Origin of the sequence: Rubrivivax benzoatilyticus JA2 = ATCC BAA-35 (assembly GCF_000190375.1) — a bacterium.
Taxonomy (GTDB): Bacteria; Pseudomonadota; Gammaproteobacteria; order Burkholderiales; family Burkholderiaceae_C; genus Rubrivivax; species Rubrivivax benzoatilyticus.
In genome coordinates this window covers 1-48,189 of record NZ_AEWG01000038.1, presented here as the reverse complement: position 1 = coordinate 48,189, position 48,189 = coordinate 1, and the positions used below count along the sequence as shown (strand labels likewise).

Annotated in this window: 47 protein-coding genes and 1 pseudogene; 16 read left to right on the top strand and 32 right to left on the bottom strand. The window is 70.9% G+C overall.

Translation table 11 applies throughout. The features are described 5' to 3' along the window. Positions 1-86: 86 nt before the first annotated feature. From RBXJA2T_RS03985 to RBXJA2T_RS03975, 3 genes are all read right to left on the bottom strand, one after another. The gene (locus RBXJA2T_RS03985) at positions 87-2,009 is read right to left on the bottom strand and encodes a PrkA family serine protein kinase (RefSeq protein ID WP_009856033.1); all 1,923 of its coding nucleotides are present in this window, start codon (positions 2,007-2,009) and stop codon (positions 87-89) included. 448 nt (positions 2,010-2,457) lie between these two features. After that, positions 2,458-3,342, bottom strand: a complete 885-nt coding sequence (locus RBXJA2T_RS03980; protein ID WP_009856032.1) for a ParB/RepB/Spo0J family partition protein — start codon at positions 3,340-3,342, stop codon at positions 2,458-2,460. 11 nt (positions 3,343-3,353) lie between these two features. Continuing rightward, on the bottom strand, positions 3,354-3,905 hold the full coding sequence (locus RBXJA2T_RS03975) for an RBBP9/YdeN family alpha/beta hydrolase (protein ID WP_009856031.1): 552 nt from the start codon (positions 3,903-3,905) through the stop codon (positions 3,354-3,356). Between the two features lie 54 nt (positions 3,906-3,959). On the opposite strand from RBXJA2T_RS03975, the gene argC reads away from it, so the two are divergent. Further along, positions 3,960-4,898 (top strand): N-acetyl-gamma-glutamyl-phosphate reductase, encoded by a 939-nt coding sequence (gene argC, locus RBXJA2T_RS03970; protein ID WP_009856030.1) that lies wholly within the window; start codon positions 3,960-3,962, stop codon positions 4,896-4,898. 120 nt (positions 4,899-5,018) lie between these two features. On the opposite strand, the gene RBXJA2T_RS03965 is transcribed toward argC, so the two are convergent. The 5 genes from RBXJA2T_RS03965 to RBXJA2T_RS03945 form a co-directional block, all read right to left on the bottom strand. After that, entirely contained in the window at positions 5,019-5,780 is a 762-nt protein-coding gene (locus RBXJA2T_RS03965) for a ParA family protein (RefSeq protein WP_029718411.1), read from the bottom strand. Next, entirely contained in the window at positions 5,774-6,385 is a 612-nt protein-coding gene (locus tag RBXJA2T_RS03960; RefSeq protein ID WP_009856028.1) for a LysE family transporter, read from the bottom strand. Before RBXJA2T_RS03960 ends, RBXJA2T_RS03965 begins: the two co-directional genes overlap by 7 nt. A gap of 62 nt (positions 6,386-6,447) precedes the next feature. Continuing rightward, a complete protein-coding gene (gene rsmG / locus RBXJA2T_RS03955) occupies positions 6,448-7,071 on the bottom strand; it encodes a 16S rRNA (guanine(527)-N(7))-methyltransferase RsmG (protein ID WP_009856027.1) in 624 nt (207 codons plus the stop codon). Continuing rightward, positions 7,068-9,020 carry a tRNA uridine-5-carboxymethylaminomethyl(34) synthesis enzyme MnmG gene (mnmG, locus tag RBXJA2T_RS03950; RefSeq protein ID WP_009856026.1) on the bottom strand — a complete coding sequence of 651 codons (1,953 nt, stop codon included), beginning with the start codon at positions 9,018-9,020 and terminating at the stop codon, positions 7,068-7,070. Before mnmG ends, rsmG begins: the two co-directional genes overlap by 4 nt. Positions 9,021-9,033: 13 nt before the next feature. Then, positions 9,034-9,228 carry a DUF2061 domain-containing protein gene (locus tag RBXJA2T_RS03945; RefSeq protein WP_037289928.1) on the bottom strand — a complete coding sequence of 65 codons (195 nt, stop codon included), beginning with the start codon at positions 9,226-9,228 and terminating at the stop codon, positions 9,034-9,036. Between the two features lie 91 nt (positions 9,229-9,319). Here RBXJA2T_RS03945 and RBXJA2T_RS03940 point away from each other — a divergent pair, with 91 nt between their 5' ends. The 3 genes from RBXJA2T_RS03940 (at position 9,320) to RBXJA2T_RS03930 (ending at position 10,552) form a co-directional block, all read left to right on the top strand. Then, positions 9,320-9,589: a YkgJ family cysteine cluster protein gene (locus RBXJA2T_RS03940; RefSeq protein WP_009856024.1), complete on the top strand. Its 270-nt coding sequence runs from the start codon at positions 9,320-9,322 to the stop codon at positions 9,587-9,589. Further along, positions 9,586-10,278 (top strand): Crp/Fnr family transcriptional regulator, encoded by a 693-nt coding sequence (locus tag RBXJA2T_RS03935; protein ID WP_009856023.1) that lies wholly within the window; start codon positions 9,586-9,588, stop codon positions 10,276-10,278. Before RBXJA2T_RS03940 ends, RBXJA2T_RS03935 begins: the two co-directional genes overlap by 4 nt. 82 nt (positions 10,279-10,360) lie before the next feature. Continuing rightward, complete coding sequence (locus tag RBXJA2T_RS03930; protein ID WP_009856022.1) at positions 10,361-10,552, top strand: YgaP family membrane protein; 192 nt, start codon at positions 10,361-10,363, stop codon at positions 10,550-10,552. Here the strand turns inward: RBXJA2T_RS03930 and RBXJA2T_RS03925 are convergent, their stop codons facing one another. From RBXJA2T_RS03925 to RBXJA2T_RS03905, 5 genes are read right to left on the bottom strand one after another with little or no spacing between them, the layout of a single operon-like run. Continuing rightward, the gene (locus RBXJA2T_RS03925; protein WP_029718409.1) at positions 10,553-11,728 is read right to left on the bottom strand and encodes an ABC transporter permease; all 1,176 of its coding nucleotides are present in this window, start codon (positions 11,726-11,728) and stop codon (positions 10,553-10,555) included. Further along, positions 11,725-12,489: an ABC transporter ATP-binding protein gene (locus RBXJA2T_RS03920; RefSeq protein WP_009856020.1), complete on the bottom strand. Its 765-nt coding sequence runs from the start codon at positions 12,487-12,489 to the stop codon at positions 11,725-11,727. Before RBXJA2T_RS03920 ends, RBXJA2T_RS03925 begins: the two co-directional genes overlap by 4 nt. Next, positions 12,486-13,931: an alpha/beta hydrolase gene (locus tag RBXJA2T_RS03915; RefSeq protein ID WP_009856019.1), complete on the bottom strand. Its 1,446-nt coding sequence runs from the start codon at positions 13,929-13,931 to the stop codon at positions 12,486-12,488. The genes RBXJA2T_RS03920 and RBXJA2T_RS03915 overlap by 4 nt, the downstream gene beginning before the upstream one ends. Continuing rightward, on the bottom strand, positions 13,928-14,293 hold the full coding sequence (locus RBXJA2T_RS03910) for a glutaredoxin domain-containing protein (RefSeq protein WP_009856018.1): 366 nt from the start codon (positions 14,291-14,293) through the stop codon (positions 13,928-13,930). Before RBXJA2T_RS03910 ends, RBXJA2T_RS03915 begins: the two co-directional genes overlap by 4 nt. A gap of 27 nt (positions 14,294-14,320) precedes the next feature. Continuing rightward, positions 14,321-15,874, bottom strand: coding sequence for a thioredoxin family protein (locus RBXJA2T_RS03905; protein WP_009856017.1), 1,554 nt, complete (start codon positions 15,872-15,874; stop codon positions 14,321-14,323). Between the two features lie 162 nt (positions 15,875-16,036). Between RBXJA2T_RS03905 and prsT the strand changes: the two genes are divergently transcribed. Then, entirely contained in the window at positions 16,037-18,841 is a 2,805-nt protein-coding gene (prsT, locus tag RBXJA2T_RS03900) for an XrtA/PEP-CTERM system TPR-repeat protein PrsT (protein WP_237704852.1), read from the top strand. 173 nt (positions 18,842-19,014) lie between these two features. Next, a complete protein-coding gene (gene xdp1 / locus RBXJA2T_RS03895; protein ID WP_009856015.1) occupies positions 19,015-19,764 on the top strand; it encodes an exosortase-dependent surface protein XDP1 in 750 nt (249 codons plus the stop codon). A 55-nt stretch (positions 19,765-19,819) separates the two neighbouring features. On the opposite strand, the gene RBXJA2T_RS03890 is transcribed toward xdp1, so the two are convergent. Genes RBXJA2T_RS03890 through egtB form a run of 4 tightly spaced genes read right to left on the bottom strand, consistent with a single transcriptional unit; the run spans position 19,820 to position 22,929 of the window. Continuing rightward, positions 19,820-20,536 (bottom strand): hypothetical protein, encoded by a 717-nt coding sequence (locus RBXJA2T_RS03890; RefSeq protein WP_009856014.1) that lies wholly within the window; start codon positions 20,534-20,536, stop codon positions 19,820-19,822. A gap of 7 nt (positions 20,537-20,543) precedes the next feature. Continuing rightward, the gene (locus RBXJA2T_RS03885) at positions 20,544-20,825 is read right to left on the bottom strand and encodes a DUF427 domain-containing protein (protein WP_009856013.1); all 282 of its coding nucleotides are present in this window, start codon (positions 20,823-20,825) and stop codon (positions 20,544-20,546) included. Beyond that, positions 20,822-21,751, bottom strand: coding sequence for an L-histidine N(alpha)-methyltransferase (gene egtD / locus RBXJA2T_RS03880; protein WP_009856012.1), 930 nt, complete (start codon positions 21,749-21,751; stop codon positions 20,822-20,824). Before egtD ends, RBXJA2T_RS03885 begins: the two co-directional genes overlap by 4 nt. Further along, the gene (egtB, locus tag RBXJA2T_RS03875; RefSeq protein ID WP_009856011.1) at positions 21,748-22,929 is read right to left on the bottom strand and encodes an ergothioneine biosynthesis protein EgtB; all 1,182 of its coding nucleotides are present in this window, start codon (positions 22,927-22,929) and stop codon (positions 21,748-21,750) included. Before egtB ends, egtD begins: the two co-directional genes overlap by 4 nt. A gap of 166 nt (positions 22,930-23,095) precedes the next feature. Here egtB and RBXJA2T_RS03870 point away from each other — a divergent pair, with 166 nt between their 5' ends. Beyond that, positions 23,096-23,956 (top strand): pirin family protein, encoded by an 861-nt coding sequence (locus tag RBXJA2T_RS03870; protein ID WP_009856010.1) that lies wholly within the window; start codon positions 23,096-23,098, stop codon positions 23,954-23,956. Positions 23,957-23,983: 27 nt separating this feature from the next. Here RBXJA2T_RS03870 and RBXJA2T_RS03865 read toward each other — a convergent pair whose 3' ends face one another. From RBXJA2T_RS03865 to RBXJA2T_RS03845, 6 genes are all read right to left on the bottom strand, one after another. Continuing rightward, entirely contained in the window at positions 23,984-24,454 is a 471-nt protein-coding gene (locus tag RBXJA2T_RS03865; protein ID WP_009856009.1) for a CreA family protein, read from the bottom strand. Position 24,455: 1 nt separating this feature from the next. Continuing rightward, positions 24,456-25,745: a DUF4397 domain-containing protein gene (locus tag RBXJA2T_RS03860; RefSeq protein WP_009856008.1), complete on the bottom strand. Its 1,290-nt coding sequence runs from the start codon at positions 25,743-25,745 to the stop codon at positions 24,456-24,458. Between the two features lie 108 nt (positions 25,746-25,853). Continuing rightward, positions 25,854-26,741 (bottom strand): amino acid ABC transporter substrate-binding protein, encoded by an 888-nt coding sequence (locus tag RBXJA2T_RS03855; RefSeq protein ID WP_009856007.1) that lies wholly within the window; start codon positions 26,739-26,741, stop codon positions 25,854-25,856. A 133-nt stretch (positions 26,742-26,874) separates the two neighbouring features. Beyond that, a complete protein-coding gene (locus RBXJA2T_RS20505) occupies positions 26,875-27,024 on the bottom strand; it encodes a hypothetical protein (protein WP_009856006.1) in 150 nt (49 codons plus the stop codon). 124 nt (positions 27,025-27,148) lie between these two features. Beyond that, positions 27,149-27,382 carry a hypothetical protein gene (locus tag RBXJA2T_RS03850; RefSeq protein ID WP_009856005.1) on the bottom strand — a complete coding sequence of 78 codons (234 nt, stop codon included), beginning with the start codon at positions 27,380-27,382 and terminating at the stop codon, positions 27,149-27,151. 154 nt (positions 27,383-27,536) lie between these two features. After that, positions 27,537-28,115, bottom strand: coding sequence for an NnrU family protein (locus tag RBXJA2T_RS03845; protein WP_009856004.1), 579 nt, complete (start codon positions 28,113-28,115; stop codon positions 27,537-27,539). A gap of 62 nt (positions 28,116-28,177) precedes the next feature. On the opposite strand from RBXJA2T_RS03845, the gene RBXJA2T_RS03840 reads away from it, so the two are divergent. The 3 genes and pseudogenes from RBXJA2T_RS03840 to RBXJA2T_RS03830 form a co-directional block, all read left to right on the top strand. Continuing rightward, on the top strand, positions 28,178-28,651 hold the full coding sequence (locus RBXJA2T_RS03840; RefSeq protein ID WP_009856003.1) for a MaoC family dehydratase: 474 nt from the start codon (positions 28,178-28,180) through the stop codon (positions 28,649-28,651). A 43-nt stretch (positions 28,652-28,694) separates the two neighbouring features. Continuing rightward, positions 28,695-29,813 carry a polyamine ABC transporter substrate-binding protein gene (locus RBXJA2T_RS03835; RefSeq protein ID WP_009856002.1) on the top strand — a complete coding sequence of 373 codons (1,119 nt, stop codon included), beginning with the start codon at positions 28,695-28,697 and terminating at the stop codon, positions 29,811-29,813. 8 nt (positions 29,814-29,821) lie between these two features. Beyond that, positions 29,822-30,370 (top strand): annotated as a pseudogene (locus RBXJA2T_RS03830) (DUF924 family protein); the annotation flags it as partial. Positions 30,371-30,427: 57 nt separating this feature from the next. On the opposite strand, the gene RBXJA2T_RS03825 reads toward RBXJA2T_RS03830, so the two are convergent. Together RBXJA2T_RS03825 and RBXJA2T_RS03820 are read right to left on the bottom strand one after the other, a co-directional pair. Next, complete coding sequence (locus RBXJA2T_RS03825; protein ID WP_009856000.1) at positions 30,428-30,754, bottom strand: hypothetical protein; 327 nt, start codon at positions 30,752-30,754, stop codon at positions 30,428-30,430. 564 nt (positions 30,755-31,318) lie between these two features. After that, entirely contained in the window at positions 31,319-32,164 is an 846-nt protein-coding gene (locus RBXJA2T_RS03820) for an alpha/beta hydrolase family protein (protein ID WP_029718405.1), read from the bottom strand. 364 nt (positions 32,165-32,528) lie between these two features. Here RBXJA2T_RS03820 and RBXJA2T_RS03815 point away from each other — a divergent pair, with 364 nt between their 5' ends. Both RBXJA2T_RS03815 and RBXJA2T_RS03810 read left to right on the top strand, forming a co-directional pair. Further along, a complete protein-coding gene (locus RBXJA2T_RS03815) occupies positions 32,529-34,019 on the top strand; it encodes a diguanylate cyclase (RefSeq protein WP_138938776.1) in 1,491 nt (496 codons plus the stop codon). 161 nt (positions 34,020-34,180) lie between these two features. Next, positions 34,181-34,966, top strand: coding sequence for a ProQ/FinO family protein (locus tag RBXJA2T_RS03810; RefSeq protein ID WP_009855997.1), 786 nt, complete (start codon positions 34,181-34,183; stop codon positions 34,964-34,966). Between the two features lie 7 nt (positions 34,967-34,973). Here the strand turns inward: RBXJA2T_RS03810 and RBXJA2T_RS03805 are convergent, their stop codons facing one another. Continuing rightward, complete coding sequence (locus RBXJA2T_RS03805; protein ID WP_375136160.1) at positions 34,974-36,191, bottom strand: M16 family metallopeptidase; 1,218 nt, start codon at positions 36,189-36,191, stop codon at positions 34,974-34,976. 146 nt (positions 36,192-36,337) lie between these two features. Between RBXJA2T_RS03805 and RBXJA2T_RS03800 the strand changes: the two genes are divergently transcribed. Both RBXJA2T_RS03800 and RBXJA2T_RS03795 read left to right on the top strand, forming a co-directional pair. After that, the gene (locus RBXJA2T_RS03800; protein ID WP_009855995.1) at positions 36,338-37,642 is read left to right on the top strand and encodes a glycerate kinase type-2 family protein; all 1,305 of its coding nucleotides are present in this window, start codon (positions 36,338-36,340) and stop codon (positions 37,640-37,642) included. A 104-nt stretch (positions 37,643-37,746) separates the two neighbouring features. Continuing rightward, positions 37,747-38,538: an NYN domain-containing protein gene (locus RBXJA2T_RS03795; protein ID WP_009855994.1), complete on the top strand. Its 792-nt coding sequence runs from the start codon at positions 37,747-37,749 to the stop codon at positions 38,536-38,538. Between the two features lie 9 nt (positions 38,539-38,547). Here the strand turns inward: RBXJA2T_RS03795 and RBXJA2T_RS03790 are convergent, their stop codons facing one another. Then, positions 38,548-40,083: a cryptochrome/photolyase family protein gene (locus tag RBXJA2T_RS03790; RefSeq protein WP_009855993.1), complete on the bottom strand. Its 1,536-nt coding sequence runs from the start codon at positions 40,081-40,083 to the stop codon at positions 38,548-38,550. Beyond that, a complete protein-coding gene (locus tag RBXJA2T_RS19705; RefSeq protein ID WP_009855992.1) occupies positions 40,080-40,250 on the bottom strand; it encodes a DUF2256 domain-containing protein in 171 nt (56 codons plus the stop codon). Before RBXJA2T_RS19705 ends, RBXJA2T_RS03790 begins: the two co-directional genes overlap by 4 nt. Positions 40,251-40,425: 175 nt before the next feature. Here RBXJA2T_RS19705 and RBXJA2T_RS03785 point away from each other — a divergent pair, with 175 nt between their 5' ends. Both RBXJA2T_RS03785 and RBXJA2T_RS03780 read left to right on the top strand, forming a co-directional pair. Then, positions 40,426-41,361: an esterase/lipase family protein gene (locus RBXJA2T_RS03785; RefSeq protein WP_009855991.1), complete on the top strand. Its 936-nt coding sequence runs from the start codon at positions 40,426-40,428 to the stop codon at positions 41,359-41,361. Then, positions 41,358-42,221, top strand: a complete 864-nt coding sequence (locus RBXJA2T_RS03780; RefSeq protein ID WP_009855990.1) for a lipase secretion chaperone — start codon at positions 41,358-41,360, stop codon at positions 42,219-42,221. Before RBXJA2T_RS03785 ends, RBXJA2T_RS03780 begins: the two co-directional genes overlap by 4 nt. Before the next feature lie 77 nt (positions 42,222-42,298). Here RBXJA2T_RS03780 and RBXJA2T_RS03775 read toward each other — a convergent pair whose 3' ends face one another. The 4 genes from RBXJA2T_RS03775 to dnaA form a co-directional block, all read right to left on the bottom strand. Then, entirely contained in the window at positions 42,299-42,931 is a 633-nt protein-coding gene (locus RBXJA2T_RS03775) for a hypothetical protein (protein ID WP_138938775.1), read from the bottom strand. 248 nt (positions 42,932-43,179) lie between these two features. Next, positions 43,180-45,669, bottom strand: a complete 2,490-nt coding sequence (gene gyrB / locus RBXJA2T_RS03770; protein ID WP_009855988.1) for a DNA topoisomerase (ATP-hydrolyzing) subunit B — start codon at positions 45,667-45,669, stop codon at positions 43,180-43,182. Positions 45,670-45,800: 131 nt separating this feature from the next. Continuing rightward, complete coding sequence (gene dnaN, locus RBXJA2T_RS03765; protein ID WP_009855987.1) at positions 45,801-46,910, bottom strand: DNA polymerase III subunit beta; 1,110 nt, start codon at positions 46,908-46,910, stop codon at positions 45,801-45,803. Positions 46,911-47,137: 227 nt separating this feature from the next. Next, a partial coding sequence (gene dnaA, locus RBXJA2T_RS03760; RefSeq protein WP_009855986.1) for a chromosomal replication initiator protein DnaA occupies positions 47,138-48,189 on the bottom strand: 1,052 nt, incomplete at its 5' end.

The window sequence follows — 48,189 nt, the reverse complement described above, 5'->3', positions numbered from 1 at the left end:
GNGGCTGGTGATGCGCCTGCACCCTCACCCCTGCCCTCTCCCGCAAACGGGAGAGGGGGAAGCTGCGTGCGGCGCTCGACGTCATCTCAGGAACTCTTGCGAACGCGCAGGTACCACTCGCACAGCAGGCGCACCTGCTTGGGCGTGTAGCCCTTGTCGACCATGCGGGTGACGAAGTCCTCGTGCTTCTTGGCCTCGTCGGCGCTGGCCTTGGCGTTGAAGCTGATGACCGGCAGCAGCTCCTCGGTGTTGGAGAACATCTTCTTCTCGATCACCGTGCGCAGCTTCTCGTAGCTGGTCCAGACCGGGTTCTTGCCCTGGTTGTTGGCGCGCGCGCGCAGCACGAAGTTGACGATCTCGTTGCGGAAGTCCTTCGGGTTGGCGATGCCCGCCGGCTTCTCGATCTTCTCCAGCTCGGCGTTGAGCGCCGCGCGGTCGAAGACCTCGCCGGTGTCGGTGTCGCGGTACTCGTGGTCCTGGATCCAGTAGTCGGCGTAGGTGACGTAACGGTCGAAGATGTTCTGGCCGTACTCGGAATAACTCTCCAGGTACGCGGTCTGGATCTCCTTGCCGATGAACTCGGCGTAACGCGGCGCCAGCAGCTCCTTGATGAAGCCGACGTACTTCTGCTCCAGCTCGGCCGGGAACTGCTCGCGCTCGATCTGCTGCTCCAGCACGTACATCAGGTGCACCGGGTTGGCGGCGACCTCGGTGCTGTCGAAGTTGAAGACCTTGGACAGGATCTTGTAGGCGAAGCGCGTCGAGATGCCGTTCATGCCTTCGTCGACCCCGGCGTAGTCACGGTACTCCTGGTAGCTCTTGGCGCGCGGATCGGTGTCCTTCAGGTTCTCGCCGTCGTAGACCAGCATCTTGCTGAACAGCGAGCTGTTCTCCGGCTCCTTCAGGCGCGTCAGCACGGCGAACTGGCTCATCATCTTCAGCGTGCCTGGTGCACAGGTGGCCTGGGCCAGCGACGAGTTGCGCAGCAGCTTCTCGTAGATCTTCACCTCCTCGCTGACGCGCAGGCAGTACGGCACCTTGACGATGTAGATGCGGTCGAGGAAGGCCTCGTTGTTCTTGTTGTTGCGGAAGGCCTTCCACTCGCTCTCGTTGCTGTGCGCGAGCACGACGCCGTCGAAGGGGATCGCACCGAAGCCCTCGGTGCCCTTGAAGTTGCCTTCCTGGGTGGCCGTCAGCAGCGGGTGCAGCACCTTGATCGGCGCCTTGAACATCTCGACGAACTCGAGCAGGCCCTGGTTGGCCAGGCACAGGCCGCCGGAGTAGCTGTAGGCGTCGGGGTCGTCCTGGGCGTAGCTCTCCAGGCGGCGGATGTCGACCTTGCCGACCAGCGAGCTGATGTCCTGGTTGTTCTCGTCACCCGGCTCGGTCTTGCTGATGCCGACCTGGCGCAGGATCGACGGATAGCGCTTGACGACCTTGAAGCGGCGGATGTCGCCGCCGTACTCCTCCAGCCGCTTCACCGCCCAGGGGCTCATGATGCGGTTGAGGTAGCGCCGCGGGATGCCGTACTCGCTCTCCAGGATCGGGCCGTCCTCGTCGGGGTCGAACAGGCCCAGCGGCGACTCGTTCACCGGCGAGCCCTTGATCGCGTAGAACGGCACCTCCTGCATCAGCTGCTTCAGGCGCTCGGCGATCGAGCTCTTGCCGCCGCCCACCGGGCCGAGCAGATACAGGATCTGCTTCTTCTCCTCCAGCCCCTGCGCTGCGTGCCGGAAGTAGGACACGACCTGCTCGATCGCGTCCTCCATGCCGTAGAACTCGGCGAAGGCCGGGTAGACCTTGATGATCTTGTTGGCGAAGATCCGCGACAGCCGCGGGTCGTTGCGCGTGTCGATGCTCTTCGGCTCACCGATGGCCTTGAGCATGCGCTCGGCCGCGGTGGCGTAGGCCAGCGGGTTGCGCTTGCATTCCGCGAGGTAGTCCTCGAGCGAGATCTCCTCCGCACTGAGGCGTTCGTAGCGCGCCTTCAGGTTGCCGATCACGTCCATGCGAGCTCCTGGTCGATGACGGCGAGGGCTGTCGGAGCCGCAGCGGCCCCAACTTCCTCGCCTGGGGAAGTTCTGATGAAGTCCCGGCTGTACGGGCCCAGGCTCCATCAGAGCTTTCCGTCACGCCAGCGGCATGGCCGCTTGCCTCGGCAGGCAGATCAATCCTGCCCTGCGCGGGCTGCGATTTCCACCGGGTTTGGCCTGTCATCGACCGCCTGTTCCGAGGAATCCGCCGCACCCGCCTCTCGCAAGAGCCGTGCCCCACCAGTGGCGCTGACGACTCCTTCCGTCCCCGCGGCGCCCTGCCGTGGTGGAAGGCACGCCGGGACACGTCGCGCGCCCATCATGCGACGGCGGCGAAAAGCCTGCAGGCGGTTTGGCCTTGCGGGGTCAGGCGGCGGCGGTGCTCGCGCACCGCGCGGGTGCGGCCCGGGGCGGGCCAGCGGCGTCAGTCCTCGGCCGCGCCCAGACGTTCCAGCAGGCCGTTCAACTCGTCGAGCGAGCCGAAGGCGATCGTGATCTCGCCCGACTGCTTCCGGCCGCGGCTGCGCACGCGGATCTCGACGGCAGCGCCCAGCGTGTCGGCCAGGCGCTCCTCGAGCCGCAACACGTCGCGCGACTTGCCGGCGGCGGCCTTCTCGCGCGGCGTGGGCTCGGGCCGCGACTGGCGCTGCACCAGCTTCTCGGCGTCGCGCACGCTGAGCTTGCGCGAGGCGATCTCGTGCGCCGCCATGATCTGCGGCGCGGCCTCCAGCGCCAGCAGCGCACGGGCGTGGCCCATGTCCAGGTCGCCGGCGAGCAGCATCTGCTGCACCGGGTCGGCCAGGTTCAGCAGGCGCAGCAGGTTCGTCGCGGCGCTGCGCGAACGGCCGACGGCCTGCGCCGCCTGTTCGTGAGTGAGTCCAAACTCTTGCACCAAGCGGCGCAGGCCCTGGGCTTCTTCCAGCGGGTTCAGGTCTTCGCGCTGAATGTTCTCGATCAGCGCCATCACCGCCGCGGCCTCGTCGGGCACCGGCTTGACGAGCACCGGCACGCGGTCGAGGCCGGCGATCTTCGCGGCGCGGAAGCGGCGCTCGCCGGCGATGATCTCCCAGCGGCCCTCGGCCACGGGGCGCACGAGGATGGGCTGCATCACGCCCTGGCCCTTGATGCTCTCGGCCAGTTCGTACAGCGAGCCCTCGTCCATTCGCGTGCGCGGCTGGTAGCGGCCGGGCTCGAGCTGCTCCAGGCGCAGCGTCGTCGGCTGGCCGTCGCCGGCCGGCGTTTCGGAGACTTTGGGGCCCAGCAGCGCTTCGAGGCCCAGGCCCAGCCCCTTCGGTTTTTTGGTCGCCATGGTCGTGATTGTCACCGAGCGGCGACGGGGCCCAGCGCCGCGAGCTTCGCGACGCCTTCGGGCCAGTCGCCAAGGCCCGATTCGGCATTCAGATGGCCGCGTGCACCCAGGCTCTCGGCCGGCACGCGCCAGTCGGCGGCCAGCGCACGCGACGCGGCGGCCGAGGCGAAGGGGTCGTCCTCGCTGTAGAGCACGAGCGCGGGAAACGGCAGCGGCCGGCGCACGACGGGGCGCCAGCGGGCGACCGGCGGCGGCGTGTCGGGTTGCTCCAGATCCGGCGGCGCGACCAGCAGCGCGCCGGCGACGCGCTCGGTGTGCGAGGAGTGTGCCGCCCAGGCGGCGACGAGGTGGCAGCCCAGGCTGTGCGCGGCCAGCCGCACACGGCCCGGCGCGGCCAGCACGGCCTCTTCCAGCTGTGCCATCCAGTCGCCACGCAACGGCCACTGCCACTCCGACTGCTGCACACGCTGAAAACCGTGCAGCGCCTCCCAGCGGCTTTGCCAGTGCTCCGGGCCGGAGCCCAGCCATCCGGGCAGCACCAGCACACGTTCGTCCAAGGTCATCACCTTGCCTTATCCTCGACTGTTCACCCCACGAATTGTGCGCGAGAGGCAGCGATGAACTACACGGTCTACGTCGACGGACAGGAAGGCACGACGGGCCTGCGGATCCACGAGTACCTGGCCGGCCGCTCGGACATCGAGCTGCTGAAGATCGCGCCCGACCTGCGCAAGGACGCCAGCGAACGTGCGCGCCTGCTCAACGCTGCGGACGTCGCCTTCCTCTGCCTGCCCGACGCCGCAGCGCGCGAGGCCGCGGCGCTGGTGACGAACCCGAAGACCTGCCTGATCGACGCCAGCACCGCGCACCGCACGGCGCCGGGCTGGGCCTACGGCTTCCCCGAACTGGCGCCGGGCCAGCGCGACGCGCTGCGCGCCGCCAAGCGCATCAGCAACCCGGGCTGCCACGCGACGGCTTTCGTCGCGCTGCTGCGCCCGCTGGTCGACGCCGGGCTGGTGCCGGCCACGCTGCCGGTCAGCGCCACGTCGATCACCGGCTACTCGGGTGGCGGCAAGAAGATGATCGAGCAGTACCAGGCCGGCGGCAATCCGGAACTGGACGCGCCGCGGCCCTACGCGCTGGGCCTGGCGCACAAGCACCTGCCCGAGATGGCGGCGCACACCGGGCTGGCCGCGGCGCCGCTGTTCGTGCCGGTGGTCGGGCCGTTCTACAAGGGCCTGGCGGTGTCGGTGCCGCTGCACCTGGCACAGCTGCCCGGCGTGACGCCCGAGGCGATCCACGCCGCCTACACGGCGCACTACGCCGGCGAACGTTTCATCCGCGTGATGCCGCTGCGCGACGCGGCGACGCTGGAACACGGGTTCCTCGACGTGCAGGCAGCCAACGACACGAACCGCATCGACGTCTTCGTCTTCGCCAGCGACACGCAGGTGCTGCTCGTCGCACGCCTGGACAACCTCGGCAAGGGCGCCAGCGGCGCCGCGGTGCAGACGATGAACCTGCACCTCGGGCTGGACGAAGGCCTGGGGCTCTGAGGCGATCGCCACGGCAGCAAAACGGCGCCCCGCGGGGCGCCGTTTTCGTTTGTTGCCGCAGGCCGCCGGGCGGCCCGTGTTCCACGTGGAACATGAAGCTCCGGCGCGCGCCGGGGCCGCTCAGCCCAGCCGCGCCACCATCTCGCGTGCGAACTCGACGAAGGCCATCGCGCCCTTGCTCGACGGGTCGAAGGTGACGCCCGGCTGGCCATAGCTCGGTGCCTCGGCCAGGCGCACGTTGCGCGGGATCACCGTGTTGAACACCTTGTCGCCGAAGTGCGCCTTCAGCTGCTCGGCCACTTGCTGCTGCAGCGTGATGCGCGGGTCGTACATCACCCGCAGCAGGCCGATCAGCTTCAACTCGGGGTTCAGGTTGGCGTGCACCTGCTTGATCGTGTTGACCAGGTCCGACAGTCCTTCGAGCGCGAAGTACTCGCACTGCATCGGCACGACGACGCCGTGCGCGGCGCACAAGCCGTTCAGCGTCAGCAGGCTCAGCGACGGCGGGCAGTCCATCAACACGAAGTCGTAGTCGGCTTCGGCCGCGGCCAGCGCCTGCTTCAGGCGGCGCTCGCGGCGTTCGAGCTCGACGAGTTCGACCTCGGCGCCGGCCAGTTCACGATTCGCGCCGAGCACGTCGTAGCCGGCACTGCTGCGCTGGCGCGCCTCGGCCACCGTCGCGCTCTCCAGCAGCACGTCGTAGACCGACAGCGGCAGGGCGCGCTTGTCGACGCCCGAGCCCATCGTCGCGTTGCCCTGAGGGTCGAGATCGACGACGAGCACACGTTGGCCGACCAGGGCCAGGCCGGCGGCAAGGTTCACGGTGGTCGTCGTCTTGCCGACCCCACCCTTCTGATTGGCGATGCAGAAGATCTTCACGATGCCACCAGCTTCAGGCCGAAGCCGATCAGGAACACACCGGCCAGGCGCTCCAGCGCCTTCGCCACGCGGCGGCGACGCCCGATCTCGTCGCCCATGGCGCGCGCCAGCAGGCAGACGATCAGGCCGTAGGCGAAGGTCAGCGCCGCGATCGTCACCGCCATCGCCGCGAAGGTGATGGCACCGCGGTGGGCGGCCGGATCGATGAACAGCGGGAAGAAGGCCATGTAGAAGACGATGGCCTTCGGGTTGAGCAGGGTGATGAAGAAGGCCTGGCGGGCGTAGCGCCCCGGGGTGATCGGCACCGCCGCCGCCACGCCGCCGCGCGACACCAGCAGCTTCAGGCCCAGCCAGCCGAGGTAGGCAGCGCCCGCGTACTGCACCGCGGCGAACACCGTCGGATAGGCGGCCAGCAGCGCCGCGACACCAGCCACGGCCAGCCAGAGCAGCACCTGATCACCGACGATGACACCCAAGGTCGCCGCCAGCCCGGCACGCAGCCCGCCCTTGGCGGTCGAGGTCAGCAAAGCCAGGTTGCCCGGCCCGGGCAACGCGAGAAACAGCAGAACGGCCGCGCAGAACGCGCCGTAGTCGGCGATGCCGAGCATCGTGAACCCTCCAGGAAGCCGGGGAGCGTACCCCAGTTTGTGCAGCCCGCCCTGGCGTGGCCTCAGGTTTTGCGCATCCAGACCAGGCAGCGCTGCGCGTCCAGGCCCGGCACCGACAGGTGTTCCACGTGGAACACCTCGACGCCGGTCGGCAGCGCGGCGATCTCGTCGTCGGGCACCCTGCCCTTCATCGCCATCCAGCACGCGTCGGGCTTCAGCAGCGCCGAGGTCAGCGTGACAAAGTCGGCCAGCGACGAGAAAGCGCGTGACGTGACAACGTCGAACGGTGCGGCCTTCAGCTGCTCGACGCGCGCGTGCTGCGCCTGCAGCCGCGGCAGCCGCAGCTCGGCCGCCGCCTGGCGGATGAACGCCGCCTTCTTGCCGACCGTGTCGACGCAGGTCACGTCCCAGCCCATGATCGCCAGCACGACACCCGGCAGGCCGCCGCCGCTGCCGACGTCGAGCACGCGCCCGGCCGGCAGGCGCGCGGCCAGCGGCTTCACGACGGCCAGGCAGTCGGCCAGATGCTGGGTCAGCATCTGCGCCGGGTCACGCACCGCCGTCAGGTTGTAGGTGGCGTTCCAGCGCTGCAGCAGCGCCAGGTAACGCTCCAGGGCCTCGACCTGGCCCGGCGTGACCTCCAGCCCCAGCGCCGCACAGACCGCGGCCGGCGTCGTGGCGGTCATGCCGAGGCCTCGTCGGCGGTGAAGCCCTTGAAGCGGCCTTTCTTCAGGTGCACCAGCAGCAGCGAGATCGCCGCCGGCGTCACGCCGGAGATGCGCGAGGCCTGGCCCAGCGTCTCGGGCCGATGCCGCGTCAGCTTCTGCCGCACCTCGAAGGACAGCGCGGTGACCTGGGCGTAGTCCAGCTCCTCGGGCAGCTTCATCTGCTCGTAGTGCGCGGCGCGCTGCACCTCGTCGACCTGCTTGTCGATGTAGCCGGCGTACTTGATCGCGATCTCGGCCTGCTCGATCACCGCGTCGGCTTCGCGTGCGCCGTATTCGGCCTGCAATGTTCCACGTGAAACAACGTCGGGGACGCCGGCCGCGGCGGCCGCCGCCCACACCGCGTCGAAGTCGACGCCGGGCCGGCGCAGCAGGTCGGCGAGGTTGTACTCGTGCTCCAGCGCCTTGCCGATGAAACGTTCGGCGTCGGCGGCGGCCAGCGTCGCCGGCCGCACCCAGGTGCTCTTCAGGCGCTGCTGCTCACGCTCGAGGCGCTCACGCTTGCGGCAGAAGGCGTCCCAGCGCGCGTCGCCGACGAGGCCCAGCTCGCGGCCGATCGCCGTCAGCCGCAGGTCGGCGTTGTCTTCGCGCAGCTGCAGCCGGTACTCGGCGCGGCTGGTGAACATGCGGTAGGGCTCGGTGATGCCCTTGGTGACGAGGTCGTCGACGAGCACGCCGAGGTAGGCCTGGTCCCGCCGCGGCGTCCAGGGCTCGCGGCCCTGCGCCTGCAGCGCGGCGTTGGCGCCGGCGAACAGGCCTTGCGCCGCCGCCTCCTCGTAGCCGGTCGTGCCGTTGATCTGGCCAGCGAAGAACAGGCCGCCGATCGCCTGGGTCTCGAAGCTGGGCTTGAGCTCGCGCGGGTCGAAGTAGTCGTATTCGATCGCGTAGCCCGGGCGCAGGATGTGCGCGTTCTCCAGCCCGGGCATCGTGCGGATCGCGCCGAGCTGGACGTCGAACGGCAGCGAGGTCGAGACGCCGTTCGGATAGAACTCGTGCGTCGTCAGCCCCTCGGGCTCGAGGAAGATCTGGTGCGAGCTCTTGTCGGCGAAGCGGTTGATCTTGTCTTCGATGCTCGGGCAGTAACGCGGGCCGACGCCTTCGATGATGCCGGTGAACATCGGGCTGCGGTCAAAGCCGCTGCGGATGATCTCGTGGGTGCGCTCGTTGGTGTGCGTGATCCAGCACGGCAGCTGGCGCGGGTGCATCTCGGGCGTGCCGAGGAAACCGAACACCGGCACCGGGTCCAGGTCGCCGGGCTGCTCTTCGAGGCGCGAGAAGTCGATCGAGCGGCCGTCGATGCGCGGCGGCGTGCCGGTCTTCAGCCGGCCCTGCGGCAGCTTCAGCTCCTTCAGCCGGGCCGACAGCGTCGTCGCCGCCGGGTCGCCGGCGCGGCCGGCGCGGTAGTTCTCCAGCCCGACGTGCACCCGCCCGTCGAGGAAGGTGCCGGCGGTCAGCACGACGGCACGCGCGTTGAAGCGCAGGCCGATCTGGGTGATGACGCCGGTGACGCGGTCGCCTTCGACGATCAGGTCGTCGCAGGCCTGCTGGAACAGCCACAGGTTGGGCTGGTTCTCCAGCCGGCGGCGGATCGCGGCCTTGTAGAGCACGCGGTCGGCCTGGGCGCGCGTAGCGCGCACCGCCGGGCCCTTGCTGCCGTTGAGGATGCGGAACTGGATGCCCGACTCGTCGGTGGCTTCGGCCATCGCGCCGCCGAGCGCGTCGACCTCCTTGACGAGATGGCCTTTGCCGATGCCACCGATCGACGGGTTGCAGCTCATCTGCCCCAGCGTCTCGATGTTGTGGGTCAGCAGCAGCGTCGTGCAGCCCATGCGGGCGGCGGCGAGCGCGGCTTCCGTTCCGGCGTGACCGCCGCCGACGACGATGACGTCGAACGCTTGGGGATGCAGCATGAGGCCGCGGATTTTACGAGGGCACGCTCACCCGGGCGGCTTCGTGTCGACGATCCCACCAGCGATCGAAGAAGTAGTGCGCGATCGTGTTGGCCACCGGCTCGATCAGGGTGATCGCCCCGGCGATCGCGATGCTGCCGGTGAGCAGGTAGCCGATGGTGAACGAGATGCCCACGTGCAGGACACCGAAAGCGGCGGACTTGGCCATGTCGGACTCCATTTGAGAATGGCTCTCATTCTGAAGACGAGGCGCCCGGCCGGGGATCGATTGTCGGCATCACCGCGATAGCATGCGGACCATGCCCGAGCCCCTGCCCTGCCGCGAACGCTGCGCCGCCTGCTGCATCGCGCCGTCGATCAGCAGCGCGATCCCCGGCATGCCCGAAGGCAAACCCGCCGGCGTGCGCTGCATCCAGCTCGACGAGGCCGATCACTGCCGTCTCTTCGGCCGCCCCGAACGCCCGGCCGTCTGCGGCGGGCTCGAACCCTCGGCCGAGATGTGCGGCGCTTCGCGCGAGCACGCGCTGGCCTGGCTCAACCGCCTCGAAACCGCGACCTCCCCGACGTGACCCCTGCCGCCGATCCCTCGCTGCACGAGCGCCTGCTGGCGCAGTACCCGATGCTCGCCGCGCTGCCGGCCGGCGAAGCGCAGGCCGTGCTCGCACGCGATGCGATGCATCTGACAGCGCCGGCGGGCATGCTGCTGTTCGACGAAGGCGCACCCTGCGGCGGCTTCCCGATGGTGCTCGGCGGCGCGGTGCGTGTCGCCCGCGGCTCGCCGGGCGGGCGTTCGCTGGAGCTGTACCGGGTGACGCCGGGCGAACTCTGCGTCGTCTCGGCGTCCTGCCTGTTCGGCCACGCGGCGATGAGCGCGCACGGCATCGCCGCCGAAGACACCGAACTCGTGCTGCTGAACCCGGCCGGCTTCGAACGCTGGTGCACGCACGCGCCGTTCCGCCAGTACGTCTTCGGCATCTTCGCCGACCGCCTGGCCGATCTGATGGCCTTGGCCGAGGCGGTGGCCTTCCAGCGCCTGGACCAGCGCCTGGCCGCCGCGCTGCTGGGCCGCGGCACGGTGCTGCGCGCCACGCACCAGAGCCTGGCCGACGAGCTGGGCACGGTGCGCGAGATCGTCAGCCGGCTGCTCAAACGTTTCGAGCGCCAGGGCTGGATCGCCGTCGGCCGCGAGCGCATCGACCTGCTCGACAGCGCCGCGCTGCGTGCGCTGGCCGCCGGCGAAGCGCCCCGCCCCGTGTGACCGCAGTCACCGACGCGCCACCCCCTCACTGCGCACACTTCGACGCACGGCATTCCCGCCGTTCAACCGTCAGGAGTGAGCCATGAAATCCAATGTCGGCGGCATCGACCGCATTCTCCGCATCGTGCTCGGCCTCGCGCTGATCGGCATGACGCTCGCCGGTGTCATCGGCGTCTGGGGCTGGGTCGGCGTCGTGCCGCTGCTTACCGGCGCCGTCGGCTTCTGCCCGCTGTACCCGCTGTTCGGCTTCAGCACCTGCCCGGTCAAGCGCTGATCATTTCAGCGCCGCGCTGCGCAGCGTGCGTGCCACGTAGGCCAGCGCCACCACGCTGAGCGCAGCGCAGACCAGCACCGGCGGCAGCAGGGCCGCCGCGTCCAGCGTCTCGCCGCGCAGCACGCGGTTCATCAGCGTCACCTGGCCCAGCGCCGGCACCCAGGTGAACCAGGCCGCGTCGCCTTCCTGGTTGAACACCGAGACCAGCGGCGCCAGCGACACGGCGAGCACGACGACCGTCGCGCTCGCCTGCGCCTCCTTGAAGCTGCGGCAGCGGATGGCCACCGCCATCAGCACCGCCGCCACCGCCGCCGCCAGCGGCAGCAGCAGCGCGACGAAGGCGCCGGCCTCGTAGGCGCCGTAGCGGAACAGCGCCGCCAGCGCGTCGTTGCGCAGCAGCCATTGGCCGGGCAGGAAACTCGCCGCGCTGAGCACCGCGATCGCGACGCCCACCGCGGCCACCGCGCCCCATTTGCCCAGCACCAGCGCCCAGCGCGACGCCGGATTGCACAGCAGCGGCTCGAGCGAACCGCGCTCGCGTTCGCCGGCCGTCGTGTCCAGCGCCGCGTTCAGCGCGCCGTAGACCACGGCCATCAGCACGAAGAACGGCAGCATCGCCAGCAGCTGCGCGGCGCGCGAGGCCGGGTCGGCGAGGTCGCGGTTCTCGACCCGTGCCACCTGCACGAGTTGCGGCGCGACACCACGCAGCGCCAGCCGCAACGACGCCTGCTCCTGCACGAAACCTTCGATCAGGCGCTCGACACGCCGGCCGCCGACGGCCGAACGGGTGTTCGCGCTGTCGGCCACCAGTTCCAGCTCGACCGGCTCGCCGCGCGCCAGGCGCGCTTCGAAGTCCTTCGGCACGACGAGCACCGGATCGCCCAGCGTGCGCGCCCGCAGCTGCGCCTCGTAGTCGGGGGGCGCCTCCTTCAGCGTCCAGGTCTGGCGCTCGACGTAGTTGCGCAGCGTCGGCGCTGCGGCGATGTCGTGCACCAGCAGCTCGCGCGCCTCGGCTCGCTCCTCCATCGACGACACCAGCGCCGACAGCAGCACCAGCACCAGCGGCCCCATCGCCACCGAGCTCAGCAGCACGGTGAGCAGCGTGCGCCGGTCACGCAGCGCGTCGACCAGCTCCTTGCGGAACACGGTCCAGGCGGACTTCAGCAAGCCGCTCATCGTGCCGCCTGCGCCTCGGCGCCGAAGGCCAGGCGCACGAAGGCTTCCTCGAAATCGGGCGTGCCGGCGCGCTCGCGCAGCTCGGCGACGCTGCCGTCGGCGACGACGCGGCCGTGCGCGACGACGACGACGCGGTCGCACAGGCGCTCGACCTCCTGCATCACGTGCGTCGAGAAGACGATGCACTTGCCGGTCTCGTCGCGCAGCCGGCGCAGCGTGTCGCGCAGCGCGCGCGTGGCCAGCACGTCCAGGCCGTTGGTCGGTTCGTCGAGCACGATGTTCGCCGGGTCGTGCACCAGCGCACGCGCCAGCGCGGTCTTCATGCGTTCGCCCTGGCTGAAGCCGTCGGTGCGGCGCTCCAGCAGCGGCGTCATCTCCAGCAATGCGGCCAGCGTCTCGGCACGCGCGTCGGCCGCCGCCGCGTCCAGGCCGTGCAGCCGGCCGTAGTACGTGATGTTCTCGCGCGCCGTCAGCCGCGGGTACAGGCCGCGCGAGTCGCCGAGCACACCCAGCCGCGACTGGGCCTCGCGCGTGCGCGTCGCGACGTCGAGGCCGTCGACCTCGGCCACGCCGTCGTCGGCCGGGATCAGCCCGGACAGGATGCGCAACGTCGTCGTCTTGCCGGCGCCGTTGGGGCCCAGCAGGCCGGTGATGCGGCCGTCGTCGGCGCGGAACTCGACGCCGTCGACGGCCAGCACGCTGCGCGCGGCCTTGCCGCGGCCCTGCACGAAACGTTTGCGCAGCCCGCGCACCTCGATCATCGCGGCCCTCCCGGCGGCACGAAGACGGCCGGCCGCGGCAGCGTCGCGGCACAGCCGAAGTCGACCGCCAGCGCATCGGCCTCGGTCTCGGCATCGATGAAACGGAACACCGCGTCGCGGATGCAGCCGACGGCCAGCACGCCATGGCCAGCCCCGGGCGCGACGACGTGACGCGCCTTCGGCCCCAGCGCCGCAGCCGTGCGGGCGCCGTGGCGCGGCGGCGTCACCGGGTCGGCACCACCGGACAGCAGCAGCGCCGGAACCGGGCTGGGCACGACGCGGTAGAAGGCCGGCGGCACCTCGCCACGCGGCCAGTCGCGGCAGGCCGCGGCGTACTCGTCGGCGAAGGTGCTGCCGAAGTCGCGCCCCGGCGCTTCGCCCGAGGCCGCACGCGGCGCGTCCTCGGCGCAGATCACCGAGAAATGCAGCGCCTGCGCGATGCCGCGCCCGCGCATGTCCAGGCCGCTGAAGGCCAGCGCGAACAGGCCGTCGAAACGTCCGGCCGCCGCCTCGGCGATCGCCGCCGGCAGCGCCGAAGTCCAGGCCGGCACGTACAGCGCCTGGCGCACCAGGCTGGCGACGAGATCACGCGACACGGCCAGCGTCTCGCGCCGGCCGGTGAACGGATGCGTGAGCTCCACCTCGCGCGGCAGCGACGCGAGCAGCGTGCTCCAGGTGGCGCGCAGCGCCGGGAAACGTGCGCGGCAGGCGGTGTCGAGCTCGCAGGCGTCGAGCAGGCCGTCCAGCGCGGCCTGGGCGTCGACCGACACCGCCGCCGGCAGCACCATGTCCGGTGGCGCGACACCGTCGAGCACCAGCCGGCGCACCGCCTGCGGGAACTGGCGCTGGTACTCCAGCGCCGCGCGTGTGCCGTAGGACACGCCGACGAGGTCGATGCGTTCGGCGCCGACGGCGCGCCGAACCGCGTCGACGTCCTGCACCGCCAGCGTCGTCGTGAAGAAACGCAGGTCGCCGTAGGGCAGCTTCTGCAGCCGTTCGCGGCAGCTCTTCAGCGCCGCGAGGCGGCGCGCCGGGTCGGCACCGGCGGCCAGCGGCCCCAGCGGGTCGCTGTCGGCGCAGTCCAGCGGCGCGCTGCGGCCGGTACCGCGCAGGTCGACGAGCACGATGTCGCGCCGGCTGCCCAGGCGCCCCATCAGGCGCTGCACCGTGCCGGCGATGTCGATCGCGCCCTGCCCCGGGCCGCCGGCGAGGAACAGCACCGGGTCAGGCTTGGGCCGGCGCGCCACCGCGGGCAGCACGGCGTAGTGGATGTCGACGGTCGGGCCGTCCGGTCGGGCCGGGTCCAGAGCGCGTTTGACGATGCCGCAGCGCGCCTCGTGTTCGACGCCGGGCAGGCGGCAGGCCTGCGTCGCGGCCACGGCGGGGCCGGCCAGCACGAGCGCGGCCAGGGCCGCCAGCAGGCGCAGCGGACGGCCGCTCACGCGAGCATGCGGCGCAGTTCGCCGCTGTCGTGCAGGCGCTTCAGGTCGTCGTAACCGCCGACGAGCACGCCGCGCACGAAGACCATCGGGAAGGTCGGCCAGCCGCTCCACATCTTCAGCGCATTGCGCCGCCGCCACTGGCCGAGGTAGTGGCCGTAGTCCAGGTCGTGGTGGGCGATGCCGGCAGCGTCCAGCAGGCGCCGCGCCTTGCGCGGGAACGGGTTCCAGCCCATGCCGACGACGACGACAGCGTGGGCGGCGACCGCCCGCCGCACCTCGTCGACGAGGTCGGCGTGGTGGGCCGCGACACGGTCGCGGATCGCGGGGTGCAGATGCTCGTCGTCGAGGATGGCGCGCGGCATGGAGCGCGAGGGTAACAAAGCCCCGCGTCAGCCGGTGGTGCGCGGCTTCAGCAGCGTGCGGCAGGTGTCGCGCGCGCCGTCGGCCGCGGGCGCCTTGCGGCAGACGCCGTCCAGCCGCGCCTGCAGCCGCTTCATCACCGCGGCGTGGCGGCCGCCTTCGTTCCAGGCCACGAGCTTCGTGCCCATGCGCTGAAGCGAGCGCACGCTGCGGCCCTGGAAGGCACCGGCGTCGCGGCCGGCCTCGTCGATCAGCGTCGCGGCGGTGCTCTCGATGCGCGCACCGTCGTTCGGCGCCAGATCGACCAGCGCGGCGAGGTAGCCGCCGCCCCACTGCAGCCGCGTCGCCGGGCCTTCGCTCTTCTCGAAGGCCTGGCGGTACCAGCCCAGCGCCTCGTCGTTGCGGCCGAGCTTGCGCGCGTTGCCGCCGAGCTGGCTCATCAGGTAGTACGGCGAATGGCTCTTGGCGAGGTTGGCCTTCAGCAGCGCGTCGCTCTCGTCCCAGAGCCCGGCCCGCGCCAGCACGTAGGCGCCGCCGGTGATCACCGCCTGGCGCTCGTAGCCGTCGCTGATCTCGCGGTCGTCGCGGGCGATGTGCTCGCGCACCGCCTGGCGCAGCGCGGCGGGCAGCTCGGCCTTGACGGCGTCCTCGGGCGCACCCAGACGGGCGAGCTCGACGCGCGAGCCCAACGCCCCCAGCCGGTCGGCACGCGACAGCGTGGTGTCGGCGGCTAGGCGCTGCAGCGCGCTGTCGAACAGCGGCACCAGCGGCGACTTCTCCGGCGCACCGTCGGCCAGCGCCCGCACCAGGTCGGCAGCGCTGCCGGCGAAGACGTCGGCATGGCGGCGTGCCAGCGCCGGCTCGGCGGCGACGCGGCGCACGCGCTCACGCAGCGCGGCATCGGCCTTCACGCCGCCCTTGCCTTCGTCGGCGACCAGCGCCTTCAGCCACAGCCGGGTGGCGGTCTCGTCGTCGGCAGCCGGCGCCGCGGCGGCCAGCTTCGCCAGCAGCGCGGCACGTTCGGCCGGTGCGACGACCCGGCCATCGTCGACGTCCCAGGCGTAGAAGGCCAGCGCGCGCCACTCGTGCGCCGACAGCGGGCGGCCGGCGGAGGCGTCGGCGACCAGCGCCTTCACCGGCCGGCCGGCGGCCAGCGCCTGCTGCAGCAGCGCCAGCACCTGCTCGGGCTCGGCTTCGCCGGGCAGGCGCGTGATCTCCTGGCCGTCGGGTGCGAACAGCACCATCGTCGGGTAGGCGCTGACGCCGAAACGTTTGCCCAGCTTCTGCGCGCCGGGGCGGTCACCGTCGACGTGCACGGCGACGAAGTCGCGCGCCTGCAGCGCGAAGTCCTGGCGGTTGAACAGCGTCGCCTTCAGCTGGTTGCACGGCGGGCACCAGGTCGCGCCCCAGTACAGCAGCACCGGCTTGTTCTCGGCACGGGCGCGCACGAAGGCGCGGTCGACATCGGCGTCGGCGGCGGCCGCCACCCAGGCGACGTTTTTCGACGGCAGGCCGGGCGCCGCGGCGGCGGTTCCCCAGGCGAGGCAGACGGCGAGACAGCAGGCGGCGAGGCGGAGCTTCATGGCGGCGACGGCAGCGGACGAAAAAGGCCGATTGTGGGCCGGCCGCGCGCCCTCCCCGGAACGCGGGGGAAAACCTCGCCCGACGCCTCCCGCCGATGACCGAAATCACGCTGCCCCACGCGCGGGGTGCCGGTGCCGGCCGGGGTCTTCTACGATCGGCTGGTGAACATTCGTAACGCCTCCCTCCCGATGCGCCAGCTGGCGATCGCCGCCGCGCTGGCGGGCACGCTGGCCGCCCAGGCCGCCGACATGAAGTCGGCCCGCTTCTACGAGGACGCGCTGTCGCGCTACGAGAAGCAGGACTACCCGGGCGCCGTCGTGCAGCTCAAGAACGCGCTCAAGCTCGACAAGACGCAGCTGTCGGTGCACGTGCTGCTGGGCAAGGCGCTGCTGGCCAGCGGCGACTCGGTCGGCGCGCAGGTCGCGTTCGAGGAGGCGCTGCGGCTCGGCGTCAACCGCGCCGAGGTCGTGCTGCCGCTGTCGACGGCCCTGGTCAACCAGGGCAAGCCGCAGGTGGTGCTGACCGACACGCGCTTCGCGCCGGCCGGCCTGCCGACCGAGCTGCGCGCGGCGATGAGCGTCGTGCGCGCCAACGCCGCGGCCGACACCGGCGACCCGCGCGCAGCGCTGCAGATGCTCGACGAGGCACGGGCGCTGGCCCCGCGCGACGCCGCGCCCTGGCTGGCCGAAGTGACGGTGCGGCTGCGCATGGGCCAGCCGGCCGAGGCCCAGGCCGCGGCCGACAAGGCGCTGGCGCTGGCCCCCGGCCTGGCCCAGGTGCACTACCTGCGCGGCACCATCGCGCACGCCCGGGGCCAGGGCCAGGCAGCGCTGGACGCCTACGGCCGCGCGCTGGCGATCCAGCCCGCCCACCTCGAGACGCTGGTCTCGCGCGCCGGCCTGCTGCTGGACCTCAAGCGCGACGCCGAGGCGCAGCGCGACATCGCCCAGCTGCGCCAGGTGGCGCCGCTGGACCCGCGCGGCGGCTACCTGCAGGCCCTGCTGGCCGAAAAAGCCGGGCGCGGCGCCGAGGTGCGGGCCGCGCTGCGCGACGTCACCGGCCTGCTCGACCCGGTGCCGATGGAGTACCTGCGCTACCGCCCGCAGCTGCTGATGCTGGGCGGCCTCGCGCACTACGGCCTCAACGAACGCGAGAAGGCCCTGCCCTATCTCGAGGCGGTGCAGCGCTCGCAGCCCGGCAGCGGCGCGGCCAAGCTCGTGGCGCAGATCCAGATCTCGCAGAACAACCTGGACAAGGCCATCGAGTCGCTCGAGGGCTATCTGCGCCGCAACCCGGCAGACACGCAGGCGACGCTGCTGCTGGCGTCGGCCCAGATCGCCCAGGGCCGGCACACCCGCGCCGCGGCCACCGCCGAACAGGCGCTGCGCACCCAGGACTCGGCGCCGATGCGCGGCCTGCTCGGCCTGAGCCTGGCCGTCGGCGGCCGCGTGCCCGACGCCCTGGACGCGCTGGAGGCCTCGTTCAAGGCCGATCCCAAGCAGCTCGCGACCGGCACCGCGCTGGCGCAGATCCGGCTGCAGGCCGGCGACACCCGGCGGGCGACCCAGGTGCTGCAGACGCTGTTGCAGCACCACCCGAAGCAGGCCGGGCTGCTGAACCTGCTCGGCAGCGCCAAGGCTCGCGGCGGCGACGCCGCCGGCGCCCGCCAGGCCTTCGAACAGGCGCTGGTCGTCGACCCGGCCTTCGTGTCGCCGCAGGTGCAGCTCGCGCGCCTGGACGCCGACGCCGGCAAGTTCGACGCCGCGCAGCAGCGCCTGCAGCAGGCGCTGGCCAAGGACGACAAGGCGCTGGAGCCGACGCTGGCGATGGCCCAGCTGGCCGAGCGCCGCGGCCGCCTCGACGACGCGCGCCGCTGGTACGAGAAGGCCGACGACATCGCCGGACCCAACGTCATCGACCCGGCGCTGGAGCTCGTCGAGTTCCTGCTGCGCCAGGGTCAGCCCGAGGCCGCCCGCGAGGCCGGCAAGCGGCTGTCCAACCGCGCCCCCGAGGCGGTGCCGGTGCTGATCGCGCTGGCCCGCATCTCGCTGGCCAACGACGACGAAGCCGGCGCGCGCACCGGGTTGAACCGCGCCTCGACGCTGGCCGACCACGACGTCGGCGCGCTCGCCCGCATCGCGGTGCTGCAGCTGCAGGCCAACCATCCGCAGGGTGCGCAGCACACGCTGACCAAGGCGCTGACCGAGCGGCCGAACTCGCTGCCGCTGCAGGCGCTGATGGTCGACGCCGAGATCCGCCTCGGCGAGCTGGCCGCCGCCGAGAAGCGCGCCCGCACGATCGCCACGCAGAACCCGAAGCTGGCCGTCGGCCCGTCGCTGCTGGGCGACGTGGCGACCGCCCGCGGCCAGCGCGCCGCCGCGATCGACGCCTATCGCACGGCCCACCGCCTGCAGCCCGGCACCGACACGCTGCTGCGGCTGCTGCGCGCGACGGCGCCGCAGGACCCGCAGGGAGCGCAGAAGCTCGCCGAGCAGTGGCTCGCGTCACACCCGCGCGACGCCGTCGTGCGCCGCGTGCTGGCCGACGGCTACGCCCGGCTGGGCCAGTGGCCCGCCGCGCGCGACGCCTACCAGGCGCTGCTGAAGCTGACGCCCGAGGACGCCGAGGCCTGGAACAACCTCGCCCATGTGCAGCTGCGCCAGAAGGACGGCGCCGCGCTGGCGTCGGCCGAGCGGGCGCTGGCCCTGAAGCCCGGCGTGCCGCACATCGTCGGCACGGCCGGCTGGGCGGCGTTCCATGCCGGCCAGACCGACAAGGCGCTGCAGCGCCTGCGCGAAGCGCGGCTGCGCGACCCGGGCAACCCGACGACACGCTTCTACCTCGCCACGGTGCTCGCCCGCTCGGGGCGCAGCGCGGAGGCCCGCGAGGAGCTCCAGGCCGCGCTGCGCAGCCAGAACTTCGCCGAGGCGCAGGACGCCCAGGCGCTGCTGCAGACCCTCAAGTGAGGGGCGCACGGGGTGTCGCAAGTTCTTACATTCCCCCGGCGATTCTGCGAGGATCGCACGCAAGTTCTTGATGTGCCGGGAAATTCCGGCCTGGCGCGGGCCTTGCATGTCCTGCCTGGCGCGGCACGGGGAGCGCTGCGGCTGAACTCGAGAGGCATTCGATGAAAACGAACATGAAGCACGTGACGGCGTCGGCCCTGATGGTGATGGGCCTCGGTTTCGCCGGTGCCGCCTCGGCGCAGAACACCTGGAGCCTGCTCGACTCCTGCACGCCGAACAGCGGCACCACGCAGCTGGCCACCTGCACCTCGGGTGGCAAGTCGGTGGCCGTCACCGCCTACGCGGCCGGCAGCGGCGCCAACTTCGCCAAGGCCTCGATGACCGAGTGGTACACCAACGGCATCGGCGTCTCCTACAGCGGCGAACCGACCGGCAGCCCGCAGCACGCCATCGACAACAACGGCAAGACCGAGCTGGTCATGCTGAACTTCACGACGGCGACGATGCTCAGCGCGCTGTCGATCGGCTGGTTCGAGAACGATGCCGACATCTCGGTGCTGCGCTGGACCGGCCAGGGTGCGCCCGACCTGACCACGAACTCGACCGGCAACCTGACCAGCAGCGGCTGGACCCTGGTGGCCAGCCGCGACGTCGACCCGAGCTATTCGTGGAACTTCAGCGGCGGCGGCTACTCGAGCTGGTGGCTGATCAGCAGCTACTTCGGCGCCAGCGGCTACGCCGCCGACGGCTCCGGCTACCTGGACAAGGGCAACGACTACTTCAAGCTGCTGTCCTTCACCGGCACCACGCAATCCGGCGGCGGCAGCGGTGGCAGCGTCCCCGAGCCCGGCACGCTGGCGCTGGCGGGCCTGGCGCTGGCCGGCATCGTCGGCGCCAAGCGCCGCCGCGCCCGCACCGTCTGACACACAGAAGCTTCGGCAGCTTCGTCCGTCGGGCCGGCCTCTGCCGGCCCTTTTTTCATGCTCCGGGATCGGCGGCGGCCAGCCCGGGCTGACCCTCGTCCTCATCGGCCGGTTCGGCATTGGCCCGCGCCAGCGCCATCCAGACCGAAAACGGCACGCGCGCCGCACGGCGCGGTGCGGCGCGTGCCACCTCCAGCCGGCCGTCGGCGCAGGCCAGCATCACGCCATACGGTTCGGGCACCTCGTCGGGCGTGGCGATGCCTTCGTTGAAGACGTACCAGCATTGGCTGGCCAGCGCGCGGTAGGCCGCGCCCTTGTCGGGCCGGCGCAGGTCGGCCAGCAGGTCGGCGCGGCGCACCTTGATCTCATGCACCACCGGCTCGGCGTAGTCCTCGACCGTCGTGTGGCGGATCGAGAAGACGTCGGGCATCGCGGTCGCCCAGCGTGTGCTGCCGTCGTCGCCGGCCAGCGGCGCGCGCAGCGCCAAGCCGCGCCAGACGATGCGCCCGGCACGCTGCATCTCGCGGGCGACCCGCGCGACCAGCGCCTCGTGGGCGTCGAAGGCGGCGCGGTTGCGTGTCAGCGTCGCCGCCAGCAGCGTGATGCCGGCGTCGGTGACGACGAGCGTCTCGCGCCCGGCCTCGTCCCAGCGGCGCTGCAGCAGCCCGGCGGCCAGCAGGTCGATCTCGACCGCGTCGCGGCAGGGCCAGCCGGCCGAGCGCCAGATCTCGCGCAGACGGCGCCGGTGCACGGCGCCGAGCGCCGGGCTCACTCGGCGCTCACTCGACGACCTGAACGCCCTTCCAGAACGCGATGCGGCCCTGGATGTTGGCCGCGGCTTCCTTCGGCGCCGGGTAGTACCAGGCCGCGTCGGGGTTGGCGTCGCCGTCGACGAACAGCGTGTGATAACGCGCCTCGCCCTTCCACGAGCACATCGTGCGCGTGTTGCTCGGCAGCAGGTACTGCGGCTTCACCGCCTCGGCGGGGAAGTAGTGGTTGCCTTCGACGATGACCGTGTCGTCGCTCTCGGCGACGACGGTGCCCTTCCAGATCGCTTTCATCCCGATGTCCTCTCGCTGACGCCGCCGGCCGGCTCCAGCCAGTGCAGCGAGAAACGCCTCGCCGCGTCGGTCCAGACCGGGCCCGGCTCGAAGCCGGCGCGCCGCGCGAGGGCCCGGAAGCCGTCGACGCTGTACTTGTACGAGTTCTCGGTGTGCAGGCTGTCGCCCTCGTCGAACTCGAAGACCTCGCCGGCGACGCACACCGCCTGGCGGCGGCGGCTGACCAGATGCATCTCGATGCGGCGCAAAGGCGGATGGTAGAACGCCGCGTGCGCCCAGGCCGAAAGATCGAAGTCCGCACCCAGTTCACGGTTGGCACGCGCCAGCAGGTTGAGGTTGAAGGCCGCCGTCACGCCCTGGGCGTCGTTGTAGGCCGCGTGCAGCAGCGCCGGCTCCTTGATCAGGTCGACGCCGATCAGCAGCGCGCCGCCGTCCAGCCAGTGGCGGAAACGCGCCAGCAGCGCGCAGGCCTCGGCGGGTTCGAAGTTGCCGATCGAACTGCCGGGAAAGAAGCCGATGCGCCGCCCGGCCGGCGGCGGCAGCTCCAGCGCGGCGGTGAAGTCGGCCGCCAGCGGCTCGACGGCCAGGCCGGGGAAGTCGGCGCGTAGCGCCGCCGCCGCGTCGGCCAGGTGCTCGCCCGAAATGTCGACCGGCACGAAGCGCCGCGGCGCCGCGAGCGCCTGCAACAGCAGCCGCACCTTGACGCTGGCGCCGGCACCGAACTCGACGATCTCGGCACCCGGGCCGATGCGCGCCGCGAACTCGTCGGCGTGGCGGTCCAGCAGCGCCAGCTCGGTGCGTGTCGGGTAGTACTCGGGCAGTTCGCAGATGCGCTCGAACAGGCGCGAACCCTCGGCGTCGTAGAACCACTTGGGCGCGATACGCCGCGCGCGCAGCCCAGCGACGAAGTCGTCGGCAAAGCTCATGCGTCGCGCGCCAGCCTGAGGCCGCTGAACTGCCAACGTGCCCCGGGCGGAAAGAAGTTGCGATAACTGGCGCGTGCGTGGCCGGGCGGCGTCGCGAACGAGCTGCCGCGCAGCACGATCTGGCCGACCATGAACTTGCCGTTGTACTCGCCGACCGCACCGGCCCAGGGCCGGTAGCGCGGGTAGGGCTCGTAGGACGAACGGGTCCACTGCCACAGCGCGCCGAAACACTGCGACGGCGGCGCGGCCGAGTTCGCCGCGTGCTCCCACTCGGCTTCGGTGGGCAGGCGCGCACCGGCCCATTCGGCGTAGGCCGCAGCCTCGTAGAACGACAGATGGCGCACCGGCGCCTGCGGTGCACGCGGTTGCGGGCCGTGCGGCGTGAACTCGCTGCCGTCGTCGCGCCAGTACAGCGGGCCGGTCCAGCCCTGGGCCTGAACCGCGGCCCAGCCGTCGGACAGCCACAGCGCCGCACGGCGGTAACCGCCGTCGTCGACGAAGGCCTGGTACTCGGCGTTCGTCACCAGCTGGCGCGCGATCTCGTAGGGCTGCAGCCGCACGGCGTGGCGCGGCGTCTCGTTGTCGAAGGCGAAGCCAGCGCCGACGTGGCCGATCTCGACCTCGCCGCCGTCGAAACCCAGCCAGCCCGCGACACCCGCCGGCCACGGTGGCGGCTCGCCGGGGAAAGCCGCCGGCGCCAGCGGGTTCAGCGCCAAGGCGGCGAGGATGTCGGTCTGCATCAGCTCCTGGTGCTGCTGCTCGTGCTGCAGGCCCAGTTCAACCAGCGGGAAGGCCGCGGCACGCGTGTCGGCGTCGGCCTCGGCGATGAAGGTGATCACGCCGGCGTCGACGACCCGGCGCCAGGCCAGCACCTCGTCCAGCGACGGCCGCGACAGCAGCCCACGCTGCGGCCGCGGATGGCGCGGCCCCAGGCTCTCGTAATAGGAGTTGAACAGCCGCGCCCAGCGTTCGTCGTAGGGCCTGAAACCCGGTGCGTGCGGCGCCAGCACCACGGCTTCGAAGAACCAGCTGGTGTGCGCCAGGTGCCATTTCGTCGGGCTGGCGTCGGGCATCGCCTGCAGCTGCTGGTCTTCGGCGGACAGAGGCGCCGCCAGGGCTTCGCTGTGGGCGCGCACCGCGCGGAAACGGGCGGCAAGCTCGGAAACGGCGTCGGGCATTCGGCGCTCTCCTGCGACCGGTGGGGTCCGGCGCATTCTGGTCGTGGGGGGCTCGGGTGCTCACCCGGGCAAGCCCCGTTCCGTGTGAGGGCCGGTAACCCCGGCCGAACGCTGCATACAGAGCGACTGAACCCCGGAAGGCCGCCGCCTTCCTACAGTGCAGACCATGGACAGCACCCTCACCCCCACCCTGCTCGACCCGCGCCCGATCGAACGCCTGGTCGCCGGCCAGCCGACGCAGGACGGCGCCGGCGTGAAGCTCGTGCGCCTGCTGACGCACGACCTGCAGCGCCGGCTCGACCCCTTTCTGATGCTCGACCGCTTCGCGACCGACCGCGCCGAGGACTACATCGCCGGTTTTCCCGACCACCCGCACCGCGGTTTCGAGACCGTCACGGTGATGGTCGAAGGCCGCATGCGCCACCGCGACAGCGCCGGCCACGAAGGCCGTGTCGGCCCCGGCGGCGTGCAGTGGATGACCGCCGGCCGCGGCCTGGTGCACAGCGAGATGCCCGAACAGGAAGACGGCCGCATGGACGGCTTCCAGCTGTGGCTGAACCTGCCGGCGCGCGAGAAGATGCGCGAGCCCTGGTACCGCGACATCGAGGCCGATCAGGTGCCCGAGTGGCGAGCGACAGGCGTGCGCGCGCGTGTCGTCGCCGGCCGCACGCACGGCGTCGCCGGCGCCGTCGAACGCGAGACGACCGAGCCGCTGATCGTCGACCTCGAACTCGCGCCCGGTGCCCGTTTCGAGCAGGCGCTGCCGGCCGCGCACAACGCCTTCGTCGTCGTCGTGCATGGCGCCGTCGAGCTCGGCGGCCGGTCGCTGGAGCCCGGGCCGATGGCGATCATGGCCAACCGCGGCGACGGTGTCGCCGTCACCGGCGGCACCGCCGGCGCACGCCTGCTGCTCGTCGCCGGCCGGCCGCTGGGCGAGCCGATCGCGCAGTACGGGCCGTTCGTGATGAACAGCAACCGCGAGATCTTCGAAGCCGTCGAAGACTTCCGCGCCGGCCGCCTGGCCTGACCGGCCGGGGCGCGGCGCCGCGAACGCTCAGCGCTTGAGCGGGATCGGCGTCGCGCGGTCGACCGGCACGGCGGTCACCGCGTTCTGCGGCGAGCCTTCGATGACACGGTCGGAATAGGTCAGGTAGACCAGCGTGTTGCGCCCGGCGTCGACCATGCGCACGACGTGCAGCCGCTTGAAGACCAGCGAGATGCGTTCGCTGAACATGTCTTCCTGCTGCGGCAGCGGCTTGGGGAACGAGATCGGCCCGGTCTGGCGGCAGGCGATCGAGGCGTCCGACTTGTCCTCGGCCAGCCCGAGGCCGCCCTTGATGCCGCCGGTCTTGGCGCGCGAGACGTAGCAGGTCACGCCTTTGACGCCCGGGTCGTCGTAGGCGTCGACGACGATCTTGTGATCCGGCCCGATCAGCTTGAAGACCGTGTCGACCTCGCCGATCGGCTCGGCCGACGCGGCGGCCGACAGCACGCCCAAACAGGCGGCAAACAGTGCAGTCTTCATCTCAGTGGTCCTCGACCAGATCGCCGATCGGCGCCGCCGGCGTGCCGCCGACGAGCACGGTGTACACCTTGCCGCCCTCGAGGATCAGGTCCGTGAGCGCCAGCACCGGCCCGTCGACGACTGGCGAGGTGACGGTCAGCGAGCCGCTGGCCGTGGCCGACACCTCGGCATAGGCCGAGCCGGCGCCGACCTCGACGCCGGAGGCCAGTTGCGACGAGCCTGACTTCAGCGACAGCGTCGACCCCAGCCCGGCCACCGCGTTGACGAGGCGGATGCGCGCCTTGCTGCTGCCGGTGGACAGCGTGTTGTCGTCGACGAGCCAGGCCGAGGCCGGCGAGGCGGCGCTGCCGTAGATCAGCAGCGTGTAGTCCCGGCCGGCGGCCAGCGTCGCCGTGGGGACCGCGGCGCTGACGTCGGTGCTGCCGATGCGCGCCGTGACCGCCGGCACGCCGGCCGCGACCAGCGCGTAGCCGCTGACCACCGGCGAGCCGGCGGACACCAGCTCGCGGCCCTCGACGGTCGCGGTCACGGTGGCGCTGCCGGCGGCGGCACCGGCGACACGCACACGCGCCTGGGTGGCATCGATGCGTGTCAGCGTCGTCTTGTGCTCGCGCAGCAGCACGCCGTTGACCAGCGCACCACCGGCCGCGGCCGCGAGCGCCAGCGTGAACACCTTGCCGCCCGGGAACACGACGCCGGAGACGTCGAGCCGCACGTCGGTCTTGCTGCCGGCGGCCGTGACACGCACACGCCAGGTTCCGGCGTCGATCGTCACGAACTCCGCCAGCGTGCCAACCGCAGCCGAAGACTGCATCGCCACCGAGTCGGCCAGTTCGTCGTCCTCGGCGGTGACGTAGACGTCCAGCACGCCGGCATCGGTCGCGCCGTTGAAGACCCGAACCTTGGTCTTGTCGCTCTTGGGCTCGGACGTGTTCTCGTGCAGCAGTTGCCAGCCGAGCGCACCGACCGGGCCCCAGGCAAGCAGCGTGTAGTCGTCGTCCTCGGACAGCGACGGCGTGAAGCTGGAGACCAGCGCCGTCGCCGAGCCGGTGCGCGAGATCGTCGAGCGGCAGTCGTCCGGGTCGACGTCGCGGTAGCTCGTCTCGTCGCCCCAGGCGATGCCGGAAAACAGCCGCTCGTCGTCGACGGTCAGCGTCAGCGCGTCGTACGAGCTGGCGTTGATGAAGCGCACATGGGCCTTGCTCGTGTCGGTACCACCACCGCAGCCGGCGAACGCCACCGGCGAGGACAGCGCCAGCGTCAGCCAGCGCCGGCGGTTGATCTGCTGCATCGGGTTCTCCTGGGCGCCGGCGCCACGGCCGGCCAGGGCGACATCATCGCCCAGCCACGTTGCCGGCATGCGAAGGCCGGTGACGGCGTGGTGCCGGCGCCGCGGAGCTCAGGTGGCCGGCTTGTCCGACAGCGCCTTCAGGTTGTCCTGCAACTCCTTGCCCATCGGCGCGTTCAGCACGATGCCCTTGGGCGGGATCGGCGACAGGAACCACTTGCGGTAGAGCTTCTCGAACTCGCCGCTCTTCATCAGCCCGGCCAGCACGCCGTCGACCAGTTGCTTGAACGCCGGGTCGTCCTTGCGGACCATGATCGCGTAGGGCTCGACCTGGATCGACTCGCCGACGACCGCCAGCTCGGCCGGGTTCGCCGAGCTCGCGCGCAGGCCGTAGAGCAGGATGTCGTCCATGCCGAAGGCCGCGGCGCGGCCGCTTTGCACCAGCAGCGCGGCCTCGGCGTGGTCCTTGGCGCCGATCAGCTCGATCGGCAGCTTGTTCTCGCTGATCAGGTTGCGCAGGATGCGGAAGTTGGTCGTGCCGGTGGTCGACACCAGCACCTTGCCGTTCAGGTCGGCCAGCGACTTGATGCCCGAGTCGCTGCGCACCAGGAAACGCGTGCCGGTGTAGAAGTAGTTGATCGCGAACGCGACCTGCTTGGCACGGTCGCTGTTGTTGGTCGTCGAGCCGCACTCGATGTCGATCGTGCCGTTGACCAGCAGCGGGATGCGGTTGGCGCTGGTCACCGACTGCAGGTTGACCTTCAGGTCGGGCCGGCCGGTGACCTTCTTCACCTCGTCGACGATGCGGCCGCAGATCTCGAAGCCGAAACCGACCGGCTGCGCCTTGTCGTCGAGGTAGGAGAACGGGATCGACGACTCGCGGTAGGCGACGCCGATGGCACCGCTGGCCTTGACCTTGTCCAGCGTGGACTGGGCGGAAGCGGCCGACGCGGCGAAGGCCAGGGCGAGAACGGCGAGCGGGCGCACGATCTGGGGCATGGACGAGGCTCCTTGACGATGTGGAGCCCAGGCTAAGCAAAGTGCCGGCCACTGTCGCTCCGCACGAACGCGGAGATCGCCGTCCACAAAGACGAACGCCCGGCCGGGGCCGGGCGTCGCCGAGGAAGCAGGCTCAGGCGCGGGGCGCGGCGGCACCGCTCTGCGCGATGTAGGCCGAGGCGCCGTCGGCGGCGGCCAGCGAGTCGATGCCCGAGAGCATCACGACGGTGAAGAAGGCCGCGCTGGCCAGCGCGAACAGGCGGGGGGCAAGGCGGTTGTTCATCGTGGACTCCTTGGGGTGACGTGCTGCGATGGAGTCCACTGTAGGCAGCGGGGAGGCCGGTCGCGAGCGGCTTGCGACGACCGGTGGCGCAGGCCGACGAACTGCCGGCGGCGCCGACGAAGCGTCAGCCGCCGACGCCGCGCGGGTGCGCCGCGGCGGCCGACGGCTCGGCCAGATCGGCGTGGAAGAACTCGTCGAGGCCGGGATGCTCGGTGACGGCCAGGCCCTGCATCAGTTCGAGGCTGGACTCGTACCAGCCGCAGGCCGGGGCCGCGACACCGCGCGCGGCCGCCTCGGCGGCCGAGACGGACAGATCGGCCGACCGGCCGCGGCGGCGGGAAATGAAGACCGTGGACATCGTCGCCCCCTCAAGCGATTCGCAGGGCTTCATCCTGACGCGCACACGCGCCGCCCGCCATCACCCGGAAGTCCGGTTTCAGCGCTTTCGGCCGTTTCGCCCCCCGAACGGGTGGTGCATTGTTCACACGCCGGTCACCCCGGCCCGCCGGGGCTCAGGCCAGCGGCCGCACCCCGAACAGCCAGGCGTGCGCCCAGAAGGCGAACACCGCCCAGCCGGCGACACCGACGGCCACCGTCACCAGCGTCATCGACAGCCGGCCCGGCGCGTAGACCGTGCCGGCACGGCTGTCGCGCTGGCGCGCGGCGCGGTAGTCCAGCACCGCCCAGACCAGGAAGCTGCCGAACAGCACGAGGTCGGCCAGCGTGTGGTTGGCGATCAGGTGGGCGAAGGCCCAGACCTTCACGCCCAGGACCATCGGGTGGTGCAGCTTCGCCTTGATCTGGTTGCCCGGCACGTAGGCGGCGAAGTTCAGGATGAAGGCGACGAGCACCAGCAGCGAGGCCAGGTGGCGGGTCCAGAGCATCGGCGTCCACAGCGCGACCGGGTCCAGCCGGGCCTCGCCGTAGCCGCGCACGATCAGCACCAGGCCGACCAGCGACAGCACCGAGTACAGGCCCTTGAAGCCGTTCTCGCCGAGCCGCGCACGCAAACGCGTGCGCCAGTCTTCGCCGTAGATGCGCACCGAGTGCGCGGCCAGAAACAGCACGAGGCCCAAGATCAGTTGCGTCATGGGTGACAGCACAGAGTCGACAGCGGCGGCATTGTCGCCGCCCGGCCGCTATCCTGCCTCGCATGGACAAGCGTCACCACTGGGAAGACTTCCCCGCCGGCACCGTGCGCAGCTTCGGCGCCACCACCGTCACCCGCGAGGCGATCGTCGAGTTCGCGCGCCAGTTCGACCCGCAGCCATTCCACCTCGACGAGGAGGCGGCCAAACACTCGCTGTTCAAGGGGCTGTGCGCCAGCGGCTGGCACACCGCGGCGATGACGATGCGCATGATGTGCGACGAGTACCTGCTCGACGCCGCCAGCCTGGGCTCGCCGGGGCTGGAGAACATCCGCTGGCAGAAGCCGGTCTACCCCGGCGACACGCTGAAGGTGCGCATGGAAGTCACCGAGGCGCGGCCGATGGCCAGCCGGCCGACGGTCGGCCTGGTGCGCTCGACCTGGACAGTGTTCAACCAGCGCGACGAAGCCGTGATGTCCATGGAAGGTTGGGCGATGTTCAAGAGGCGCACGCCCGCGGTCGGCGAAAATCCGGCCTGAACCCTTCCCGTCTGGCCCTCACCCGTTCCGGAGAAAAGCCCTCATGTCCCGCACTACCCGTGTCCTGCGTTCGCTGCTCGCCGTCGGCGCCGCCACCGTGGCTTTCGCCGCGGGCGCGCAGAACACCGAGCCCAAGGTCCTGAACATCTACAACTGGGCCGAGTACATCGCCGAAGACACGCTGAAGAACTTCGAGAAGGAAACCGGCATCAAGGTCCGGTACGACATCTTCGACAGCAACGAGATCCTGCACGCCAAGCTGGTGGCCGGGAAGACCGGCTACGACATCGTCGTGCCGGGCGCGCACTTCGCGAAGGCGCAGATCGAAGGCGGCCTGTTCCAGAAGCTCGACAAGTCGCTGCTGCCGAACTGGAAGAACCTCGACCCGGCGGTGCTGGAGCAGATGGCCAAGGTCGACCCGGGCAACCAGTACCTCGTCGACTGGCTCTGGGGCTACGTGACCGTCGGCATCAACGTCAAGAAGGTCAAGGCCGCGCTGGGCTCGACGCCGATGCCGGCCAACGCCTGGGACCTGCTGTTCAAGCCGGAGTACGCCAGCAAGCTCAAGAGCTGCGGCGTCAGCGTGCTCGACTCGGCCTCCGAGGTGCTGCCGGTGGCGATGATCTACGCCGGCAAGGAGCCCTACAGCAAGAACGCCAAGGACTACGACGCCGCGCGCGAGGTGCTGGCCAAGGCCCGGCCCTACGTGACGCGCTTCTCGTCGTCGGGCTACATCGACGAGATGGCCAACGGCTCGCTGTGCCTGGTGATGGGCTATGCCGGTGACATGAACATCTCGCGCCAGCGCGCGATCGACAGCAAGACCGGCGTCGAGATCCAGGTGCTGATCCCGCCGAGCGGCGCGACGATGTTCTTCGACTCGATGGCCATCCCGAAGGACGCCGAGCACCCGAAGAACGCCCACCTGTTTATCAACTACATCCTGCGCCCCGAGGTGCATGCGGCGCTGACGAACAAGGTCTTCTACGCCAACCCGAACGCGGCGTCGAAGAAGTTCGTCAAGAAGGAAGTGGCGTCCAACCCGACGGTCTTCCTGTCGCCCGAGGACATGAAGAAGCTGACGTCGCCGGACGCGGTGCCGCAGGACATCCGCCGCGTGCAGACGCGCATCTTCAAGAGCTTCAAGGCGGGGTCGAAGTAAACACCCCGGCCGACACGCTCGGCTTCTGGTTCGGCCCGCCGCCGCACGCGGCGCGGGTCGACTGGTTCCGCAAGAGCGACGCCTTCGACCGCCTCGTCACCGAACGTTTCGGCGCCGAGGTCGAGGCGGCGCTCGCCGGCACGCTGCCACCCGCCTGGGCGGCCGTGCCGCTGGCCGAGATCCTGCTGCTCGACCAGTTCACGCGCAACATCTTCCGCGGCCAGCCGCGGGCCTTCGCCGGTGACGCCCGCGCGCTGGCGCTGGCCCAGGCGCTGGTCGCCAGCGGTGCCGACCGGGCGCTGACGACGATCGAGCGCTGGTTCGCCTACCTGCCGTTCGAACACGCCGAGAGCCTGCCGCTGCAGGACGAGTCGGTGCGCCTGTTCACCGCGCTGGCGGCCGAGGACGAACGCCTGGCCGACGCGCTCGACTACGCGCAGCGCCACCGGGACGTGATCCGCCGTTTCGGCCGCTTCCCGCACCGCAACGCGGTGCTCGGCCGGCCCAGCACGGCCGACGAACGGGATTACCTGGCGCAGCCCGGCGCGGGCTTCTGAGCCGGCCGGCCCGGGCGGTCGCGGACCGCCGGCCTCACGACCCGGGCGGGGCGGGGTTCAGTGGTCTTCGAGGCGCGTGTGCACGCCTTCGGCGGGCTCGCCGGTGTCCGGGTCCAGCCAGTCGGCGATGCCGAGTTCCTGCTCGGCCTCGAACAGCGTCTCGCCGGGCTCGATCTCGCCGTCGCAGGCCGCTTCCATCGCCTGCAAGGCCTCGTCTTCGCTGTCGTAGGGGCCGAACTCCTGGCGTCCGGTGGCAGCCAGCCAGTACCAGCCGTCAGGACGCTGGACGATCTCGCCTTCGCCGGGCGGCGTGGCGTCCAGCGGCAAGTCCTCGTCGAGGTTCGGGGCCACGAACCGGGTGGGGGTCTGGACTTGCGCCTTCATCGTCGTACTCCTCTTTGACGAGCCCATTCTGAACCTCGCAGCCCGGGGTGCAAGGTGTCCGAGCGGCGCGTGGCTTCAAGGCTCGCCGGGCCTGGAAAAGACTGATAAGGTCAGCGGCTGACTCCAGGCCCCGCGGCAGACTCGCCGCCATCCGGGCCTCCGGGCGCCGTTCGCGCGCCCCCTCTGCCCCGGCCGTCACGGCCCACGCGGCACTTCTTCCACAGGTTTTCCACTTCGGCGCCAGCCTGGGCACGGCTTGGCACTCGACTGTGGACAACTCTGGGGATGGTTCTTGCGCAAGCGCCGGGTTGTCCACAGGCCGAGGCCTGTCCGGCAGGTTGTCCAGAAACGCGAACGCCACCGTACCGGGGTCGGCCCACAGCCTTGATGACCCTGCAAGCTCTTGATTCCGCAGCGCTTTTGGTGCTTGTCCCCAGCGAACGGGGCCTCTACTACGACTACCAATCAGAGAAATGACATCAATACTGGATAACAGCCGAGGCGCGCCGACACTGCAGACCTGCCGCGGCGCAGGCCCGCATCGCGGGACAACCGCAGGGGGGTTCAGAGATCTCGGGCCGTGCCGAGCAGCGTTCCGGCGCTCGGGACGCGGCCGGCAGCGAGGTCCGCGGCCCAGCCGGCCGCGACCGCCCGGAGCTGTTCGACCTTGGCCGCCGATGGCGTGCCGCAGACGGTGCGGCCCAGCCAGTCGCTGTCCTCGCCTTCGGCATCGACATGCGTCGAGCCCGGCCCCATGTCGAAGGCGATGACGCTGTCATGGCCGGCTCGCGCGGCTTCATCGTGCAGCTCTCGCAGCACCGGCGTCGCACGCTGCTCGGCGTTGCAGCCGTCGGGAGCCGCCGCGATCGACAGCACCGGCCGCTGGCCAGCGTGCGACACCGCGCGCAGCTGGTCCGCGAAGCCGGGCACGGGCACAGGGTCCAGCAGCAGCGCGCCGGCCAGGCGAGCGGGGGCCGAGGCATCGAGCCGCCAGCCCAGCCGGGCTGCGAACGCCGCGCCGGCCGAATGCCCGCCGACGACGATGCGCTGCGGCAGTGGCCGACCGTCCGGCAGCACGAGGCCGCTCAACAGCGCCGCGGCCATCGTGTCGGCCAGCGCCGGATTGCCGTAGGCCATGTCGGCGTTGACACACAAGGTGGCCAGGCCCTGGCGCGCGATGCGGCGCATGGTCTCGCGCAGGTTGGCGCAGCTGCGCGAGAAGCCGTGCTGCAGCACCAGCAGCGCCTGCGGCTCGCCGGCCGGCAGCACCCATTCGGCGGCGTAGGTCCTGCCGCCGAGCTCCAGCGCCGGCGACCAGGTGATGCCGCCGGTGCTGGGCCCCGGCACGCTGGCACAGCCGGTCAGTCCGACGACCAGGCTGCGCAACACGAGACGCCTGACGCGCTGCATCGCGGCGCCCTGTGGAGGTGGCGCGCACACCGGCGCCGCCTCGCGGGCCGGACCTGCCGGATTCCCGTGCAGGAGTGCGGTCGGATCGATGTCGTGTTTCACGTGCTGCCGTGGCGATCGGGGCAATACCAGATTGTCCTGATCGGCTTTTTCCCTTGTCGCTCGAGAGCTTGTGGCGCCGATGGCGTGAACTGAGACACGTCAAGCAAATCCGGCTGGAGCGGCGTGGCCGATTTGCAGGCGACCCGGTGCTGGCGCAAGGCGGCCGGCCGCGGTGGGCGGCGAAAATCCTCTCGGGGATGGATCACCCGGAAGTCGCGGCGTCGGTGGTGCCTGCCCTGTTCCGCCATCCCGGGAGGACAGAGTGGGAGCGGAAACCATCGTCTGGATCAATCCGGACGAATCTCGTGCCGTGGCCGATGCGCCGGCGGCGCTGCGCGCCATGGGCTATGGCGTCATCGAATCGACACTGGCGGCGGCGCCGCGCTTGGCGGCCGACCTGCGTGTGCTGCCGACATCGGCTTGCTGGGACGAGGCCGCGCTGCGTGCCGCCTGCGCCGGCGACCGCCGCCCGACGCTGGTGCTGGCCCACGACGCCGCTGCCGAGGCGGTCGCGCTGGAGGTCTGCGACCTGCGCGACGAGATCGTGCGTGCGCCGCAGTCGGCGCACCACCTGGCGGCCCGCCTCGACCGGCTGATGCGGCGCGACCGCGATTCGGCCTGGCAGCATCGCGACACGCTGACCGGGCTGCTGAACCGCCGCGCCTTCGGCCAGCGCCTGCGCAAGGCGCTCGAGGAGATGCTGCCCGGCGAAGTGCGTGGCCTGCTGCGGCTGGACCTGGACCACTTCAAGCGCCTGAACGACGAATGCGGCCACGCCGTCGGTGACCAGCTGCTGCGCAGCGCCGCCGAGAGCCTGGCCGCCGGCTCATCGCCGGAAGACGCGATCGGCCGCGTCGGCGGCGACGAGTTCGTGCTGCTGCTCACCCGCTACGACCTGCAGACCCTGCTCAACGATGCGCGCGCGCTGCTGCGCCGGCTGTCGGCGCCGATCGAGGTGCCGTCCACCGGCCATAGCCTCGTGCTGACGGCCAGCGCCGGCCTGACGGTGCTGAGGCCGCACCTGAGCGAAGTCGAGGTGATGCGCCAGGCCGACGCCGCGATGTACGAGGCCAAGGGTGCCGGCCGCGACCGTCTGATGTGCTTCGAGAACTCGGTCAGCGGCGGCAACGCGCCCGACATCGATGCCGACCTCGAACGTTTCACCGAGGTCACCAAGGTGTTCAGCGACCGGCTTGCGCGCATCGTCGGCGACATGGGCCGGCGCCTCGTCGAGGGCGCACGCCGCCAGGCGCTGCAGGACGCGCTGACCGGCACCCACAACCGCCGCTACTTCGACGAACGCCTGGCGCGCGAGGTCACCCAGGCGCAGCGCAGCGGCCGGCCGCTGGCGCTGGCGCTGCTCGACATCGACAACTTCCACGGCATCAACGCCGGTTACGGCTGGCCGTCGGGCGACATCGTGCTGCGCGAGTTCGCGGCGCTGGCCGGCGGTAACGTGCGCCTGGTCGACTGGCTGGCGCGTTACGGCGGCGAGGAGTTCTGCATCGTGCTGCCCGACACGCCGGTCGAGGCGGCTCTGGCGGTGATGGAGCGCATCCGCGTGGCCGTCGCCGCGGCCACCTTCGTCGCCACCGACGGGCGGTCGATCGGGGTGACGGTCAGCATCGGCCTGGCGATGCTCTCGGCCGAGGATGGGGCGCCGGTGGCGCTGATCGACCGGGCCGGACGGGCCTGCCTGAGCGCCAAGGCCGCGGGCAAGAACCGTGTCGTGCTCGCTGACGGCGGGGTCTGAGCCCGTGGGCCCGGCCTTCGATTCGGCACGCGCTTGCAGACCGCACTCGCGCCCGCCCGCGCCAGCGGCGACAATCCACGATCCTTTCCGCGCTGTGTTCCATGCCTGACGACGATCAAATCCTGCCCGATACCGGCGCGGAGTCCGTTTCCCCCGCCACCGTGGCCCCGGAGCCCGAGCTGTCGGCCGAGGCCGCGGTACCCGAGGCGCCGGCCGAACCCGGCGCGGCCGCGCCCGCCGAACGCGCGGTGGCCGAGCTGTCGCCGGCCGAGTGCGCCGCGCGCCTGGCCGAGCTCTTCCCGGCGCTGTTCGCCCCGCCGCCCAAGCCGCTGAAGCTGCGCATCCAGGCCGACATCCAGGCGCGTGCGCCGGGTGTCTTCACGCGCCGCACGCTGTCGGTCTTCCTGCACCGCTACACGACGTCCAACGCCTATCTGTCGGCGCTGGTGAAGTCCGAGCAGCGCTACGACCTCGACGGCCAGCCGGCCGGCGAGCTGAGCGCCGAGCACCGCGAGCTGGCCGCCGCCGAGATCACGCGCCGCCGGGGCGTGCACGAGCAGCGCCGCGCCGCCGAACGTGCTGCGGCCCGTGCCGCCGACGCCGAGGCGCGCCGCCAGCAGCAGGCCGACCACGACGCGCGCCGCGACCGCGCCGGGCTGCTGCGCGCCTTCGAGACGACGACGCTGACGCCGGCCAACTTCTGCGCGCTGAAGGGCATCGCCGAGAGCGAGCTGGAAGCGGTCCTCGAGCAGGCCCGTCGCGAACGTGCCGAACGCCCGCCGATGCCGCCGCGCGAGGCGCGTCCCGGCGGCCCGCGGCCCGACCGTGGCCCGCGCCGTGACGGCGAGCGTGGCCCCGGCCCGCGCCGTGACGGCGCACGCCCGCAAGGCCCGCGTGGCGAACGCGGCCCGCGGCCCGAAGGCCAGGGCCGCCCGCCCAAGCGCTGAAGCCGGTTCAGGCCGCGGCGAGCCGCGAACGCACGCGTTCGCCGGCGGCGCGCGGCAGTTCGCCCGACAAGGCGACCGTCGGCCCGGCGGCCAGCATGCGGGCGAAGGCCGCCCGCACCGTTTCGGCCGGCACGGCGTCGATCCGGCTGCACCAGGTGCGCGTGTCGCACACCGTGCCGGTGGCGTAGAGGTCCAGCACCGCGTCCTCGAGGCGCCGATACGGGCGCTCGTGGGCGCGCAGCCGGCGCACCGCGAGCTGGGCCTTGGCACGCTCCAGGTCCTCGCCGCCGACGTGGGCGGCCTGGGCCTTCAGCAGCGCCAGCGTCTCGGCGAGCAGATCGTCGATCTGCTCCGGCGAGGTCGAGGCCTCGACGACGAACTGGCCGGCGACGTCGAGCACGTCGGCCGAGCAGGCGGTGTAGTAGGCCAGGCCGCGCTGCTCGCGGATGCGGTCCATCAGCGGCGAGCTCATGCCTTCGCCGAAGACGGCTGCGGCCAGCACACCGGCCGGGTCCTGCACCGCCAGCCCGGGCAGCGGGAAACCGAGCACCAGGTGCGCCTGGCTGCTGCCCGACAGGCGTTTGGTCGCCACCCCGCCGGCGTAGACCGGCGCGGCGACGAGGTTCTCGTGGCCGGCGTCCATCGTGCCGAAGGCGGCTTCGACGGCGGCCTCGAACGCCGGCACGTCGATGTCGCCGGCGGCGCCGACGACGACGTTGGCGCCGGTGTACTGGCGGCGCAGGTAGTCCACGAGCGCATCACGGCCGAAACGTTCGATGTTGCGCCGCGGGCCGATCACCGACTGGGCCAGCGCGTGGGTGCCCCAGCAGGCTTTGTCGAAGAGCTTGAACGCGGTCGACAGCGGGTCGTCCTCGTCCTCGGTGCACTCGTGCAGCAGCACCTGGCGCTCGCGCTCCAGCTCCTCGGCCGGGAAGGTGGGGTGGCGCACCAGGTCGGCCAGCATCTCGACGAGCTGCGGCACGTCGGCCGGCCGGCCGTGCATGGTGTAGCCGGTGTGGTCCTTGTCGGTGTGGGCGTTGACTTCGGCGCCCAGGCGCTCGGCGTCGAGGTTGATGCGGCGTGCGTCGCGCATCAGCGTGCCCTTGAACACCATGTGCTCGACGAAGTGGCTGATGCCGTTGTCCAGCTTCGATTCATGCGCGCTGCCGCTGCGCACGAAGACGCCGATGCTGGCGGTGTGCACGTGCGGCATGCGGATCGTCACGATGCGCACGCCGTTGGGCAGGCGCGTGATGCGGGTGTCGTCGGGGGGGTGGCGGGAGACAAGGCGCTGATGCGGAACTTCGGGAACGGCCTGCGAGCATAGGCCACGCCCGGCCGGGCTGCCGGCGGCTCCGATAAGCTGGCGTGATGCCTGCCCTGCCCGACCCTCGCCTGGACCCCCTCGCCTTCCTGCGTGCGCTTTACGACGCCGCGGTGCGCCGCGCGCTGCCCGAGCAGGTGCTCGCCGCACACCTGCCGCCGCCGCCACGCGGGCGCACCGTCGTCATCGGCGCCGGCAAGGCGGGTGGGGCGATGGCCGCGGCGCTCGACGCCGCCTGGCCGGCCGAGGCTCCGCTGTCCGGGCTGGTCGTCACGCGCTACGAGCACGTGCCGCCGGCCTACCGCGCGCGCGGCGGGCGCATCGAGGTGGTCGAGGCCTCGCACCCGGTGCCCGACGCCGCCGGCCGCGCCGCGGCGGCCCGCATCGCCGCGCTGGTGCAGGGCCTGGGGCCCGACGACCTGGTGCTGGCGCTGATCTCCGGCGGCGGCTCGGCGCTGCTGTCGCTGCCGGCGCCGGGGCTGACGCTGGAGGACAAGCAGGCCGTCAACCGCGCGCTGCTGTTGAGCGGCGCGTCGATCGGCGAGATGAATTGCCTGCGCAAGCACCTCTCGGCGATCAAGGGCGGGCGGCTGGCGGCGCTGGCCGCACCGGCGCGTGTGTGTTCGCTGCTGATCAGCGACGTGCCCGGCGACGACCCGGGTGTCATCGCCAGCGGCCCGACGGTGCCCGACGCGACCACGTGTGCCGACGCGCTGGCGATCTGCCGCCGCTACGGCATCGAGCTGCCGCCGGCGGCACGTGCCGGGCTGGAGAGCGGCGCCTTCGAGACACCCAAACCCGGTGACCCGCGTTTCGCCGGCCATGCCGTCGAGCTGATCGCGACCCCGCAGCAAAGCCTGGAAGCCGCTGCGGCGCTGGCGCGCGAGGCCGGTGTCGAGGCCCACGTGCTCAGCGACGAGATCGAAGGCGAGAGCCGCGAGGTCGGCAAGGTGCACGCGGCGCTGGCACGTGCCGTCGCGCGGCGCGGCCAGCCTTTCGCCAAACCGTGTGTGCTGCTGTCCGGCGGCGAGACCACCGTCACCGTGCGCACGAAAGGCGGGCGCGGCGGCCGTGCCGGCGAGTTCCTGCTCGGCTGCGCGCTGGCGCTGCAGGGCGAGCCCGGCGTGCACGTGCTGGCCGCCGACACTGACGGCATCGATGGCGTCGAGCGCAACGCCGGCGCCATCGTCACGCCCGACACGCTGGCCCGCGCCGCGGCCGCGGGCCTCAAGCCCGCCGAGCTGCTGGACCGCCACGACAGCTACCCGCTGTTCGAGGCCCTGGGCGACCTCGTCGTCACCGGGCCGAGCTACACCAACGTCAACGACTTCCGGGCGCTGCTGATCGTCTGAGCCGCACCTCGTCTGCTCGCGGGAGCACCCGCCCTTGACGGACCCGGCCCCCGAGGCAGCATCGGGGCCGTGCAGGCCGCATTCGAGACGGCCGAGGGAGGCTCATGAGCGAGAAGAAGGACGCCGGCGAGGGCCGGGTCGCGGTGCTCGTCGACTGCGACAACACCACCCCCGAGGTGCTGGAACACGCCCTGCGCGTCGTCGCCCAGTTCGGCCGTGTCGTGCTGCGGCGTGGCTACGGCAACCACACGACGCTGGCCAACCGTTGGCAGGACGCGCTGGTGAGGCTGGCGTTCACGCCCTGCCTGCAGTACCAGTACGCCGCCGGCAAGAACACCTCGGACATCGCGCTTGCACTCGACGCCATCGAGGCGCTGTTCGACCGTCGCGCCGACACCTTCTGCCTTGTCACCAGCGATTCCGACTTCGCCTACCTCTGCCGCAAGCTCCGGGAGCGAGGGGCTACGGTCCACATCGTTGGCGAATCCAAGACACCCGCCGCGCTGCGCAACGCCAGTGACCAGTTCTTCGAATGGGCCAGGCCGACTGCCGAGGCTCCGGAGATGCCACCCGCGGGCCTGGCCAAGGCCAAGGTCGAGGCGCCAGGGACAGAGCCTTCCAAACCGCTGCCCAAGCGTCGCCCGCGCTTCGTCATCGAGGCCGTCAGCCTGTTGGCCGGTGACACCTCGGAAGGCAAGGTGCATCTTGGGCCCCTGGGCCAGTATCTGAAGCGAACCGACCCGGCGTTCACACCCAAGCTCTACGGCCATTCCGGTCTGCTCGACATGCTGCGCACCTATGACCGCCTGACCGTTCAGCAGGAAACGGGCGGCTACTGGACCGTCCGCCTGAAGGAGGCCGAGGCGTCGGAGGCAACCCCGGCCGATGCCCATTGAAGCCGGGCCTCAGAAACCTCCCGCCCGCAGCGCCGCCGCACGTTCGCCGATGCGCGCCCGCTCGGCCGCGTCGAGGCGCGTCAGGTGCTTCAGCGGCATCACCATGCGCGGGTTGGTGGCCAGCCTGGCCTCGTGGCGCAGCAGGAAGTCCCAGTACAGCGTCGTGAACGGGCAGGCGGTGTCGCCGGTGCGCTCGCCGGGGCGGAAGCGGCAGCCGGCGCACAGCCGGCCGGCGCTCATGCGCTCGATGTAGCGGCCGCTGGCGACATAGGGCTTGCTGGCCATCAGGCCGCCGTCGGCGTTCTGGCTCATGCCCAGCGTGTTCGGCAGCTCCACCCACTCGACGGCGTCGACGTAGACCGCCAGGTACCAGGCGTGCACCTCTTTCGGCTCGACGCCGAGCAGCAGCGCGTACAGCCCGGTGACCATCAGGCGCTGGATGTGGTACGCGTAGCCGTGCTCCAGCGTCTGGACTATGGCGTCGGCCAGGCAGGCCATCGGCGTGTCGCCGCTCCAGTAGAAGGCCGGCAGCGGCTCGTGCGCGTCCCAGGCGTTCAGCTCGGCGTAGCCCGGCATGCGCGTCCAGTAGACGCCGCGCACGTACTCGCGCCAGCCGAGGATCTGGCGGATGAAACCTTCGGCGCTCTCCAGCGGCACCCGGCCGGCGCGGTAGGCAGCTTCGGCCGCGGCCACGACCTCGTGCGGGTCCAGCAGCTTGAGGTTCAGCGCCGCCGAGAGCTGCGAGTGCCAGAGCCACGGCTCGCCGGGCCACAGCGCGTCCTGCCAGCGGCCGAAGCCGGCCAGGCGCTCGGCGACGAAACGCTGCAGCGCGTGCAAGGCCTGCTCGCGTGTCACCGGCCAGGCGAAGGAGTCCAGCCGCCCGGGGTGGCCGGCGAAGCGGCGCCGCACCAGGTCCAGCACTTCGCGTGTCATCGCGTCGGGCGCGAAACGTGGCGGCTCGGCGTGCGGCGGCGGGCCGTCGCGGCCGAAAGCCTCGCGGTTGTCGGCGTCGTAGTTCCAGCGCCCGCCGCAGGGCTCGCCGCCGTCCATCAGCACGCCGTGGCGGCGGCGTTGCTCGCGGTAGAAGAACTCCAGCCGCAGCGTGCGCCGGCTGCGTGCGTGGGCGGCGAACTCGCGCACCGTGCAGAAGAAATGGCGGTCGGGGCGCAGCTCCAGCGGCAGGCCGTGCGACGCGGCCACGGCCTGCAGCGCGCGCAGCACGCGGTGGTCGCCGGGCGCGGTCATCACCAGCGCCTGGGGCTGCAGGCGCTCGATCGTGGCGTCCAGTTCGTCGGCCAGGCGGCCGCGGTTGCCGGCGTCGTCCAGCCGTGTGTAGTGCACGCGCCGGCCGGCGGCCTGCAGCGCGGCGGCGAAGTGGCGCATCGCCGCGAGGAACAGCGCCGTGCGCGGCTGGCTCGACGGCACGTGGGTCGATTCCTCGTCGACCTCGGCCATCCACACCGCGTCGTGCTCGGTGTCGAAACCGTCGAAGGCCGCGGCCTCGGCGTCGAGCTGGTCGCCGAGCACCAGCACCAGATGCCTCATGCGCCGCGCTCCGCGGTCTTGCGTTTGCGGCAGGCCTCGGAGCAATAGCGCACCTCGTCCCAGTTCTTCGCCCAGGCGCGGCGCCAGACCATCGGCCGGCCGCAGACCGCACAGGGTTTGCTCGGCAGGAAGCTCTTGTTGCCCTTGAAGGCTCGGCCGGAGTTCATCGGGGGACGGCGTGTCGCGTTCGGCCGCGAGTGTGCCGCGGGTGACCACCTGTCGCCTGCGATCTGGGGAGTCACCCCGGCGCCACGGGCAAGCCCTGATGCCGACCGGCCGGTCGCTCGGGTGTGATGCGCTCGCCGTCGTCACAGGCGGCGTCCAAGAAGATCAGGAGGAGACATGACCCGACGCATCCGCGCCTGCTGCGCCGCGCTGGCGCTGACTCTGTCCCTCGCCCTGGCGCCAGTGCTGGCGCAGGCCGACACCTACACCCGGACGCGCTACCCCATCGTGCTGGTGCACGGCATGCTGGGCTTCGGCGCCATCGGCCCGGTCGACTACTTCTACGGCGTGCCGGCGGCGCTGCGCTCGGGCGGCGCCGTCGTCTTCACGCCTTCGGTCTCGGCGCTGGAGAGCAGCGAAGCGCGTGGCGAGCAGCTGCTGGCCCAGCTGCGCCAGCTGAAGGCGGCCTACGGCTACGGCAAGTTCAACCTCATCGGCCACAGCCACGGCGGACCGACGGCGCGTTACGTCGCCGCGGTCGCGCCGGAGCTCGTCGCCTCGGTGACGACGGTCGGCTCGCCGCACACCGGCTCGCCGGTGGCCGACGGCATCCAGGCAGCGGCCGGGGCCACCGGGCTGACCGGCGTCGTCGCCGCGATCGTCAACGCGCTGGGCACGGTGATCTCCTGGATCTCGGGCCAGCCCCAGCTGCCGCAGGACTCGCTGGGTTCGCTGACCTCGCTGAACAGCGCCGGGGCGGCGGCCTTCAACACCCGCTTCCCGCAGGGTGCGCCGACCTCGGCCTGCGGCCAGGGGCCGGCGGTGGTCAACGGCGTGCGCTACGCCTCGGTGGGCGGCACCAGCGTCGTCACCCACCTGCTCGACCCGGGCGACGCCTTCCTGACGCTGGCCTCGGCCTTCTTCGGCGGCGAGGCCAACGACGGGCTGGTGGGCCGCTGCTCGTCGCATTGGGGCACGGTGCTGCGCGACGACTACGGCTGGAACCACCTCGACGAGGTGAACCAGGCGCTGGGCCTGCGCAACCTGTTCGCGTCCGACCCGGTGGCCTTCTACCGCAGCCAGGCCAACCGTCTGAAGACGGCGGGGCTGTGAGCGCGCCGCGTCTGGCCGCCGCCGGCGTGGCGACGGGGGCCGTGCTCGCGCTCGGCCTGCTCTGGCACACACCGGACGAGGCCCGCCCACCGGCGGCACCTGCAGCGGCTCCACTCGTCGCCCGGGCCGCTGCGCCGGCCGAACCGGCGCGCCCGGCCTGGCGGGCCACGCTGGCCGTGCCGCCGGAGTTCGAGCGCTGGGTGCAGGAGCGCAGCGCCTTGCGCGGCACCACGCCCGACGGCGGCTGGGGGCCGGTGGTCGACGGCCGCCTCGTGCCTTCGGCCGCGCTGCGCCGGCGTTTCGACTACGCGCTGCAGCTCGATGGCCAGGCCCCGGCCGAGACCATCGGCGCCTGGGTGGGCGAGCAGGCACGGCGAGAGCTGCCGGCCACCGCGGCCGCCGAGGTCGAGCGGCTGTGGCAGGCCTACCAGGGCCTGCGTGCCGCGCCGGCCAGCCTGGCGCCGCGTGCCGACGACCCCGAGAGCATCGCCGCCGCGCTCGACGAGCGCCACGCCCAGCGGGTGCAGTGGCTGGGCGAAGCCTGGGCGCGGGCCTTCTACGGCGACGAAGAAGCGGCGCTGCGCGCCCGCCTGGTCAGCGGCTGGCAGACCGCGAGCGCCGACGCGCTGATCGACGCCACGCGCCTGGACTCCGCAGCGCGCCAGCGCCTGGCCGACGAACTGGCCGAGCAGGCGCGCTGGGCCGAACGCATCGCCGCCGCCCGCGCCGAACTCGAGCGGCTGGATCGCCAGCCCGGGCTCGACGAGGTGCAGCGTGCCCAGGTGGCCGAGCAACTGCTGGCGGCCGGCTTCGCCGAAGGCAGCGAGCGGCTGCGGGCGCGCGGGCTGCTGGGACGCTGAGCCGCGAGGTCAGACGGCCGGGTCGTGCATCACCGGCAGCCGTGGGACAGGGCGGCCGGAGGTTCGTCGACAGCTTGCTAGATACCGTAGCGGAACTGTTCGATCTCCCAGGCGAAATGCTGTCGGACGATCGCGGTGGACTCTTCGTTGTAATAAAGACCGAAGTGCTCTGGCCTCAGCCTGCAGTCCGTCTTGTACCGCCCCAGCCCCTCGACCGGCTGCCGGATGTCGAGCCGATCACAGACCACCTGCAGGTCTTCGCGAAGGTGTTCGAAGCGGATGAAGAAGTCGACGGCGACCTTTTCATCGATCATGTAGACGCTTCGATCCAAAGGCAGGAGGTGTGCGTTCCGAACGTAGTCCGAGAAGCGATCCCTGACATCCTCGAAACGCGCGACGGCAAGGCGCTCGCGTTCAGCTTCCGGCGTTTGCATCCAGAACATCGAGACGACCTTGTCATAAGGATTCCTCATGACACAGAACTTGAAATAGGACTGCCAGACGTCTTCGCCGAGCAGGCTCCGCACCTGCGAGGCGGTCATGTGGTGGAAGTAGGTTGACCCACGCTGGTCCGGTCCGCGGTAGCCGATGATGCCGGCGTCAGTCACCAACTCCTGCCGGGCGTGGCTCTCGACATACAAGGATGGCGGACAGCAACTCTTCTCGAAAAATATCTCGGTCGAAGTCCCCGCCGTCTTCTTCGTCTTCAAGTAGATGAACTTCTTGATGTGGCTGCACAACATTTTGAAGAATGAAAAATGGAACAGCGTGAGAAAAGGGTCGCCAGCCATTCTGGAGGCGTTGCAGTCCAGTCAGGACTCTTTTCGAATCGCCGGTGTGGCGGTTAGTAGCGCGCCATCTTTGATGTTGACTACCTCTGGCCGCAGTTGAAAAAAAGCCCATAAGTTCCGCAACTTATGGGCCTTTGGCTCACACGTGATGTGCGACTCAACAGCGATTAAACGTCGATATTCCCCGCCCTCAACGCATTGCTCTCGATGAACTCGCGCCGCGGCTCCACCTCGTCGCCCATCAGCATCGTGAAGACGCGGTCGGCCTCGATGGCGTCCTCGATCTGCACGCGCAGCAGGCGGCGGACGTTGGGGTCCATCGTCGTCTCCCACAGCTGCTCGGGGTTCATCTCGCCCAGGCCCTTGTAACGCTGGCGGGCGACGGCGCCTTCGGCCTGGACCATCAGCCAGTCCATCGCGGCGCGGAAGTCGGCGACCTTCTGTTCCTTCTGCTTCTCACCCTCGCCGCGGCGCACCACGGCTTCCTCGCCGAGCAGGCCCTTGAAGGTGCGGCCGGCCTCGGCCAGCGCGGCGTAGTCGGCGCCGTGCAGGAACTCCTGCGTGATGACGCTGGTCTTGACGTTGCCGTGGTGGCGGCGGCCGATGCGCAGCAGCGGCTTGTCGGTGCGCGGGTCGACGTGGAACTCCACCGTCGCGTCCTTCAGCGCCGCCTGCAGCGCCGCGGCGCTGGCCTGCGCGGCCTCGGCGCTGTCGACGTCCAGCTCCAGGCCGTTGGCGATGGCGCGCAGCGCGTCCAGGTCCATCCAGTTGCCCAGGCGCTGCACGACGTTGTTGGCGACGATGTACTTGCGCGCCAGCTGCTCCAGCGCCTCGCCCTGCAGCGCCGCGCGGCCGCCTTCGGCCAGGCCGTCGGGCAGCACGGTGGCGCCGTCCAGCGCCACCTTCAGCAGGAAGGCGTCGAGCTCCTGCCCGTCCTTCAGGTACTGCTCGTGCTTGCCCTGCTTCACCTTGTACAGCGGCGGCTGGGCGATGTAGATGTAGCCGCGCTCCACCAGCTCGTGCATCTGGCGGTAGAAGAAGGTCAGCAGCAGCGTGCGGATGTGGGCGCCGTCGACGTCGGCGTCGGTCATCACGATGATGCGGTGGTAGCGCAGCTTGTCGACGTTGAAGTCCTCGGGCCCGATGCCGGTGCCCAGCGCGGTGATCAGCGTGACGATGGCGTCGCTGGACAGCAGCTTCTCGTAGCGCGCCTTCTCGACGTTCAGGATCTTGCCGCGCAGCGGCAGGATCGCCTGGAACTTGCGGTCGCGGCCCTGCTTGGCGCTGCCGCCGGCGGAGTCGCCCTCCACCAGGTACAGCTCGCACAGCGCCGGGTCCTTCTCCTGGCAGTCGGCCAGCTTGCCCGGCAGGCCGATGCCGTCGAGCACGCCCTTGCGGCGCGTCATCTCGCGCGCCTTGCGCGCGGCTTCGCGGGCGCGCGCGGCGTCGACGATCTTGCCGCAGATGATCTTGGCGTCGTTCGGGTTCTCCAGCAGCCAGTCGGTCAGCAGCCGGCCGACGATGTCCTCGACCGGCGCGCGCACCTCGCTGGAGACGAGCTTGTCCTTGGTCTGGCTGGAGAACTTGGGCTCCGGCACCTTGACGCTGACGACGCAGGCCAGGCCCTCGCGCATGTCGTCGCCGGCGACCTCGACCTTGGCCTTCTTGGCCAGCTCGTTGTCCTCGATGTACTTGTTGATGACGCGTGTCATCGCCGCGCGCAGCCCGGTCAGGTGGGTGCCGCCGTCACGCTGCGGGATGTTGTTGGTGAAGCAGAGGACGCTCTCGCTGTAGCTGTCGTTCCACTGCATCGCCACTTCGACGCCGATCGTCGTGCCCTGCTCGCTGGCCTTCTCGCCCATCGCGTGGAAGACGTTCGGGTGCAGGACCTTCTTGCCCTGGTTGATGAACTCGACGAAGCCCTTCACGCCGCCGGCGAAGGCGAAGTTGTCCTCCTTCGCGTTGCGCTCGTCGACGAGGCGGATCTTGACGCCGTTGTTCAGGAACGAGAGCTCGCGCAGGCGCTTGGCCAGCACGTCGTAGTGGAAGTCGACGTGGCTGAAGATCTCGTCGTCGGGCAGGAAGTGGACTTCGGTGCCGCGCTTGTCGGTGTCGCCGACGATCTTCATCGGGCTGGTCTCGACACCGTCGCGGACCTCGATGACGCGGTCCTGCGTGACGCCGCGCTTGAACTCGACACGATGCACCTTGCCGTCGCGGCGCACCGTCAGGCGCAGCCACTTGGACAGCGCGTTGACGCAGGACACGCCCACGCCGTGCAGGCCGCCCGAGACCTTGTAGCTGTTCTGGTTGAACTTGCCGCCGGCGTGCAGCTCGGTCAGCGCGATCTCGGCGGCCGAGCGCCGGGGCTCGTGCTTGTCGTCCATCTTGACGCCGGTCGGGATGCCGCGGCCGTTGTCGGTGACGCTGATCGAGTTGTCGCTGTGGATCGTGACGACGATGTCGTCGCAGTAGCCGGCCAGCGCCTCGTCGATCGAGTTGTCGACGACTTCGAAGACCAGGTGATGCAGGCCGGTGCCGTCGGAGGTGTCGCCGATGTACATGCCCGGCCGCTTGCGCACCGCCTCCAGGCCTTCGAGGATCTGGATGCTGCTGGCGCCGTAGTCGTTCGGCGGGGTTTGGTTCGAATCGCTCATGGGCGCTTTCGCAAGACGGCCCGCACTGCTCGGGCCATCATCAAGTCAGAACCCCCCGCTAGGCGGGGGGCAGGGGGGTGCTCAGGGAAAGGCATGAAATGCCGATGCCGCGACTGAGCGCCGACAGGCGCTCAGATGCGCATCGGCATCACGACGTACTTGAAGCCCGTCTGCTCGGGCACGGTGAACAGCGCGCTGGCGTTGGTGTCCTGCAGCTCGATCTTCACCATCTCCTGCTGCATGTTGGCCAGCACGTCGATGAGGTAGGTGACGTTGAAGCCGATCTCGATCGTGTCGCCGGCGTAGTCGATCTCGAGCTCTTCCTTGGCCTCTTCCTGCTCGGCGTTGGACGACGCGATGCGCAGCACGCCGGGCTCGAGGTTCAGGCGCACGCCCTTGAACTTCTCGCTCGTCAGGATGGCGGCACGCTGCAGGCTGCCCAGCAGCGCGGCGCGGCCGACGACGAGCGCGTTCTTGTGGTTGCGCGGGATGACGCGGTTGTAGTCGGGGAACTTGCCCTCGACGAGCTTGGTGACGAACTCCAGCCCCGAGAACGCGAACTTGGCCTGGTTGCCGGCGAAGCGCATCTCGATCGGCGTCTCCTCGTCCTTCAGCAGGCGCTGCAGCTCGAGCACCGTCTTGCGCGGCAGGATGACTTCCTGGCGGTTGGGCACGTCGGTCTCCAGCGTGCCCTGGGCCAGCGCCAGGCGGTGGCCGTCGGTGGCCACCAGCGTCAGCGTCTTGCCTTCGGCGATGAACAGGATGCCGTTGAGGTAGTAGCGGATGTCGTGCACCGCCATCGAGAAGTGCACCTGGTTGATCAGCTGGCGCAGCGTCTTCTGCGGCACGCTGAAGGTGGGGCCGAAGTCGACCGCCTCGTTGACCAGCGGGAAGTCGTCGGCCGGCAGCGACTGCAGCGTGAAGCGGCTCTTGCCGCCGGCCAGCGTCAGCTTGTTCTGCGCCGACGACAGCGTCACGGTCTGCTCGGCCGGCAGCGCGCGCAGGATGTCGATCAGCTTGCGCGCGCCCACCGTCGTCGCGAAGTGGCCTTCGTCGCCGCCGAGCTCGGCGCTGGTGCGCACCTGGATCTCCAGGTCGCTGGTCGTCAGCTCGACGACCGGGCCGTTCTTGCGCAGCAGCACGTTGGCCAGGATGGGCAGCGTGTGCCGCCGCTCGACGATGCCGGCCACCGACTGCAGGGCCTCGAGCAACTTTTCCTGGGCGGCCTTCAGAACAATCATGTCTTCCTCTTTAACTTGGTGGTCGTAGTAGGCGACGGCAACTTCTGGGGACAACGCTATTTTCCGCCTTTCCGACAACGCTTTAGCAGGTGGGCAGCGTTGTGGGTCACGACGTGGTTCTGGCGGTGCGTTTTCTGGACAACTTGCCGGGCGCCGGCGACGGCGGGGACAAGTTCACGGTTGTTCCGGAGTTTTCCCCAGGCCTGTACAGCCTTCGGTGACGGCCGTCAGCCCTTCAAGGTCTGCTCGAGCACGTGCAGCTGCTGGTTCAGTTCGCTGTTGCGCTGGCGCTCGTCGGCGATCTTGCGCACCGCGTGCAGCACCGTCGTGTGGTCACGGCCGCCGAAGAGCTCGCCGATCTCGGGCAGGCTCTTCTTGGTCATGTCCTTGGCCAGGTACATCGCGATCTGGCGCGGCCGCGCGATCGAGGCCGGGCGCTTCTTCGAGTACATGTCGGCGACCTTGATCTTGTAGAAGTCGGCCACCGTCTTCAGGATGTTCTCGACGCTGATCTGGCGGTTCTGGATCGACAGCAGGTCCTTCAGCGCGTCGCGCGTCAGCGCGATGTTGATGTCCTTCTGGCTGAAGCGGCTGTAGGCCAGCACCTTGCGCAGCGCGCCTTCGAGCTCGCGCACGTTGGCGCGCACGTTCTTGGCGATGAAGAAGGCGACGTCCTCGGGCATCTCGGCGCCTTCGGCCAGCGCCTTCTTGATCAGGATGGCCACGCGCATCTCGAGCTCGGGCGGCTCGATGGCCACCGTCAGCCCGGCGTCGAAGCGGCTGGTCAGCCGCTCGTCGATGTCCACCAGCCCCTTCGGGTAGGTGTCGCTGGTCATGATGATGTGCGCGCGCTTGGCCAGCAGCGCCTCGAAGGTGTTGAAGAACACCTCCTGCGTGCGGTCCTTGCCGGCGAAGAACTGCACGTCGTCGATCAGCAGCAGGTCCAGCGAGTGGTACTTGGCCTTCAGCTCGTCGAAGGTCTTGCGCTGGTAGTTCTTGACGACGTCGCTGATGAACTGCTCTGCGTGCAGGTAGAGCACGCGGGCGTCCGGGCGGTCCTTCAGCAGCGCGTTGCCGACGGCGTGCACCAGGTGGGTCTTGCCCAGGCCGACACCGCCGTAGATGAACAGCGGGTTGTACATCTGGCCCGGCGCGCCGGCGACGTGCAGCGCCGCGGTGCGCGCCATCTGGTTGGCGCGGCCCGGCACCAGCGTGTCGAAGGTCAGCGACGGGTTCAGCTTGTGGCGGTTGGACGCCGGGGCCGGCGCCGTGGCGACGG

What these genes read in the sequence shown, in the direction of transcription:
- RBXJA2T_RS03985 (WP_009856033.1), bottom strand. Translation starts at nt 2,009, where the DNA reads ATGGACGTGATCGGCAACCTGAAGGCGCGCTACGAACGCCTCAGTGCG.
- RBXJA2T_RS03980 (WP_009856032.1), bottom strand. Translation starts at nt 3,342, where the DNA reads ATGGCGACCAAAAAACCGAAGGGGCTGGGCCTGGGCCTCGAAGCGCTG.
- RBXJA2T_RS03975 (WP_009856031.1), bottom strand. Translation starts at nt 3,905, where the DNA reads ATGACCTTGGACGAACGTGTGCTGGTGCTGCCCGGATGGCTGGGCTCC.
- argC (WP_009856030.1), top strand. Translation starts at nt 3,960, where the DNA reads ATGAACTACACGGTCTACGTCGACGGACAGGAAGGCACGACGGGCCTG.
- RBXJA2T_RS03960 (WP_009856028.1), bottom strand. Translation starts at nt 6,385, where the DNA reads ATGCTCGGCATCGCCGACTACGGCGCGTTCTGCGCGGCCGTTCTGCTG.
- rsmG (WP_009856027.1), bottom strand. Translation starts at nt 7,071, where the DNA reads ATGACCGCCACGACGCCGGCCGCGGTCTGTGCGGCGCTGGGGCTGGAG.
- mnmG (WP_009856026.1), bottom strand. Translation starts at nt 9,020, where the DNA reads ATGCTGCATCCCCAAGCGTTCGACGTCATCGTCGTCGGCGGCGGTCAC.
- RBXJA2T_RS03945 (WP_037289928.1), bottom strand. Translation starts at nt 9,228, where the DNA reads ATGGCCAAGTCCGCCGCTTTCGGTGTCCTGCACGTGGGCATCTCGTTC.
- RBXJA2T_RS03940 (WP_009856024.1), top strand. Translation starts at nt 9,320, where the DNA reads ATGCCCGAGCCCCTGCCCTGCCGCGAACGCTGCGCCGCCTGCTGCATC.
- RBXJA2T_RS03930 (WP_009856022.1), top strand. Translation starts at nt 10,361, where the DNA reads ATGAAATCCAATGTCGGCGGCATCGACCGCATTCTCCGCATCGTGCTC.
- RBXJA2T_RS03925 (WP_029718409.1), bottom strand. Translation starts at nt 11,728, where the DNA reads ATGAGCGGCTTGCTGAAGTCCGCCTGGACCGTGTTCCGCAAGGAGCTG.
- RBXJA2T_RS03920 (WP_009856020.1), bottom strand. Translation starts at nt 12,489, where the DNA reads ATGATCGAGGTGCGCGGGCTGCGCAAACGTTTCGTGCAGGGCCGCGGC.
- RBXJA2T_RS03910 (WP_009856018.1), bottom strand. Translation starts at nt 14,293, where the DNA reads ATGCCGCGCGCCATCCTCGACGACGAGCATCTGCACCCCGCGATCCGC.
- RBXJA2T_RS03905 (WP_009856017.1), bottom strand. Translation starts at nt 15,874, where the DNA reads ATGAAGCTCCGCCTCGCCGCCTGCTGTCTCGCCGTCTGCCTCGCCTGG.
- xdp1 (WP_009856015.1), top strand. Translation starts at nt 19,015, where the DNA reads ATGAAGCACGTGACGGCGTCGGCCCTGATGGTGATGGGCCTCGGTTTC.
- RBXJA2T_RS03885 (WP_009856013.1), bottom strand. Translation starts at nt 20,825, where the DNA reads ATGAAAGCGATCTGGAAGGGCACCGTCGTCGCCGAGAGCGACGACACG.
- egtD (WP_009856012.1), bottom strand. Translation starts at nt 21,751, where the DNA reads ATGAGCTTTGCCGACGACTTCGTCGCTGGGCTGCGCGCGCGGCGTATC.
- egtB (WP_009856011.1), bottom strand. Translation starts at nt 22,929, where the DNA reads ATGCCCGACGCCGTTTCCGAGCTTGCCGCCCGTTTCCGCGCGGTGCGC.
- RBXJA2T_RS03870 (WP_009856010.1), top strand. Translation starts at nt 23,096, where the DNA reads ATGGACAGCACCCTCACCCCCACCCTGCTCGACCCGCGCCCGATCGAA.
- RBXJA2T_RS03865 (WP_009856009.1), bottom strand. Translation starts at nt 24,454, where the DNA reads ATGAAGACTGCACTGTTTGCCGCCTGTTTGGGCGTGCTGTCGGCCGCC.
- RBXJA2T_RS03860 (WP_009856008.1), bottom strand. Translation starts at nt 25,745, where the DNA reads ATGCAGCAGATCAACCGCCGGCGCTGGCTGACGCTGGCGCTGTCCTCG.
- RBXJA2T_RS03855 (WP_009856007.1), bottom strand. Translation starts at nt 26,741, where the DNA reads ATGCCCCAGATCGTGCGCCCGCTCGCCGTTCTCGCCCTGGCCTTCGCC.
- RBXJA2T_RS20505 (WP_009856006.1), bottom strand. Translation starts at nt 27,024, where the DNA reads ATGAACAACCGCCTTGCCCCCCGCCTGTTCGCGCTGGCCAGCGCGGCC.
- RBXJA2T_RS03850 (WP_009856005.1), bottom strand. Translation starts at nt 27,382, where the DNA reads ATGTCCACGGTCTTCATTTCCCGCCGCCGCGGCCGGTCGGCCGATCTG.
- RBXJA2T_RS03845 (WP_009856004.1), bottom strand. Translation starts at nt 28,115, where the DNA reads ATGACGCAACTGATCTTGGGCCTCGTGCTGTTTCTGGCCGCGCACTCG.
- RBXJA2T_RS03840 (WP_009856003.1), top strand. Translation starts at nt 28,178, where the DNA reads ATGGACAAGCGTCACCACTGGGAAGACTTCCCCGCCGGCACCGTGCGC.
- RBXJA2T_RS03835 (WP_009856002.1), top strand. Translation starts at nt 28,695, where the DNA reads ATGTCCCGCACTACCCGTGTCCTGCGTTCGCTGCTCGCCGTCGGCGCC.
- RBXJA2T_RS03825 (WP_009856000.1), bottom strand. Translation starts at nt 30,754, where the DNA reads ATGAAGGCGCAAGTCCAGACCCCCACCCGGTTCGTGGCCCCGAACCTC.
- RBXJA2T_RS03820 (WP_029718405.1), bottom strand. Translation starts at nt 32,164, where the DNA reads ATGCAGCGCGTCAGGCGTCTCGTGTTGCGCAGCCTGGTCGTCGGACTG.
- RBXJA2T_RS03800 (WP_009855995.1), top strand. Translation starts at nt 36,338, where the DNA reads ATGCCTGCCCTGCCCGACCCTCGCCTGGACCCCCTCGCCTTCCTGCGT.
- RBXJA2T_RS03795 (WP_009855994.1), top strand. Translation starts at nt 37,747, where the DNA reads ATGAGCGAGAAGAAGGACGCCGGCGAGGGCCGGGTCGCGGTGCTCGTC.
- RBXJA2T_RS03790 (WP_009855993.1), bottom strand. Translation starts at nt 40,083, where the DNA reads ATGAGGCATCTGGTGCTGGTGCTCGGCGACCAGCTCGACGCCGAGGCC.
- RBXJA2T_RS19705 (WP_009855992.1), bottom strand. Translation starts at nt 40,250, where the DNA reads ATGAACTCCGGCCGAGCCTTCAAGGGCAACAAGAGCTTCCTGCCGAGC.
- RBXJA2T_RS03785 (WP_009855991.1), top strand. Translation starts at nt 40,426, where the DNA reads ATGACCCGACGCATCCGCGCCTGCTGCGCCGCGCTGGCGCTGACTCTG.
- gyrB (WP_009855988.1), bottom strand. Translation starts at nt 45,669, where the DNA reads ATGAGCGATTCGAACCAAACCCCGCCGAACGACTACGGCGCCAGCAGC.
- dnaN (WP_009855987.1), bottom strand. Translation starts at nt 46,910, where the DNA reads ATGATTGTTCTGAAGGCCGCCCAGGAAAAGTTGCTCGAGGCCCTGCAG.